Genomic DNA, 57,671 nt, shown 5'->3' with positions numbered 1-57,671 from the left:
GACGGGCGTGAGCACCTCCGCCCCGATCCGGATGAGGACGAAACTCATCCCCCAGACCAGGGCGAGCAGCACGAACTTCGCGCGCCATCCGGACAGCAGGCGACGGAGGGTGGAGGGTGCCGCGGCGGGGAGGGGCGGAGGAGTGGTCATGGGACGGTTCTATCCTCACCAAACCTCTTAGGTCCACTTCATTCTTCTTAACCCAGAAGTTAGTGTTACTTACATGCTCAGTGTCGACCGGCTCCGTGTCCTTCACGCCATCGCGGTGCACGGATCCCTCAGTGCCGCTTCCCAGGCGCTCCACGTCACCAATTCCGCCGTCTCCCAGCAGCTCACCAAACTCGAACGTGAGGTGGGCCAGCCCCTGGTCGAACGCAACGGTCGCGGCGTGCGCCTGACCGACGCGGCCGAACTCCTCGTCGACCACACCTCCCGGATCCTGTCCCTGGTCCAGCAGGCCGAGGCCGACCTGGAGGCCCACCGCGACGACGTCACCGGGCACCTGCGCCTGTCCGCCACACCCACCGCCGTCCGTGGACTGCTGCCCCAGGCCCTGCCCGCCCTCCGCGAGGCCCATCCCGGACTGCGTGTGGAGCTCTACGAGGAGGAGCCCCACGAGAGCGTGCCCCCGATGGTCCGCGGCGAGGCCGACCTCGCCATGGTCGTGGACTGGGTCGGTCGCCCCCTGCGCCTGCCCGAAGGAATGACCCGGGCGCCCCTCATGGACGACGTCGGCGACATCGCCCTGCCCGCCGACCATCCCCTCGCCCACCGCGAGCTGCTCGAACTCGACGAGATCCTCGACCTGCCGTGGATCAGCTGGGGGCGTGGGTCCATCTGCGACGACTGGCTGCACGACATCATCCGACAGCGCGGGGGCGAACCGAACGTCGTGCACAACGTCGAGGAGCACCAGACCAAGCTGGCGCTCATCGCCGCCGGCATCGGCGCCGCCGTCATGCCCCGCCTGGGGCGTGGTCCCCTGCCCGAGGGCGTCCGTGTGGTCCCGGTCCAACCCGCCCTGGTCCGCCAGGTCTACGTCTTCTGGCGCACCGACGCCTCCCGCCGGCCCGCCATCCGCGCCGTCGTCCGCGCGCTCCGCGAAGCCGCCGCCCACCCCACCGAGCCGTAGCACTCGTCGCCGGGACCGGGAACCGCCCTCGGTCCGACGGCCCGGTCCTCGGGTCTCGCGACCGGGCCGCGTCCGGACGGCGTCGTCGAGCGGAGAGTCCCGGCCGGTGGGTGCGACTCCGTGCGCCGGTCACCGGGCCTGGCCACGGCCGTTCACCCCTATCCCTCGACCCCGGGAACGCGGGGACTCCGCCGGGGGAGCGGGTGCGTCGGCAAGCGGACCCCCGGGGAGGCGGACCCACCGCGGGTCGGTCCGGACGAGGGACGGTGGACCCCAGGCCGGAGCGGAGCGTCGACGTGGGTGCGTGAACCCGGCCGGGGGCTTCGACCCCCGGCCCGGCGGGGTTCACTGGGAGCCGAGCAGGTCCGACATGGTGGCGGTCGGGCTGATCACCTCCGGGTCGGTGCGCACGTCCACGAGGGTGGGCAGGTCGGCGGTGATCGCCTCGGCCAGGACCTTCTCCAGTTCCTCGCGGGTGTGCACGGTGGCTCCGCGGGCCCCGAGGGAACGGGCGTAGCCGGCCAGGTCCAGGGGGCCGCTGATCCGCGTTCCCGCGAGGCGTCCCAGCTCGCGGGCCTGGTGCATCGCGATCGTGCCGTACAGCCCGTTCTGGAACACCACCACGGTCACCGCGGCGCGCATGCGCACCGCGGTCTCCAACTCCTGGCCGGTCATCAGGGCGCCCCCGTCGCCGGCCACCGCGACCACGGTGCGTTCCGGAGCGGCGATCTTGGCGGCCACGGCCGCCGGGACCGCGTATCCCATGGCGCCGCTGGTGGGGGCGAGCTGGGTCCGAGGGTGCCGGAACCACCAGCCCCGGTGCAGGAAGGAGGCGAAGTTGCCCGCGTCGTTGGTGATGAGGCTGTCCTCGGGCAGGGCCTGACGCATGCCGGCGATGACCGACCACGGGTGCATGCGGTCCTCCCGGTGCGACTCGACCTCCCCGGGCGGCTCGGTGCTCTCCACCCAGAGTCGGCGGGCCGCGGTCCAGTCCCGGTAGGGCGGATGCCCGGGAGCCCGGGACAGGGCGGACAGCGCCTTGCGGGCGTCGGCCACGGCGCCCAGCCACACCGGCCGGGTCGCGCCCACCTGTGCGGGATCGATGTCGATCTGCGCGACCCGGGTCCGCCCGTCGGACTCGGGCAGCCGGTACCCCTGGGTGGTGGTCTCGCTCATCCGACACCCCACCACCAGGACCGCGTCGGCGTCGGCCAACGCACCCAGGATCGCGCTGGGCGCGCCGAGCCCCAGGTGGCCCAGGTACAGGGGGTGGTCGTTGGGGAACACGTCCTGGCGTCGCCAGGCCGCGTACACCCCCGCGCTGTAGCGCTCGGCGACCCGCACCAGTTCCTCGCGCGCGTCCCGGGCCCCACCACCGGCGATGATCACCGGCCGTACCGCCCGGGTCAGCCAGGTCGCCAACCGATCCCGATCGGTCACCTCCAGGGGCGGCCGGGGAGCGGCGAGGGGCGGCGGTACCGACGGTGCGACCGCCCGCTCGCCGAACAGGTCGCCCGGCACCGCGATGGCGACCGGACCCGGCCTTCCGGTGGTGGCGATCCGGATCGCCCGCGCGGTGATCTCCGGGAGACGGTCGGCGCGGTGCACGGTCGTGGACCACTTCGTGATCGGGGCGTAGAAGGCGGTCAGGTCCACCTCCTGGAAGGCCTCGCGCCCCAGCTGGTCGGTCTCGGCCTGGCCGAGGAACACGATCATCGGGGTGGAGTCCTGCATGGCGGTGTGCACGCCCACCGCGAGGTTGGCCGCCCCCGGACCGCGCGTGGCGGCGGCGATGGCGGGTACCCCGGTCAGTTTGGCGTCGGCCTCGGCCATGAAGGCGGCGCCGCCCTCGTGCCGGGTGGACACCAGCGTCATCTCGGGATGGTGGTCGATCGCGTCGGCCAGTTCGAGGAAGCTCTCACCGGGGACGGTGTAGCAGCGTCTGATCCCGGCGGCGGCCAGGACCTCCACGGCCGCCTGCGCGGCGGTGTCGGTGGGGGGTCGGGTCCGTTGTGCGTCAGGGGCCATGGAGGCGGGTCCTTCCATCGTCGCAAGGTCCTCTCAAGGCGCACCGGGAGCAGGGTGTGTCCCGCGCGTGCATGCGGCCGACTCTCGCAGGCCGCCCAGGGTCGGTCAAGGGTGGGGATGACCGCCTGTGGACAACTCACCACAACCCGCACCGATCCCCGGTCGGATCGGTGCTCACAGTCCCAGGGCGCGCAGCGCGGCCGTGGTCGCGGCAGCGGCGACCACCACGACCAGGAAGGGTGCCCGCAGCATCAGGGCGAGCACCGCCGCGCCCACCCCCGCCATGCGGGCGGTGTCCCAGGCCAGGGCCTGACCCTCGCCGCGCAGCGCTTCCACGGTGATGAGGGCGGCGAGCAGGGCGACGGGAACGGCGACGGCGAACCGGCGCAGCCAGGGGTTGTCCAACAGGCGTCGAGGGGCGGCCATCCCCGCGTACTTCAGCAGGTAGCACCCCGCCGCCGTGGCGATCAGCGCGATCCACAGGGTCACGACCCCACCTCCTCGTTCCGCTCCTCCGCGGCGTCCGGGCGCCGCTCCGCGGGACGCGCGTGCCCCGGCTCCGGTCCGAACAGGGCGATCAGCCCGGCCGCGGCCGCCAGCAGCACCGGTACCCCGGGCGGCAGGAAGGGGGTGGTGGTCAGGGCGATGCCCGCGCCGAGAAGGGCGGTCAGTCGGGTCCGGCCGCCCTCGTCGCGGAGCCGGGGCCAGAGCAGCCCCAGGAAGATCGCCGGGCCCACCGCGTCCAGGCCGAACGCGCCCACGTCGCTCACCCGCTCGGTGGCCAGGGCGCCCACCAGGGTCGAGGCCACCCAGAACGTCCCCAGCACCACGTAGGTGGTGACGAACGCGGTGCGGGCCGACTCCCGGTCGGGCTGGACCAGGGTCACCGCGGTGGTCTCGTCGATCACCCCGTGGGCGGCCAGGGCCCGCCGGACGCCGCGCCAACCCAGGACGTCGGCCAGACGCAGGCCGTACAGGGTGTTGCGAGCGCCGAGGAGCAGGGCGCCCAGCGCCCCGGCGACGAGGTTGCCGCCGCCGGCGATCACGCCGACCAGCGCGAACTGGGAGGCGCCGGTGAACATGAACAGACTGAGGAACACGGACTGAGCGGGGGACAACCCCGCTGCCACCGCGGCCGTGCCGAACGCCAGGCCGGCGGCGCCCACGGCGACACCGATGCCCAGGCTGTCCCGGACGGCAGGGGAGCGCAGTTGCGACAGGATCTTCACGTTGGTCCATGTTAGGCGGGTTCCCGATGCCCGTCTTGAACGTTCTTGCGCCCGCGCCGACCCGGACGGCCGCGCCGCACCGCGCCCGGGCGGGCCCCGTCCTCAGGCGCCCCGCTCGCCGTGAAGGACCAGGTCGCGCTGGTAGGCGCCGGGCGGCACCCCCAGGTGGCGGCGGAAGTGTCGGGTCAGGTGGGGCTGATCGGCGAAGCCCACCTCCACGGCGACCTCACCGACCCGGCGCCCGGTCAGCAGCAGGGCGCGGGCCCGGTCCACCCGCAGCTGGTTCAGATACGCGTGGGGCGGTAACCCGTAGCGCGCGCGGAAGGCGCGGTTGAGCGCGAACGGTCCCAGCCCCACTGCGGCGGCCAGTTCCTCCAGGGTCGGTGGGGTCGCCAGATCCCGGGACAGCAGGTCCCGGGCCCGCAGTACCTCGGGGCGGGCGCTGAGCTCCATCGGCTCGGGGACCCGTTCGCGACCGTGCGCGCGCAGCAACATGGCCAGTCCCTGCCGGGCCAGGGAGGACGCGGTCAGCCTCTCTCCGCGTTCGGCCGCCATGTGCGCGGTCACCAGGACCCGGGACACCTCCGGGGAGTCGAACGCCGATCCACGGAACCCCGGGGTGCCTCGCATGCCCAGATCGCGGCCGATCTCCTCGACCACCTCGGGCGCGGGGTAGAAGACCCGGTACCCCCAGCCCTCGGGGACGCCGGCGTGACCGGTGTGCACCTCGCCGGGGGCGACCACGGCCAGACCGCCCGGTCCCACTCGGGAACGGCCGCCGGGGTGTGCGTACTCCTCGATCCCACCGGTGATCATGCCGATGGTGTAGGTGGGGTGGGTGTGCCGTGTGAAGGCCGTGGTGACGAACCGGGCGGTCAGCATCTCGGTCGCGGGCAGCCCGGAGAACCGCCAGTACCGCGCACGTTCCACGCGGGGGTCCTCGACGGTGGGATGGACCTCGCTCGGCATGCCCATAGCACCAGGTTAGGGCGTGGGCGGGGAGCCCTGACGGTGCGGGGTTCCGTTAGTCTGCGCCCATGAGCAAGCCACAGATCCGCCGTGTCCGCGACGAACGCGACCGCGCGGCCGTCTTCGTCATCCGCGGCGCGGTGTTCGTCGCCGAACAGCAGGTGCCCATCGCCGAGGAATGGGACGAGCGCGACACCACCGCCGCGTTCCTCCTGGCCGTGGACGAGGGTGTGCCGGTGGGCACGGTCCGGCTGGTGGACCAGGGGGACGGCGTGGGGCTCCTGGGCCGTATGGCCGTCCTGCCCGAGGGGCGGGGCAAGGGGACCGGCGCCGCCCTGGTGGTCGCCGCCGAGGAGCTGGCCGCGGAGCTGGGCCTGGAGAAGGTCGAGCTGCACGCCCAGACCCATGCGCTCGGCTTCTACGAGCGGCTGGGCTACTCCGCCCACGGCGAGGAGTTCCTCGACGCCGGTATCCCGCACCGGCACATGGAGCACAAGCTGAACTGACACGCCGGCGGTGTTCCCCGTCTCCGGTCCGTGTGACGGGGAGCGCACCGTATCGTCACGCTTCGCCGGATTGCGACCGAGTAGGATTCGGTTTCGACGTTGAGCCAGGCCTCGCCCCCGGGCCGACGAACACGATCTCCGACGAGGAACACATGACGGTCAATACGCAGCCGACCACCGAGACGCCCGACCCCCGCGCCTTCGGCCTTCCCCTGGTCGAGGGCGCCGACATCCCGGACGAACTCCGCTCGCTGGTCTCCCGCGTGCACGACCTCATCGACGCCGTCGCCAACACCGAGGTCGACAACGACACACTGGCCGAGACCGCGGCCACCGTCCAGGGCCTCACCGACCGGCTCAACGTCGCCCGTCGCGAGATCGGCACCATGGTCACCCGGGAGACCGGCGACGGCACCACCGAACTCGGGACCATCACCAACATCGTCTCCGGTGACACCAACCCCGCCGCCCCGCCGCTCACGCTCGTGCGCACGGACGAGGGCGTGAGCGCCGAGGTGACCCTCAACACCATCTACCAGGGCCCTCCCGGTCTGGTGCACGGCGGTTGGATCGCCGCCATGCTCGACCAGGCCGTCGGCAGCGTCTCGGCGATCGAGACCAGTCCCGGCCTGACCGCCCACCTCGAGGTCGACTACCGCAGACCGACCCCGCTCTTCACCCCCCTGGAGATCACCGCCCGGGTGGAACGCACCGAGGGTCGCAAGGTGTTCGTCGCCGGGCGGATCCGCGCCCACGGCCAGGTCACCGCCGAGGCGAGCGCGCTCATGATCCGCGTCGAGGTCCCCGAATAGACGTCCGGAGACCCCGTACCGGGCACCACCGTTCCGGAACGGGTACCATCGACGCCATGACCCACCGCTATCGCGTGTTTAGCGAGCCGACGGACCCGTCGGCCGCTTCCACGTAGGCGGAACCAGGGGAACGTCGGCAACAGAGCACTCGGGCACCGCCCGGTGCTCTTTCGCTTTTTCGGGCGGCCGACGCCCCGCACCCGAGCCTCGGGGACGTACGGCCGCTCCGCGCACCCGTACACACCGAGGAAGGGACCCCACCGTGCACGACCGCCACACCCCGCGGCAGAACGACGAACACCTCGCCCACCTGCGCGGCCGGATCGACGCGATGGACGCCGAACTCGCCGCGCTCCTGGAACGCCGCGCCCTGGTCGCCGCCGAGGTGCAGCGGATCAAACCGGTCGGCTACTTCGCCGGGCGGGACCGGGAGCGCGAGCGCCTGCTGGTGGAGCGGATGGTCGAGCACGCGCCCCGCCTGGGTCCGGACCGACTCGCCGCCATCATGGACAGCGTCATCAGCGCCGGACTCGACGTCGCCCAGCAGGAGGCGGCGCGCACACGCTGACCCCCACCGCCCGTCCACCGGCTCCCGGCCCCGAGACCCGCGCGTCAGTCCTCGGAGGTGCCGACCGGATCGGTCGCGCCCGACCCCGCCGAGACCACGTCGACCCACACCAGGCGGTGATCGGAGCTGGGGAACGGGTGGTCGCCGGTCAGGCGGAACAGCGGGTCGTCCACGGTCGGCCAGAACACGCCCGAACCGCGGGCCGGCAGGGAACGCGACGGCAGCACGTAGTCCACCCGCAGGTTCCCCGGCCCCGGCTCGTCGACGAAGTCGGCGCTGTCGAGCTCGGGGTCGCCGACATGGTGCTCGTTGGCGCCGCCCTGACGTTCGGCGGCGCCGCGCCCGCCCTGGCTGGAGGGGCGCACGTCCACGATGCTCCGGTGCTCCAACAAGCGCGCCATCGCCTCCGGGTGCCCGTCACCGTCGTTGGGGTCGGCGTTGAGGTCACCGGCGATCACGAAGCGCGCCCCCGGCGCCAGACCGCCCCGCACACCCGCGTCGTCGTGGATGTAGTCCCCGGCGCGCGGGGTCACGTAGTCGGCCCAGAAACGGATCTCGTCGTGGTTGCGGGCCACGTTGCGCTTCTCGGGACCGTCGAAGGTCGGCGGTGTCGGATGACTGGCCAGCAGGTGCACGGGCCGTCCCCGACCCGTGTCGATCGGCAGGTCCCAGTGGCTCTTGGAGGACAGCCGCAGCACCTCCAGGGCCTCCTCCGAGTAGTAGGACTCGCCCGTCTCGGGGTCGGTGGGCAGCAGCGCGTCGGGCATGTCCGCCCAACGGAAGGTCTGGAAGGTCCGCGCCTGATCGGTGAGGATCGGGTACTTGGACAGCACCGCCATCCCGTACTGGCCGGGGAAGAACCCGTACCCGAAGGCGTCCTCGGCGTAGGCGGGGCCGCCCGGCTCGGTCACCGCCTCACCGTCGCCGTTGAGGTCCACACCCGAGGCCACGCCGGTGTTGACCGGGGCCGAGTACACGTACGGGTACTCGATGGCGTCGGCGCCGTTCTGTGCCACGGACAGGTAGTTGTCCTGGAAACGCCGCAACCCGAGCCCGGCGTCGTCGTGGTCGAACTCGTTGACGAGCAGGACGTCGGGGCGCACGTGCTGAATGATCTCGGCGACGTTGCGCGCCTGCTCGCTGTCCGGCGTGGCCAGTTCCTCGGCCAGGAGCCCTTCCTCCGAGCGTTCCAGGGCCGTGTTGAACGTGGCGAAACGTACTTCGTGCGGACCGGTGGGCTCGGGGACCGACGGTGACGCGAGCGCGGAGGCGGGGACGGCCACCAGCGCGGAGGCGGCCAGGACGAGCGTGGCGGTGGACGCCACACGGCGGGTTCTGTGGGACACGGGGGAGATCCTCTCAGCGGGGGCTCGTGGCGGCGGACGCGGCGCACCGACCGGCCGGAGGCTAGCAGCCCCGGTGGACCACGAGGTGACGCGGCCGTGTCCGATCACCTCCGGATCGACGATGTGCGCGCGGCCCGCGACCACGTCCGTCGCGAGGTCGACCACCTCGGCCGCCTCATCCGGTCGGAGACCGACCCCACCACCCCACGACATCCGCCCTTCCCGAGATCAGGGCCTCGCCCGGCGGGGCCCGCCCCGTCGTCCACAGGTGGGCCCGAGAGTCGTGGGGAAGTCGTAGGCTCAGGAGTGACCACCCGTCCGTCGACCCGCCTGGGGGCACTCGCGTCATGGCCGACTCCTTCGCACATCTGCACGTCCACACCGAGTACTCGATGCTCGACGGGGCGGCGAAGTTGAAGCCCCTCTTCAAAGAGGCGGCACGGCTCGAGATGCCGGCCGTGGCCATGACCGACCACGGCAACATGTTCGGTGCCTACGAGTTCTACCAGCAGTCCAAGGGCAGCGGCGTCACCCCCATCATCGGCATCGAGGCCTACGTGGCCCCCGAGTCCCGGTTCCACAAGAAGCGGGTGTTCTGGGGCCGGTCCAACACCTCCGACGACGCCTCGGCCGAGGGCGGCAAGGACATCTCCGGTGGTGGCCGCTACCTGCACATGACCATGCTGGCGCAGAACGAACAGGGGCTGCGCAACCTGTTCCGGATGTCCTCCCTGGCCTCCTCCGAGGGCTACTACATGAAGCCCCGGATGGACCTGGAGCTGATGGCCCAGTACAACGAGGGGATCATCGTCTCCACCGGGTGTCCCTCCGGTGGTGTGCAGACCCGTCTGCGTCTGGGGCAGGAGAAGGAGGCGATCGAGTACGCCGCCGGGCTCCAGGACATCTTCGGCAGGGAGAACGTGTTCCTGGAGCTGATGGACCACGGCGTGCCCATCGAGAAGGAGGTCCGCGACGGTCTGCTCAAGGTCGGTCGTGAGCTCGACATCCCGCCGTTGGTGACCAACGACTCCCACTACGTCTACGAGTCCCAGGCCGCGGCGCACGACGCGCTCCTGGCCGTCGGTGTGGGCAAGAACCTGGACGACCCGACACGGTTCCGCTTCAACGGCTCGGGCTACTACCTCAAGACCGCCGACGAGATGCGCGGACTGCTCAACTTCGACGAGTGGGCCCAGGGCTGCAAGAACACCCTGCTCATCGCGGAACGGATCGCCCCCGACGCCTATGACTCGGTGTTCGCCCACCGCGACCTGATGCCGGTCTTCCCCGTGCCCGAGGGGGAGACCCAGGCCTCCTGGCTGGCCAAGGAGGTGGAGCGCCGTATCCCCGTGCGCTACCCGGACGGGGCCACCGACGAGGCGCGCACCCGGATCCAGTACGAGCTGGGCATCATCAACGAGATGGGTTTCCCGGCCTACTTCCTCGTGGTCGCCGACATCTGCAACTACGCCCGGGAGAACGGCATCGCGCTGGGCCCGGGTCGAGGTTCGGCCGCGGGTTCGATGATCGCCTACATGCTGGGCATCACCGACCTCGATCCCCTGGCCCACGGCCTGCTGTTCGAGCGGTTCCTCAACCCCGAACGTGTGTCCATGCCCGATGTCGACCTCGACTTCGACGAGCGTCGGCGCGGCGAGATGATCGAGTACGTCACCCGCCTGTACGGCGAGGAGCGGGTGGCCCAGATCCTCACCTTCGGCACCATCAAGGCCAAGGCCGCGATCAAGGACTCCACGCGGATCCTGGGCATGCCCTACTCCACGGGCGACCAGATCACCAAGGCCTTCCCCGCGCCGGTGGGAGGCAACGAGATCCCGCTCGACGCGGTGTACAACACCGAGCACGAGCGCTACGGCGAGACCACCGAGCTGCGCAACCTGATCGACAACGACCCGCAGGTCAACAAGGTGATGGAGACCGCGCGCGGTATCGAGGGCCTGACCCGCGGTACCGGTGTGCACGCCGCGGGCGTCATCCTGTCCAAGGAACCGTTGCTCGACGTCATCCCCCTGCACAAGCGCGACTCCGACGGCGCCATGATCACGGGCTTTCCCTACCCTCAGTGCGAGGACATGGGCCTGCTCAAGATGGACTTCCTGGGCCTGCGCAACCTGACGATCATGGACGACGCGGTCAAGAGCATCAGGGAGGCCGAGGGCGTCGACATCGACCTCGGCAAGCTGTCCCTGGACGATCCGAAGACCTACAAGCTCCTGGCCAGGGGTGACACCCTGGGTGTCTTCCAGCTGGACGGCGGCGCGATGCGCAACCTCCTCAAGCGGATGGAACCCAAGGCGTTCGGAGACATCACGGCCGTCCTCTCCCTCTACCGGCCCGGTCCGATGGCCGCCAACGCCCACAACGACTACGCGGACCGCTCGAACGGCCGCCAGGACGTCACGGCGATCCATCCCGAGCTCAAGGACGCCCTCGACCCGATCCTCGGTGAGACCTACCACCTGATCGTCTACCAAGAGCAGATCATGGCCATCGCCCAGCAGTTGGCCGGATACAGCCTGGGCGGCGCGGACCTGATGCGTCGGGCCATGGGTAAGAAGAAGAAGGAGGCGCTGGAGAAGGAGTTCGAGAAGTTCTCCGCCGGCATGATCGAGAAGGGCTTCTCCCGGGAGTCCATGCAGGCGATCTGGGACGTCATGCTCCCGTTCGCGGGGTACGCGTTCAACAAGTCGCACGCCGCCGGATACGCCCTCGTCGCGTACTGGACCGCCTACCTCAAGGCCAACTACCCGGCCGCGTACATGGCCGCGCTGCTGACCTCGGTCAGTGACGACAAGGACAAGATGGCGGTCTACCTGGCCGAGTGCCGTACCCAGGGGATCAAGGTCCTGCCGCCCGACGTCAACGAGTCGGGTCTGCGTTTCACCCCCGTCGGCAAGGACATCCGCTTCGGGATGGGCGCGGTGCGCAACGTGGGCGCCAACGTCGTCAACTCGGTGGTCAAGACCCGGACCGAGAAGAGCAAGTACACCTCCTTCACCGACTTCCTCTCCAAGATCGAACTGGCCGCCTGCAACAAGCGTGTGATCGAGTCGTTGATCAAGGCGGGCGGGTTCGACTCGCTGGGACAGCCCCGTCGTGAGCTCTACCGCCACCATGAGACCGCGGTCGAGGGCATGATCAGCTCCAAGAAGCAGGAGGCGCACGGCCAGTTCGACCTGTTCGGCGGCGGGGACGACGACGGCGACTCCACCCCCATCGGTCTCAACATCCAGTGGGGCGACGAGGAGTGGGACCGCAAGACCAAGCTGGCCTTCGAACGGGAGATGTTGGGCCTGTACGTGTCCAGTCACCCCCTGGCCGGAGCCGAGCGGGTGCTGGCCCGTTCCCGGGACACCTCGATCGCGCAGATCGTCGCCGGTGACCTCGCTCGGGAGCGTGGGGAGGTGCGGATCGCGGGGCTGATCTCCAAGGTGGACAAACGCACCAACAAGGCGGGGAACCAATGGGCCATCGCCACGGTGGAGGACCTGGACGCCAGCATGGAGGTCCTGTTCTTCCCCAAGACGTATCCGCTGTACGTGGAGGCGCTGCTGGAGGACACCGCGGTCACGGTCAAGGGGCGGCTCAACGACCGGGACGGCACCTTCTCGATGTTCGCCTCGGAGATGTCGATCCTGGACATCTCGCACATCACCGAGGGGGAGCCCCCGGTCCTGCTCACGGTGGACGAGAAGCGACTCTCCTCCGAACTCGTGGGCGACCTGCGGCAGATGCTGAGCGCGCACAAGGGCGGGACCCCGGTCCGGATCCGGGTGGACAACCCGGTGCGCTCGCGGATCTACGCGTTGGAGAACTACTCGGTGCGGATCTCGCCCGAGTTCAACGGTGAGGTGAAGAGCCTGCTGGGGGCGTACTCGGTCGACTACTGAGTCGGGTCGATCCCGCTCCTCGGAGCCCGGGCCCTCGTGTGCGGTGGCGCACACGAGGGCCTCTTTCTGTCTCGCGTCTTGCCAAGCGATAGTTAGCGATATATCTTTGAGCTATCGAGACAGTGAAGGACTGTCTTGGGATATCGCTAAGGAGAACACCATGAGCGCCATGGCACTTCCCGGCCCCTGGGCCTGGGACGAACGACGGTTCCGACACCCCTTCGCCCGTGAGGAGCGCCGGGAACGACGAGAGGAACAGCGCGCCGAACGTCGGGAACGGCGTGACCGACACGACGGCCCCGGTGGGCACCGCGGGCCCTGGGAACACCACCGGCACCACGCCGAAGGTGCCGAGCCACCCCGTCCGCCCATGCCACCCCGCCCTCCCAGGGGAGGGGGACCGGGTGGACCCGGTGGGCCGTTCGGACCCGGCGGCCCCATGGGCCCGGGAGGCCCCTTCGGGCCCGGTGGACCCTTCGGCGGGTTCTTCGGTCACGAGGGTGGACACGGTGGTGGGCACCACGGCCGCCGGCGCGGCGGCCCCCGGGCCAAGCGCGGCGACGTGCGCACCGGCATCCTCCTGCTCCTCGCCGAGGAACAGCGCAGCGGCTACGAGATCATCCGCGAGGGCCGCGAGCGCAGCGGCGGCGGCTGGCGACCCAGTTCGGGTTCGGTCTACCCGATGCTCCAGCAGCTGGAGGACGAGGGCCTGATCGAGCAGGTCGAGGGGGAGGGGCGTCGCCGCCCCTACAAACTCACCGACGACGGTGTGGCCTACCTCGACGAACACGGTGCCGACCTCACCCCGCCGTGGGAGGCGGGCGCGGACGCCTACGCGGACGCCCGTTCGCACTACGACGAGATCGGTACGTTGGCCTACCAGCTCGCCGCGGCCGCGGCCCAGGTCGCCCAGGCCGGCGGTCCCGCACAGGTGGAGCGGGCCAAGCGCCTCCTGTCCGAGACCCGGCGCAACCTCTACCTCGTCCTGGCCGAGGAGGACGTCCCGACCCGGGACGACGAGGACGACGCTGACGGCGACTCGGAGACGCGGGACTGACCCTGTTCCGACGCCAGGGCCCGGGACGGTGACACATCACCGTCCCGGGCCCTCGTGTCGTCGGGCCGGAGCCGCCGAGCACCGTGGCGCGGCCCGCGCGCGGTCGGACCGCTCACGCGCCGACGGTGCCGTCGGCCGACTCCCTCAGCAGGTCCAGGTGGCCGTTGTGGCGGGCCGTCTCCTCGATCATGTGGGTGAGCACCCAACGCAGCGTGGTCCGCCCCCGGCCGTCCCGCAGGACCCGGCGGGAGAAGTTGCCCAGGTCCAGGTGGGAGGTGATCTCCCGGGAACGCTCGCACTGGCGCTCGTACTCGATGAGCAGTTCCCCCAGGGGCCGCTCGGCACCCACCCGGAACTCACCGTCGGGATCCTGGGCCGAGTACGGTGCGACGTCCGGCTGGTTGAGCAGGACCACCTCGAACCAGAACGCCTCCACCCAGCGCAGATGCGACACGATCCCCCCGATCGTGGTCATCGGTGAGGACACGAAGGGCGCGGCCGAGGACAGGGCGGGGTCCAGGCCGGCGCACTTGTCGTGGACGGTGGCGCGGTGCCACTCCAACCAGGACGACAGCATGGTCCGCTCGTCCGCTGCCATGGGAGGATCGACACGCTTGGGCGGGGTCACCGAACCGCTCTTGTCGTACATGCGGGTATTGTCCTTCGGGCCGTGAACGGTAGCCACCGGTTTTCGGTGGGAGCGGGAAGTGAAGGGGACAGGGTGAACACAGCGGGGGGCCGTACGGGCGCGTCGGGAGTGTGGCGCGGTCTGGCCGTGGCGGCGGCCGTGTTCGGGGCGCCGGCGCTGCTCGGAGCCGCCCTGGGCCCGTTGTGGTGGTGGCTGGCTCCGCGGCCCGAGTTGACCGCGTTGGGGCAGGGCGAGGTCTTCGCCGGCGCCTCGGAGGACGTCTTCGCGGGTGAGGGCTACTTCGTGCTCATCACCGCCGTCGCCGGCCTGGTCACCGGGTACGCCTGCTACATGATCCAGTTCGCTCTGGCGTCGCGACGAGAGCAGGATCTGCGCCTGCCGCTCCTGCTGGCGGGCTTCCTCGGCGCGGTCACGGCCGCCACGCTGGTCTGGCGGGTCGGGCTCGCGCTGGACGGGCCGGCGCGCGACGCGATCCTGGCTGCCGAGCCCGGCGACACCGTCACCGGCGCGCTCCAGCTCCAGGCCCTCGCCTTCCTCATCGTGTGGCCCTTCGTCCACGTCCTGCAGTACGGGCTTCTGGACGGCATCAGCCTGCTGCGCGCCGACCAGCCCGGGGTCCCCGAACCGGAACCACGGCCCGACCTCACGTCCGCCGACGCCCCGGAGGACCCGACCCCCGGCGCGGGGACGGCGGAGCGGGGGCTCCCCGAAGCCCCGGAGACGGAGAACCCGGAGCGCCCCACCTCCGGGCCGGACCGGGGGGCACCCGTGGCGTCGCCCGAGGGGGAGCGTGACGACGCCGAGAGACGTCGTCCCTGACGGTCACAGTCGCTGGACCGACCGGTCGTACATGGCGTCGAGCAGTTCGGCGTACTTCTCCTCCACCGCCCTGCGGCGCATCTTCAGACTCGGGGTGATCTCTCCGGTCTCCACGGTCAGTGGACTCGGCAGGATCGCGAACCTCTTGACGGTCTCGTGCCGGGGCAGATCCCGGTTGAGTTCGTCGACGGCGTCCTGGACCATCGCACGGACCTTCGGCGCCCTGGTCAGGGCGGCGTAGCCGAGCGCTCCCAGTCCGTGGGCCCGGGCCCACTCACCGATGGACTCCGGATCCAGGGCCACCAACCCCACGCAGTAGGGCCGTCGGTCGCCGTGCACGATCAGGTTGCTCGCGTACGGGCACAGGGACTTGAAACGGCTCTCGATGCCCTGCGGCGCGACGAACTTGCCACTGGAGGTCTTGATGATCTCCCTCTTGCGGTCGGTGATCCGCAGCCGGCCGTTCTCCAACGCGCCGATGTCACCGGTGGCGAACCACCCCTCCTCGTCGAGCACGGCCTCGGTGGCACCGGTCAGGTTGTGGTAGCCGCGCATGACGGCCTGACCCCGCAGCAGCACCTCGCCGTCCTCGGCGATCCTGACCTCGGTGCCGGGCAGCGGCAGCCCCACCGTCCCGAAGCGCACGTCACCGGGGCGGTTGAGGAAGGCCCCCGCGGAGGTCTCCGTCAGGCCGTAGCCCTCAAGGATGGTGATCCCGGCGCCGTGGAAGAACCGGCCGATCTCCGGGGCCAGCGGCGCGCTGCCGGAGACGAAGAACCGCAGACGGCCGCCGAAGCGCGCACGCAGGTCGGCGAACACCAGGCCGTCGGCGAGACGGTGCTGGGCGGCCAGTACGCCCGTCGGCTCCCGACCCTGCTCACGGAGCAGCGACACCCGTTCGGCCACACCCGCGGCCCACGTGAAGAGGCGGTGCTGTGCCGCGCCGCCCTCCTCGGCCCGCAGGGCGATCGCGCTGTACAGCTTCTCGAAGACGCGGGGCGCCGCCGCCATGAACGTCGGCCGTACCTCCGCGAGGTTGTCCAGGATCCTGTCCGCACGCCCGTCCACCACGGTCCGGAACCCCAGTCGCAACTGGGTGACCTGCATGACCTTGCCGTAGGAGTGGGCCAGGGGCAGCCACAGGTACTGGACGTCGTCGATGGTGAGCATCTCCCGGCCCCGGGAGCGCATCTCCTCACCCATCATCTCGAGCGCCTGCGCCTCGTACAGCCAGTTGGCGTGGTCCAGGCGCACGCCCTTGGGCCGTCCGGTGGTCCCCGAGGTGTAGACCAGGGTGGCCAGGTGATCGGGTCGGACGGCGGCGACAAGTGTGTCGAACAGGTCCGGATTCTCGGCGTGCAACGCGGCGCCCCGCGCCTCCAGTTCGGCCAGGCTCATCACCCAGTCGTCATCCCCGGCGGCCTCGCCCTCGAAGGTGATGACCTTGGACAGGCCCGGCATGGACGCGCGCTGCCCGAGCAGCTTGGCGACCTGCTCGTCGTTCTCGGCGAAGGCGACCATGCTGCCGGAGTCCGACACGATGAAGGCGTGGTCGGGCGGGGTGGAACCGGGATAGATCGTGGTGGAGGCGCCGCCGGCGCACAGGATGGCCAGGTCGGCCAGGATCCACTCGATGCGGGTACTGGAGGCGATCGCGCAGCGGGCCTGGGGGGTCAGTCCCAGGGTGTGCAGGCCCAGGGCCAGGTCGCGCACGCGGTCACGGGTCTGGTTCCAGGTGAGGCCCTTCCAGATGTCGGGTCCACCGTCGAGGGAGGGGACCGGATAACTGAACGCCTCCCGCTCACCGGATGCGGCGACGCGGGAGGCGAACATGTCGGGAACGGACCTATAGGGGGATGAGATGTTGCCCATGTCACAAAGCTACCTTTGGGTAATAGGGCGGGCAACAGCGCGTAGGCGTAGGCGCCGGGGTCCATCGTTCCCCACGGCGCGCGGGACGCGAGCGCGAGTCCCCTCCCACCGTGCCACGGAGATCCCTCAGCCGGCCGCGATCGGGGCGGTGGTCGCCTCGGTCAGGCGGATCAGGTCGGCGGGCATCAGCTCCATCTGCAACCCGCGCCGGCCCGCCGACACGTACACCGACCCCAACGACGTCACCGAGGAGTCGATCACCGTGCGCAGGCGCTTGCGCTGACCCAGCGGGCTGATCCCTCCACGAACGTAGCCGGTGATCTTCTCGGCCCGGGCCGGGTCGGCCATGGTCGCCTTCTTGCCGCCGACCGCCGCGGCCAACGCCTTGAGGTCCAACGCACCGCTCACCGGCACCACCCCCACGGTGAACACACCGTCCACCTCGGCCACCAGTGTCTTGAACACCTGGTGATGGGGCACCCCGATCGCGTCCGCGGCGTCGGTGCCGTAGGAGTGCCCGTCGCCGTCCTCCCCGACCTCGTAGGGATGCAGGGTGTAGGTGGTCTTCGTCCGTCCGGCCGCCACGGTCGCCGGCGTGGCTCTTCCACTCATGGGTTACCTGGGCTTTCCACTGGTCGATGGCTTCCGGGAAGGCTAGTGCACCTCTTCACCGGGTCCTACTGGGACGCTAGTTGAACGAGACTCCGTTGTTGAGGAAGGGACCCGCGGGAAGGTTGGGCAGGGTCGGTGTGGCCACGATGCGGTTCTCCCTGCGTAGGAAGCGCGCGGCCACGGCCAGCCGGGTCGCGGCGTCCTCCGCCTCCAACAGTCGCTGTTTCTCCGCGGGGTCCAGTACCACCGAGGCGGCCACCGCGTGGGACAGGGCGATCGGGTCCCGGGGCAGATCGCGAGAGGTCTCCGGCGCCATGCCGATCTGGGACAGACGTCCCCGGTAGACCTCGTACAGGTCGTGCACCCGTTCGGCGTGCTCCTCGGCGTCCGGTCCCAGGGCCTCGGGGAGCAACGACACCGAGGCGCTGGAGTAGTCGTCGGGCGAGGACGCGTCGACCTCGGACAGGTCGACGATCCGGAACCGGGTGCCGCCCTCCACCACGAGGTCGTAGCGACCGTCCTCGTAGGTGCGTACGTCGCGCACCACGGCGGTGCAGCCGACGGGGCTCACCAGGGGGAGTGAGGGGTGGCGACCGTGGTCGTCGGTGTGCGGCACCCCGGTGTCGGCTCCACCGGCGCCCTGGCCGGACTCGCTCGCCACCTCGTGTCCCAGTTCGATCCACACGACACCGAAACGGGCCGGCCCGCGTTCGCGTCCACCGACCTCGCCCCCGGCCATGGTCGGTCCGAGCAACTCCGAGACCAATCTCCGGTACCGCTGTTCGAAGACGTGCAGGGGGATCGTCATCCCGGGGAACAACACCGTGTTCAGCGGGAAGATCGGCAGGGCCTCAGGCATACTCCCAGTATGCCTCCGTGAGCGCACGCGACGGCGCCCCGCCCGGACTCCGGGCGGGGCGCAGGGCCGGCGAGGCTCCGATGGTCAGGAGACCGCGGGGCCGGCGGTGCCGGGCGCTGCCTGCCCGCCGTCGTCCTCGCTGGGCATGTCGCGGGCCACGAAGGTCTCCACGTCGAACAGGTTGCCGTTGGCGCGGTCGACGACGTTGAGGAGGGTGGACATCTTGGCGACCTCCTCGACCTGCTCCTGGATGAACCACTGCAGGAACTGCTCGCCCGTGTAGTCCTCCTCGTCGCGGGCCACCTTGGCCAGACGCTGGAACTGGGCGCTCACCTCACGCTCCTGGCGCAGGGCCAGAGCGACCAGGTCACGGGTGACGGCGAAATCGTTCTCGATCTCGTCGATCCCGGGGATGGCGAACGTCACGTCGTTGTCGAGCAGGTAGCGCACGAGCATCATCGCGTGGTCGCGCTCTTCGAGCGACTGCTCGTAGAAGACCCTGGCCAGCTGCGGCAGGTCCTGGTCGTCGAACCAGGCGGCGATCGCCACGTACTGATGCGAGGCGGTGAACTCGTGCCGCACCTGGTCGACCAGGAGTCGGTGGAACTTGGAAAGGCCGCTATCGCCGGTCTTGTTGGAAGTCATGAGCCTACGATAACGCATGTAAAAGGCATTTGGGAAACACCTGAAAGGGGCGCCGAATTTGTTAGGCAAGCCTTTCGCAAGGTTGATTAGGTAAGGTGTGCCAAAGTTAGGGGACACTTATTCGAGGGTGGTTCGGCGTTTTTATCCGAACTTGACCCTCGACGTCCTCGCCTGCGGGGTCGGTGCCGGTCGGGCGGGTGTGGTGTCCATCATTCGGACGCGACCGCCCATCGGTCGGGCCACGCCCCCTAGACTGGAGCCGTGATCAGTCGAATCGACCTCCGAGGCTCCCAGGACGACCCGCGCGACGCCCTTCCGCGCGCCGAAATCGACGTGGCCGACGCCACTGAACGCGTCCGCCCCATCGTCGAGGACGTACGTCATCGCGGAACCGAGGCACTGATCGAACTCGCCGCACGCTTCGACGGTGTACGGATCACCGACATCCGCGTCCCCAAGGACGCCATCGAGACCGCACTGACCGACCTCGACCCCGCCGTGCGCGCCGCCCTGGAGGAGTCGATCCGACGCGCCCGCAAGGTGCACAGCGCCCAGCGTCGTACCGACCACACCACCCAGGTGGTCCCCGGCGGCACCGTCACCGAGAAGTGGATCCCGGTCGAACGGGTCGGTCTCTACGTGCCGGGCGGTCGGGCCGTCTACCCCTCCAGCGTCATCATGAACGTCGTCCCCGCCCAGGAGGCGGGTGTGTCCTCGCTGGCGGTCACCTCACCGCCGCAGAAGGACTTCGGCGGTCTGCCGCACCCGACCATCCTCGCCGCGTGCGCCCTGCTGGGCGTCGACGAGGTGTACGCGGTCGGCGGCGCCCAGGCCGTGGCGATGTTCGCCCACGGCACCGAGGACTGCCGCCGCGTCGACATGGTCACCGGCCCCGGCAACATCTGGGTCGCCGCCGCCAAGCGCCTGCTCAAGGGGGTCATCGGCATCGACGCCGAGGCCGGCCCCACCGAGATCGCGATCCTGGCCGACCACACCGCGGACCCCGACTACGTCGCCGCCGACCTCATCAGCCAGGCCGAGCACGACGTCGTCGCGGCCTCCGTCCTGGTGACCCCGGACGAGGCCCTGGCCGACGCGGTCACCGAACGCCTGGCCGAGCGCGTGGCCGCCACCCGGCACAGCGAACGCGTCCGCGAGGCCCTCTCCGGTCCGCAGTCCGGCATCGTCCTGGTCGAGGACCTCGAACAGGGGCTGGCCGTGGTCGACGCCTACGCCGCCGAGCACCTGGAGATCATGACCGTCGACGCCGCGGCCTGGGCCGACCGGGTGCGCAACGCCGGCGCGATCTTCGTGGGCGACCACTCCCCGGTCTCCCTCGGTGACTACGCCGCCGGGTCCAACCACGTGCTGCCCACGGGCGGGTGCGCCTGCCACACCGGTGGCCTGAGCGTGCAGACCTTCCTGCGCGGGGTGCACGTCGTCGCCTACGACCGTGACGCGCTGGCCGACGTCGCCCACCACGTCATCACCCTGTCCGAGGCCGAGGACCTGCCCGCGCACGGCGAGGCCGTCGCCGCCCGCGTGGGCCGGGGCACCGGCCGGAACTGAACGCCGACACACCCGACGGAGACGGGCGGTTCCGGCCGCGGCGCGACCGACAGCGGTCCCACCGGCCGAACCGCCCCTCCCACGACCGACGACGAGTGTGACACCAGTGAGCTTCACCCTGAACGACCTGCCGCTCCGCGACGACCTGCGCGGGCGCTCACCCTACGGCGCACCCCAGATGGACGTGCCGGTGGTCCTCAACACCAACGAGAACCCCCACGCGCCCTCGCCCGCCCTGGCCGCGGCGTTGGCCGCCGCGGTCGCCGACACCGCGCTGGGGCTCAACCGCTACCCCGACCGTGACGCGGTCCGCCTGCGCGAGGACCTGGCGGCCTACCTGGAGCACGGACTGACCGCCGCCAACGTCTGGGCGGCCAACGGCTCCAACGAGATCCTCCAGCAGCTGCTCCAGGCCTTCGGCGGGCCGGGCCGCACCGCCATGGGCTTCGAGCCGTCCTACTCGATGCACCCGATCATCTCCCGGGGCACGGGGACCGCGTGGGTGTCGGTGCCGCGCGACGCCGACTTCCGTATCGACGTCGACGCCGCCCTGACCGCCGTCGCCGAGCACGAGCCCAGCGTCATCTTCCTCACCTCGCCCAACAACCCGACCGGCACCGCGCTCGAACTCGACGCCATCCAACGCATCGTGCGGGCCGCCCCCGGTGTGGTCGTCGTGGACGAGGCCTACGCCGAGTTCCGTCGCGAGGGCAGCCCCAGCGCCCTGACCCTGCTGGCGGAGCACCCCCGGGTCATCGTCTCGCGCACCATGTCCAAGGCCTTCGCCCTGGCCGGCGCCCGGGTGGGGTACCTCGCCGCGCACACCGCGGTGGTCGACGCGCTGCAACTGGTCCGCCTGCCCTACCACCTGTCCGCCGTCACCCAGGCGGTGGCCGTCACCGCCCTGGCCCACGCCGACGAACTCCTCGGCGCCGTCGACGACCTGCGCGCCGAACGCGACGCCCTCGTCGACTGGCTGCGCGCGCACGGCTTCGCGGTCGCCGACTCCGACGCCAACTTCGTCCTGTTCGGAGAGTTCGAGGACCGCACCCGCGTATGGCGGGACATGCTCGACCACCAGGTCCTCATCCGGGAGGTCGGCCCACCCGGATGGCTGCGCGTCACCGTCGGCACCCCCGAGGAGATGGCGGTCTTCCGGGACACCCTCCTTCGGGTCACCGGCGGCTGAACGCCCCGGCCCCTCCCACAGCACCACCGACACAGCACCATCGAGGATGGACGACCATGAGCCGTATCGGGCGCATCGAACGCGCAACCAAGGAAACCAAGGTCCTGGTCGAGGTCGACCTGGACGGCACCGGCATCGCCGACGTCTCCACGGGTGTGGGCTTCTACGACCACATGCTGGACCAGCTCGCCAAGCACGGCCTGTTCGACCTGACCGTGCGCACCGAGGGCGACCTGCACATCGACTCGCACCACACCATGGAGGACACCGCCCTGGCGTTGGGCGCCGCCTTCCGTGAGGCCCTCGGCGACCGGGCCGGCATCCGCCGCTTCGCCGACGCCAAGGTGCCCCTCGACGAGGCCCTGGCCGAGGTGACCGTCGACGTGTCCGGGCGTCCGTACCTGGTGCACAGTGAGCCCGAGGGCATGGCCCCGGTCATCGGGCGCGACTACGACACCACGATGACCCGGCACATCTTCGAGTCCTTCGTCGCCCAGGCCAGGGTCGCCCTGCACATCCACGTGCCCTACGGCCGCAACGCGCACCACATCGTCGAGGCCCAGTTCAAGGCGTTCGCCCGGGCGCTGCGCTTCGCCACGGAGCAGGACCCGCGCGTCAGCGGGGTGCCCTCCACCAAGGGCGTCCTGTAGATGGACACCGATCTGTGGGGTCTGTCCCTCATCGTCCTGGGCGGTTTCCTCGCGGGCGGCGTCTACGCGTTCTGGGGGAAGAGCCGCCCGATCGCCCTCGCCCTGGCCGGCTGCGTCGTGCTCGCCCTCGCCTCCGGCGCGCTGCGGCTCGGTTACTTCTAAGAAAGGCACACACCCGATGTCCTCACGTGTGGTCGTCTTCGACTACGGGTCGGGCAACCTGCGTTCGGCCCAGCGCGCCATGGAGCGCACCGGCGCCGACGTCACCGTCACCTCCGACCCCCGAGTCGCACTGGAGGCCGACGGCCTGGTCGTCCCCGGGGTCGGCGCCTTCAGCACCTGCATGGCCAGCCTCAAAGCCGCCGGCGGGGACCGCGTCATCGGTCGCCGTGTCGCCGGTGGGCGTCCCGTCCTGGGGATCTGCGTGGGCATGCAGGTCCTCTTCGAGCGGGGCGTCGAACAGGCCGACGTCCATGCTCGGGACAGTGCCACCGAGGGCTGCGGTGAATGGCCCGGCAGCGTCGAACGCCTCCGGGCGTCCGTCGTCCCGCACATGGGCTGGAACACCGTGACCCCGCCCGAGGACACGCGTCTGTTCGCGGGTGTGGGAGCCGAGGAGCGCTTCTACTTCGTCCACTCCTACGCGGTGCGCCACTGGGAGTTCGTCGCCTCCAGCGACCGCATCCGGGCGCCCAGGGTCACCTGGTCCGAGCACGGCGAACCCTTCGTGGCCGCCGTCGAGAACGGCCCACTGAGCGCCACCCAGTTCCACCCGGAGAAGTCCGGTGACGCCGGGGCGCGCGTCCTGGCCAACTGGGTCGCCACGCTGTAGCGACCCCGCCCCCCGCGAGTCCGCGCCTTCGGCGCACCCCACATCCACCCCAGAACCGAACCGAGCACGAGAAGGCGATATGACCGGCGAGCACACCACGTCGACCCCCGCACTCGAACTGCTGCCCGCCGTGGACGTCGCGGGCGGCCAGGCCGTCCAACTGGTCCAGGGCAAGGCGGGCTCCGGCGGCCAGTACGGCGACCCCTTCGAGGCCGCCACCGCATGGCAGAACGCCGGCGCCGAGTGGATCCACCTGGTGGACCTGGACGCCGCCTTCGGGCGCGGCCACAACCGCGAACTGCTGGGCGACATCGTCGGCCGGCTCGACATCAAGGTCGAGATGTCCGGCGGGATCCGTGACGACGCGTCGCTGGCCGCCGCGCTCTCCACCGGTTGCACCCGGGTGAACATCGGCACCGCAGCGCTGGAGAACCCCGAGTGGTGCGCCAAGATCATCGCCGAGCACGGCGACCGGATCGCCATCGGGCTGGACGTGCGCGGCACCACCCTGGCCGCCCGGGGCTGGACCCGAGACGGTGGTGACCTCCTCGCGACCCTGGAGCGCCTGGAGTCGGAGGGCTGCGCCCGCTACGTCGTCACCGACGTCAACAAGGACGGCACCCTCAAGGGCCCCAACCTGGACCTGCTCCGCACCGTGTGCGAACGCACCGACAAGCCCGTGGTGGCCAGCGGCGGGGTGTCGAGCCTGGCCGACCTGGAGGCCATCGCCACCCTGGTCCCCGAGGGTGTCGAGGGCGCCATCATGGGCACCGCCCTGTACGAGGGCGCCTTCACCCTGGAGGACGCCCTGGCCCTGGTCAAGGGTGAGCGCCGGTGAGCCTGGCCGTGCGTGTCATCCCCTGCCTGGACGTGGACGCCGGTCGGGTGGTCAAGGGCGTCAACTTCGAGAACCTGCGGGACGCCGGTGACCCCGTGGAGTTGGCGGGCACCTACGACGGCGGTGGCGCCGACGAGCTCACCTTCCTGGACGTGACCGCCTCCAGCGGTGACCGCGAGACCACCTATGACGTGGTGCGACGCACCGCCGACCAGGTGTTCATCCCGCTGACGGTCGGGGGTGGGGTCCGCACCACCGAGGACGTGGACCGCCTGCTGCGCGCCGGTGCCGACAAGGTCGGCGTCAACACCGCGGCGATCGCCCGGCCCGCGCTCATCGAGGAGATCGCCGAACGGTTCGGCCGTCAGGTGTTGGTGCTCTCCGCCGACGTTCGCCGGGTCCGCGACGGTGACGCGCCCACCCCCAGCGGGTTCGAGGTCACCACCCACGGTGGGCGCAAGGGCACCGGGATCGACGCCCTGGAGTGGTGCGAGCGCGCCGCCGACCTGGGAGCGGGGGAGATCCTGCTCAACTCCATGGACGCCGACGGCACCAAGGCCGGCTTCGACCTGGAGCTGATCCGGGCGGTACGCGCTCGCGTGGACGTGCCGTTGGTCGCCTCGGGCGGCGCGGGCGCGGTGGAGCACTTCGCCCCGGCCGTCGCGGCGGGCGCCGACGCGGTGCTGGCCGCGACCGTGTTCCACTTCGGGGAGTTCACCATCGCCGACGTGAAGCGGAGCCTGCGCGAGGCGGGCCACGCGGTGCGTTAGCGCCGAGGACCTCGACGTGCCCCGGGCCGGGAGCGGCCCGGGGCACGTGATCAACACCGATCGTGATCATGGTGTGGCGTTGAGTTAACAGTCCTGTGATCCGTGTGAGCATGTTGCCGTCTCAGCCACACGACACGGGGAGTGTCCACCCATCATGTCCGAGTACCTCACCAGCGGAGTCGCCCGTCGGATCGCGGCCCTGGCCACGGCCGGGATCGTCTCCCTCGGCGGTGCCGTCCTTCTCGCTCCGAGCGCTTCCGCGGACGACCTCGAACGCACCCCGGCGGAGGTCGTGGAGCAGATCGAGGCCCGGTCCTGGCCGGTCTACTCGGTCGACCGTCCCGGACCGAGCGTCGACGTCGAGGCCGCCCAGCACCTCCTCAACGCCCTCGGCTACGTCACGCCGAACCCGGGCCCCGAGTTCACCCCCGATGTGGAGGCGACCGTCCGCGCCTTCGAGGAGAGCGAGGGCATCGACGTCGACGGCGTCCTGGACTCGCAGACCTGGATCAAGGTCCGCAACCTGCACTTCCCGTCCGAGGCGGACTCCTACCGGCGCGGCGACCGGGGCTACGCCGTCATCGCCGTGCAGCTCCTGGTCAACGCCAAGTACGACGCCGGGGTCGACGTCTCCGGCGTCTACGACGAGGCGACCGAGGAGGCGGTGCGCGACGCCCAGGACGCCCTCGGCATCGGGGCCGACGGCGCGTTCGGCCGCCTGACCTACAAGGGCGTCATCACCCACCAGGAGCACGAGGGTGCCGCCCGGGACACCGAGGACGTCGACGCCTCCGAGACGGCGGACGGTACCCAGGGGGTCCGCGGCCGCTACTAGGCCCTGCTCCACGGGGGTCTCCGCCGCGCTTCGGCCCGTGTTCGGGCGCCCGGAGGCAAGGCGGGTTCGATGTCCGAGCCGGGAGGCACCGTTCCTCGCGATCACACCGGCGGCACCTTCCCGGGTTTCGGGGAGCGCGGCCCGCCGTCGACCGAACCGACACCCCAACGGTGCGGGGAGCCGCGTGTCCGCTGAACCCCTGTGGTTCCGCACACAGGTTCCAGGTGCCGTCGCCGTGCCCTGACCCGCACGCGCGACCAGGGCCCGGGCATCCCCGACAGGGGCTCCCGGGCCCTCCTCGCGTCACCGCCCGAACCCCGGACCACGCCGCGTCGGGACCGTCCCGGGTCGGCGTGGGCCGGCCCCGCGGGCGGTGTCCACAACCGGCCCCGAGGTCCGTGGACCACGGTGGTCCGCCTCACCGATCTTCGCCCGTTCACCGGTGTCCTCGATCATCCCGCTCGCCCTGCACATCCCGCACACGAACGGAAGTTCGTTCTGTACGGAATAGCTCGAATGCGACCCGCGCTGAAACAATCCGGTGGAAGCTGTCGGTGTCGCTGGATAAGTTGGCCCGGCACACCCCACGACCTCCCCGGCGACGCCCGGGCCGGTCGGGGTGCCAAGACACCGGTCCATCGGTCGCGGAGCAGAAAGTGGGGGCGCATGGCGCAGGGCACGACGACGTCGAGACCGGAGGAACGGGAGGACGCGCCGGAACCGGAGAGGACGTCCGACCCCGACCCCAGTACACGGGCCGGTTACAAGCGGGTCTTCACCCGCGGACTCCGGGTCCTGTGGGTCGCCGCCCGCACCGAACCCTGGATCTTCCTCACCGCCGTCGGCGGCGCCATGCTGCACGCCGCCGTCACCGTCGCCTCGGCCTCCGTGCTCGGCCACATCACCGACCACACCATCCTTCCGGCCTTCGCTTCCGGTGAGACCACCACGGCTGTGCTCATCGCCGCCGCGGGCCTGCTCCTGGCGGTCGGCCTCGGCAAGGCGATCGGTCTGGCCGTGCGTCGTCTGCTGGCCGGACTCATGCAGTTCCGCATGCAGGCCCGCTACCGACGTTCCGTCGCCCGCAAGTACCTCGAACTGCCCCTGTCGTGGCACCACCGCCACCCCACCGGACAGTTGCTCTCCAACGCCAACGCCGACGTCGAGGCCGCCTGGCAGCCCCTGGCGCCCCTTCCCATGGTCGTCGGCAGCGTGTTCATGCTGCTCATCGCCGCCGGAGCCATGGTCGCCACCGACCCCGTGCTGGCCATGGTCGCGTTCGTCGTCTTCCCCGTGCTGGCGGCGGCCAACGTCGCCTTCCAGCGACGCGTCTCGCCGATGGCCTCCCGTGCCCAGGCGCTGCGCGCCGAGGTCAGCGGGGTCGCCCACGAGTCCTTCGACGGCGCCCTGGTCGTCAAGACCCTCGGGCGGGAGGACACCGAGACCGAACGCTTCACCGACGCCGCGCACCGTCTGCGCGACGCCCTCATCCAGGTCGGTCGGCTGCGCTCCATGTTCGACCCCTTCATGGAGGCCCTGCCCAACTTCGGCGTCCTGGCCGTCCTGCTCCTGGGCATGTGGCGACTGTCCACCGGCGCCATCGAGCCCGGCGACCTCGTCCAGATCGCCTTCCTCTTCACCCTGCTGGCACTGCCCATCCGTTCCTTCGGCTGGCTCCTGGGCGACCTGCCGCGCAGCGTCGTCGGCTGGGACCGGGTCCAGTCCGTCCTACGCTCCGACGGCGCCATGGTCTACGGCGACCGTGTTCTGGACCCCTCACCCCGGGGCCTGGCCCTCCGCGCCCACGACGTCACCTTCTCCTACGCCGACGCCTACGACACCGACGGCCGTGACCTCATGGACGGCGGTGACGCCCACGAACGCCGCACCACCGTGCTCAACGGCGTCGACCTCGACATCGCCCCCGGCCGCACCGTCGCCGTCGTCGGCCCCACCGGGTCGGGCAAGTCCACCCTCACCACCGTCCTCATGCGCCTGGTCGACCCCGACGGCGGAACCGTCACCTACGACGGCGTGGACCTGCGCGACCTCGCCCGCGACCAGGTGCCCCGCACCGCCGCGCTCGTCCCCCAGGGGACCTTCGTGTTCGAGGACACCGTCCGCGACAACATCACCCTGGGCGCCGACATCGACGACGACCAGGTCTGGGCCGCGCTGCGTCTGGCCCGCGCCGACGGATTCATTCGAGAACTCCACGGCGGCATCGACGCCCGCCTCGGTGAGAAGGGCACCACGCTCTCCGGCGGCCAGCGCCAACGTCTGGCCCTGGCCCGCGCGGTGGTCCGCCGTCCGCGCCTGCTCATCATGGACGACGCCACCTCGGCGGTCGACCCGCAGATCGAGGCGCAGATCCTCGCCGGGCTGCGCGAACGCGACGACGCCGCCACCGTGCTCGTGGTCGCCTACCGCCGAGCCACCATCGAACTCGCCGACGAGGTCCTGTACATGGAGGGCGGACGCATCCTGGCCCGCGGCACCCACGACGCGCTGCTCACCACCTCGCCGGGGTACAACCGGCTCGTCACCGCCTACGAGCGCGCCTCCGCGGAGAACGAGGCCGAGCGCACACCGGTGCCCGAGGAGCCGGGGCCCGCCGAACCCCACCGCCGTGCACAGGACACCGACTCCAGTGAGGAGACCACCCGATGAGCGCACCCACCCGGACCCGCGCCGACGACAGGTCGGACCGGGGTACCGACGGGCCGCGCCCCTCGGGCCAGGGGTCCCCGTCCCTGCACCGCAGTGAGGACGGCGCGCTCGGCACCATCAAGCGCGGCCTCCGTCTGTCCCCGGAGTTCGCCAAGGGCCTGTGGATCACCCTGATCTTCGCCATGGTGGCCACCGCCGGCAAGGTCGTCGTGCCCATCGCCGTCCAGCAGATCATCGACAACGGCTTCAGCGGTGACGGCGGGCCCGATCTGGGCTTCGTCACCCGTATGGTCACCGGCTGCGCCGCGCTGCTGGTCGTCACCATGTTCTGCTCGTACCTGATGAACCTGCGCCTGTACCGGGCGACCGAGTCCGGGCTGGCCACCCTGCGTCGCAAGGCCTTCCGGCACGTGCACGACCTGTCCGTGCTCACCCAGAACAGCGAACGCAAGGGCGCCCTGGTCTCCCGGGTCACCGGCGACGTCGACCAGATCAGCCACTTCATGCAGTGGGGCGGCCTGCTGCTGTTGGTCAGCACCGGCCAACTGCTGGTCGCCACCACCCTCATGGCGTTCTACTCCTGGCAGCTCACCCTCGTGGTGTGGATCTGCTTCCTGCCGTTGCTGTTCGGTGTGCGCTGGTTGCAGAGACTCCTGTCCAAGGCGTACCTGAAGGTCCGTGAGCGCACCGGCGACATGCTCGGCGCCATCGGCGAGACCGTCATGGGCGCGGCCGTCATCCGCGCCCACGGCACCGAGGAGCGCACCGCCGGTCGCATCGACACCACCGTCCTGGCCACGCGCAGGGCGCAGGTCAAGGCCCAGCGCCTGTCCATGGCCGTGTCGCCCTTCGCCGAGATCGTCGCGGCCGTCGCCAACGCCGCGGTCGTCCTGGTCGGTGTCTGGCTGGGTGTGGGCGGCGGCCTCACCGCAGGGCAGCTCATCGCCTTCCTGTTCCTCATGACGCTGTTCGTCCAGCCCATGATGATGGCCACCGAGATCTTCAACGAGGCCCAGAACGCCATCGCCGGTTGGCGCCGGGTCCTGGGCGTCCTGGACACCGTCCCCGACATCTCCGACCCCGGAGAGGCCGGCAGCGTCCTGCCGCGCGGTCCCGTCCGCGTCGACTTCGACCACGTCACCTACTCCTACCCGGACGGCCCCGTGGTCCTGGACGACGTCGGCGTGCGGATCACCCCCGGCACCCGGATCGCCGTCGTCGGCGAGACCGGTTCGGGCAAGACCACGTTCGTCAAGCTGTTGACCCGGCTGATGGACCCCGACACCGGGACGGTGCGCCTGGACGGCGTCGACCTGCGCGAGGTCGCCTTCTCCTCGCTGCGCAGCCGCGTCGTGATGGTGCCGCAGGAGGGTTTCCTGTTCGACAGCTCCCTGGGCGACAACATCCGTTTCGCCCGCCCCGAGAGCACCGACGCCGAACTGGAGGCCGCGGTCACCGAACTGGGTCTGGCCGACTGGCTGGGCAGTCTCGCCCATGGTCTGGACACACCGGTCGGTCAGCGAGGGGAGTCCCTGTCCGCGGGGGAGCGCCAGCTCGTCGCCCTGGTGCGCGCCTACGTCGCCGACCCGGACCTGCTCGTGCTCGACGAGGCCACCTCGGCCGTGGACCCGCACACCGAGACGCGCATCCAGCGCGCCCTGGACCGGCTCACCCGCGGCCGTACCTCCGTGGCCATCGCCCACCGGCTGTCCACGGCCGAGGCGGCCGACCGGGTCCTGGTCTTCGACGACGGCCGCATCGTCCAGAGCGGTTCCCACGACGAGCTGGTCGACCGGCCGGGTGTGTACGCCGACCTCTACGCCTCCTGGGTCCGTTCCTCCGCCTGAAGGCCCACCGGTCCCGGTACCGGGACGCCACGGTGCGGACCGTCGCCGCTCCTCCCCACGTGGGGAGGAGCGGCGCCCCGGTTCAGTCGCCGGCGTGCGCCCACCAGTGGGCGGCCAGCAGTTCCGCCACCACCGGTTCGGTCAGCAGACTCACGTCCGGGTCGGTGTCACCCGGATAACGCAGGGTCGCCGCCGCCCCGGGCACCCGCTCACGGTCGGGGGTGGACCCCACCGCCACGAACGTGCCCCGCAGTTGCCCCAGGTGCTCGGCGAACCGTTGGTCGTAGGAGGATCCGGCGAACAGCAGCGCCTTGTAGTCCGTCACCGCCGCCAGGTGCCGGTCGGTGTGCGACCACTCGCCGGTCTCCGCCTCGTAGGCCGGCCGGACCGGCCCGCGACGCAGGACCTGGACACCCTGGGCGGCGGACGCCGTGCGCTCGGCCGGGGCCACCAGGTGCACGCCGGTGGGGGAGTCCAGCACCCGCGCGGTCTCGGGCACCCACTGGGGAGCCCGTTCCAGCAACGACCCGACCGCGTGGGCGACCCGCAACAGCAGCCCCGGGAAGTTGCCGCTACCGCCCACCGGCGCGCCCAGACGATGCCCCAGCAGCAACAGCAGGGCCAGAGCGTGCTGATAGGCGCGGCACCCGGTCCCCGTCCGCACCTCACCCGTGTGCAACGGCACCAGCAGATCGGCGTAGCGCGCCACGACCGCGTCGGCGTCCGGGGCCAGCACCACCACCGGGGACCGCCCCACGTACCTGTCCAGGACCGTGCACAGCTCCCGCTGGCCGTCGCCCAGGGTCACCGCCACCACGAGCGTCTCGGCGCCGGCCGGTGGCGCCTCCGCGGAGGTGGACGGGTCCGCGCTCGCCCCGATCCCCGCGCGACGCAGCCGTGTCGCGGCCACCTCGCACGCCCGTCGCGCCGGACCCAGCGCCAGGAACCGCACCGCCGCGGGCTCCTCGTCCAGGAGGGCCGGCAGCGCCGCGTAGGGATCCCAGCGGGGGAACCTGCGCGCGAGCGCGGACAGGGCGTCGGGCTTGCCCGCCAGATCGGCGGCCAGGGAGTCGGCGGTCACGGTGGGAACTCTCCAGGTCGTCGGTGGCACGCGACGGCGTCGTGCACGCTCGCACTCTAGAACCTGTCACCGTCACTCCGTTGCCCGGTACCCGGTGAACACCGCTCACCGAGCGGTCATAACCTGGGTGCATGAGCGTCACCAACCTCGACCCGGACATCGCCGCACGCCTGAAGCGGACCCCGGACGGACTCGTCCCGGCGGTCGTGCAGCAGCACGACACCGGCGACGTCCTCATGCTCGCCTGGATGGACGACGAGGCCCTGCACCGCACCCTCACCACCCGTGAGGCCACCTACTGGTCCCGCAGTAGAGGCGAGTACTGGGTCAAGGGCGCCACCTCGGGCCACACCCAGCATGTGGTGTCCGTCGCACTGGACTGCGACGGCGACACCCTCCTGCTGCGGGTCGACCAGACCGGGGCGGCCTGCCACACCGGTGACCACACCTGCTTCGACGCCGGACGGCTGCTGTGACCTCCGCCTCATCCCGATCCCCCCGTGTGCGCCGTGAGTACGGGATCGCGATGCTGGCCATGGCCGCTGGCGCGGCCCTCATGCTGGCCGCGTCCGGTCGTGTGTGGGTGACCGGCCTGTTGGGCGCGCCCGGGCCCACGGCGCCCGTTCCCGTCGAGATCACCGGCGGCGACCTCACCGGGGCCCTCAGCGGACTGGGCTGGGCCGGGCTCGCCGGTATCGCCGGACTGTACGCCGCGCGCTCCTGGCCGCGCCGTGTCGTGGGCGGTCTCGTCGCGGCCTGTGGCGTCTTCGCGCTCTCCGCCCTGTGGTCGGCCACCCGGCCGGACACGCTCACCGGGGCCGTCGCCGGTCTGACGGGCGAGACCGCCGGCACCGGTGAGGTCGTGGGCACCCCCGACATCCACGTGCTGGGCCCCCTGATGGGAGCCGCCGGGGCGGTCCTGCTCGTTCTCAGCGGTGTCGCCGCCGTTGTGCGCGCCCCCGCCTGGCCCGGTATGGGCAACCGGTACGATCGGGACGCCGCACCGCGTCCGCACCAGGCGGAGACACCCGCCGACCTGTGGAAATCGCTGGACGCCGGTGACGACCCCACACTCGACGTCCCGGGCGACGGCACGCCCGCCCCTGTCGCACGGGCGGACCGAGCCGAACCCGGTGACGGCAGCGAACCCGCACCGCCGGCCGACCGGCCGGCCGAACCGAAGGAGAACCACTGATGGCCGACGCGCACCACGAAGAACACGACGACCACGGCAACACCGTCTCGGCCTGGTTCCTCACCGTCTCCTGGATCGTGGCCTGGACCGTGGCCGCCGTCGCCATCATCGCCGGTGGCGACCTGGTGACGTGGACCATCGTCAGCCTGGTCGCCAGCGTCGTGCTCGCCGTCGTCGCCGGTGTGATGAAGAAGGCCGGCCTGGGTCGCAAGGAGCCCCGCCCGGTGCCGCCCTCGCGTGAAGAGTGGGAAGCGGAACGTAAGACCGCGACCACGGCCGGCAACTAGTCCCGACCAGGGCCGGGGTCGGAGAAACCGCAGCTCACAACGGATGAGTAACGGAAAATAGACGCAGGTCCCACGGGGCGGGTACATTCTCAGCACCGGCCCCGACCGCCGCGTTCGAAACCGTTCGGCGCTGTCTCGCCGATCTGGCATGATGCGAATCCGGCGGCCCGTGTTGCGCGGTCGGCCCCGACCCTGTCCCCCGTTGGGAGCGGCGTGCGCCCAGGCGACGCCGCGCGAAACCCCTTGTCCTCTTCCGGAAAGACACTCCACTCATGAGCTATGGTCCTCCGCCCCCCGGCAACCCCGGCCCGCCTTCCGGTGGTTACGGCACCGGCGGCTACGGTCCGCCCCCCGGCGGCTACGGGCCTCCCAGTGGCGGCCAGCCCGGTTTCGGCGGCCAGCCCCCGGCCGGCGCCGAGCCGCCCAAGACGTACCTGTGGATGAACATCGTCGGTATCTTCACCTGCACCGTCGCGGGCATCATCGGCCTCATCTTCGCCCTTCAGGTGAACAGCAAGTGGCAGATGGGCGACTACGCGGGCGCCGAGTCCTCGTCCAACACCGCCAAGATCACCGGCATCATCAGCCTGGTGGGTCTGGGTCTGTGGGTCGCCTACTTCGCGTTCATCATCATCATGATGGTCGTCGCCATGAACAGCCCGACGGCCTACCCCTAAGGTCGAGCGCCACGGGTTCGTGGCACAGGGCCGGTGCGGCGGTCGCCACAGTGAGGGCGGCCGCCGCACCGGCCCTCGTCCGTTTCCGGGGTGAGGACACCCCTCGATAGGCTCGACACCGTGCAGCACGACGACCTCCCCGCCCCGACACCCGTCCGCCCCACCCTGGCCGACCGGGTCGGTGCCCTCGGCGCGCGCGTCCATCCCGGCACCTGGCCGATCGCCCTCGGCGTCCTGGGGCTGGTCGGCGCCGCCATCCTCCACACCGCCGACCCCAACGATCCCGGCAGCCCGTATCCCACCTGCCCCTGGCTGGCGCTCACCGGAACGTTCTGCCCCGGGTGCGGCACCACCCGTGCCCTGGCCGCGCTCACCCACCTGGACGTGGTCGGCGCGGCGAGCATGAACCTCCTGCTGGTTCTGTGCCTGCCCTTCCTCGTGCACGCCTACGCGTCCTGGCTGACCCGCTCCTTCCGCACCACGCCCGTGCGAAGAACGGGCTACGTGGTCCGGCCCTGGCTCGCCTGGTCCATCCTCGGCGTCTTCGCCTCCTTCTGGGTCCTGCGCAACCTGCCCTGGTTCTCCTTCCTGGCCCCGGGCACCCCGCTCCTGCCCACCTGGTGACCAGCGAACCGCCGACGTGTCGGGGGCGACGACCCCCGCACCGTCGAGGGTGGATACGATGACCACCACACGGTGTGACGGCGTGGCGTCCGAGCCCGCCGAGCCGATCCGCGCCCCAGGAGCCGGAACCGGTCACCGTGCGACGACTTTCACGAGGGAGCGAGAACTGGTGAGCGTGCTCGACGAGATCCTCGACGGAGTACGCGCCGACCTGGCGCAGCGGCAGGAGGAGCTCCCGCTGGACCGCCTCAAGGCCAAGGCCGAGTCGGTGCCCGTTCCCGCGGACGCCGAAGCCGCGCTGCGCCGCCCGGGTGTCCACGTGATCGCCGAGGTCAAGCGCGCCAGCCCCTCCAAGGGGCCGCTCGCGACCATCGACGACCCGGCCGACCTGGCCCGTGACTACGAGGCCGGCGGCGCCACCTGGATCAGCGTCCTCACCGAGAAGCGCCGGTTCAACGGCAGCCTCCAGGACCTCCAGGCCGTCCACGCCGCGGTGGACACCCCCCTGCTGCGCAAGGACTTCGTCGTCAGCTCCTACCAGCTGTGGGAGGCCCGTGTCTTCGGAGCCTCCGCGATCCTGCTCATCGTCGCGGCCCTGCCCCAGGAGGCCCTGGTCTCCCTGGTCGAGCGCGCCCGCTCCCTGGGACTGACCCCCCTCGTCGAGGTCCACGACGAGGAGGAGGTCGCCCGTGCGCTCGACGCCGGCGCCACCGTGATCGGCGTCAACGCGCGCAACCTCAAGACCCTCGAGGTCGACCGGGACACCTTCGCCCGGCTCGCCCCGCTCATCCCCGCCGACCGCGTCAGGATCGCCGAGTCCGGAGTCCGAGGCCCGCACGACCTGCTGGCCTACGCCGGAGCCGGAGCCGGGGCGGTCCTGGTCGGCGAGAGCCTGGTACGCGGACGCAACCCGCGTGAGGCCGTCGCCGACCTGGTCACCGCCGGGGCGCACCCCGCCCTGCGCGACCGGAACTGAGCGGGGAACCACCGACGATGGCGACGACCAGGCGCACGGAGCGGTCCGCGCACACGCTCCACCGCAGATGGCGATGGCTCTAGGGAGCCCACGGACGCACCCGTCCGCGGGTTCCCGCCGCCGCGTTGACCTCTGACCACCCCGCCGCCCGGGCCGGGCGGCGCACACCGGTCGACGCGCGGCCCCTCCGCGGCGCAGACGTCGGCGGAGGTGGGCCGCGGTCGGCCCGCTTCCAGGAGAACTTCCCATGAGCCACGCTCAACCGGTGCCCGACGACCGCGGGCACTACGGCCGTTTCGGTGGCCGTTTCGCGCCCGAGGCGCTCATCGCCGCCCTCGACGAGGTCGAGGCCGAATGGGCCAAGGCCAAGGACGACCCGGAGTTCCAGGCCGAACTGGACCGCCTGCTCACGGGCTACGCCGGACGCCCCAGCCTGCTCACCGAGGCCCGCAACTTCGCCGAGCACGCCGGTGGCGCCCGGATCCTGCTCAAGCGCGAGGACCTCAACCACACCGGCTCGCACAAGATCAACAACGTGCTCGGCCAGGCCCTGCTCACCAAGCGCATGGGCAAGACCCGCGTCATCGCCGAGACCGGCGCCGGCCAGCACGGCGTGGCCACCGCCACCGCCTGCGCCCTGCTCGGTCTGGACTGCCGCATCTACATGGGTGAGGCCGACACCGAACGCCAGGCGCTCAACGTCGCCCGCATGCGCATGTTGGGCGCCGAGGTGGTCCCGGTGACCATCGGCAGCCGCACCCTCAAGGACGCCATCAACGAGACGTTCCGCGACTGGGTCGCCAACGTCGACCACACCCACTACCTGTTCGGGACGGCCGCCGGCCCGCACCCCTTCCCCAAGCTGGTCCGGGACCTGCACTTCACCGTCGGGGCCGAGGCGCGACGCCAGGTCCGCGAACTCACCGGACGGCTTCCGGACGCCGTCGCCGCGTGTGTGGGCGGCGGATCCAACGCCATCGCGATCTTCGCCGCGTTCATCCCCGACGAGGACGTCGCCCTCTACGGTTTCGAGGCCGGGGGAGCGGGCGCCGACACCGACCGGACCGCCGCCTCCATCACCGCGGGCAGCCCCGGTGTCTTCCACGGTGCGCGCACCTACGTGCTCCAGGACGAGTACGGTCAGACGCTGCCCAGCCACTCCATCTCGGCCGGGCTCGACTACCCCGCCGTGGGCCCCGAACACGCCCACCTGGCCGCCACCGGCCGCGCCACCTACGAACCGGTCACCGACGCCGAGGCCATGGAGGCCTTCCGTCTCCTGTGCCGGACCGAGGGCATCATCCCGGCCATCGAGAGCGCCCACGCGCTCGCCGGGGCCCGGCGCCTGGGCGAGCGGTTGGGTCCGGACGCCGTCATCCTGGTGAACCTCTCCGGACGCGGGGACAAGGACGTCAACACCGCCGCCGACTACTTCGGCCTCGTCGACTCGGAGGGACAGGCGTGATGCCGACCACCACACTGCAGAGCAAGCTGGCCCAGGCCCGTGAGGCCGGTCGCGCCGCGCTCATCGGCTACCTCCCGGCCGGGTTCCCCGACGTGGACTCCTCCATCAGGGTCGTCCAGGCCATGGTGGAGGGCGGCTGCGACGTCATCGAGGTCGGTCTGCCCTACTCCGACCCCATGATGGACGGACCCACCATCCAGCGCGCCGCCGACCGTGCGCTGGCCGCGGGCACCACCACCGATGACGTGTTCCGGGTCGTGGAGGCCACCGCCGCCACCGGTGCCGCGGCGTTGGTCATGTCCTACTGGAACCCGATCGAGCGCTACGGGGTGGAGCGCTTCGCCACCGAACTGGCCAAGGCGGGCGGGGCCGGGGTCATCACGCCCGACCTCATCCCCGAGGAGGCCGACGAGTGGTACGCCGCCTCCGAGCAGGCCGGACTCGACCGGATCTTCCTGGTCGCGCCGTCCTCCTCCGACCGGCGTCTGGCCCTGACCACCGAGGCCTCCAGCGGTTTCGTCTACGCCGCCTCGCTCATGGGCGTCACCGGCACCCGCACCCAGGTCGCCGACACCGCCGAGACCCTGGTCCGTCGGACCCGCGAGGTCACCCGGGACTCCGGGCTGCCGATCTGTGTGGGCCTGGGCATCTCCACCGCGGCCCAGGCCGCCGAGGTCGCCGCCTACGTCGACGGGGTGATCGTGGGCGCCGGTTTCTGCCAGCGGATCCTGGACGCACCCGACCTGGAGACCGGCCTCATCGCCGTCCGCTCCTTCGCCGAGGAACTCTCCGGGGGCGTCCGCTCCCGGTAGTGGGCCGCGTCGGGCCGGTGCCTTCGCCGGTGCCCGCACGGTTCCTTCGGCCCTGGTCCGGGGACACCCGACCCTTGCGGTGGGCCGCACCCTCACGGTGCGGCCCACCGTTCGTACGTGCCCGGTCAAAGGCGGGGTAAAGAGGGTGAGAATCGGGTGAGAAGGGGGTGGGAGAACGTCCGAATCCGCCCCGGCCGGACGTTTCGATGGTGTGATGGCAGTGTCCCGGTCGGTCCGGTCGCCCTCCTCGGTCCACCGGATTCCGCGGCCCTGTGTCGGGCGGTGACTACACACAGTAGGATCTCATGCGACACGAAGAGCGACGGAGCGCGTACCCCGCGCCATGGTCGCGGCCGACCGAACCGCACTCCCGAAGGCCCCAGATGACGGACACACCCGACGCGACCCGGCAGACCACCACCCGCTGGGAGACCGTCCAACCCTGGATCAGTCTCGCCTGCCGTCTGGGCCTGGCCGCGGTCCTCATCACCGCCGCCGTCACCAAGTTCCCACCGGCCCTGTCGGTCCAGGCGGTGGAGGCCTACGACCTCTTCCCGACCGACATCGCCCGGCTCATCGGCTACACGCTTCCCCTCTTCGAGATCGCCCTGGCCCTCCTGCTCCTCCTCGGCTTGGCCACCCGCTACTCCGGGGCCGTCGGCGCGATCCTCATGGTCGTCTTCATCGCCGGGATCATCTCCGCGATGGCCCGGGGCCTGTCCATCGACTGCGGCTGTTTCGGCGGCGGCGGCCAGGTCGACCCGGAGGAGACCAAGTACGGGGTCTCCATCGCCCGCGACATCGCCTTCGGTGCGATGGGCGCGTTCCTCGCGATCTGGCCCCGTTCACCCTTCGCCCTCGATCGTGTCCTCGGGCTCTACCGGTGAACCCGGAGCACACCGCGACCACGATCGACCACCCAAAAGTCAGAAACAGGGGAAAGCATGGGGAGTGAAGCGCGCAAGCGCTCCCGTGAGAAGCTCAGGGAACAGCGGGAGAAGGAGAAGCGGGCCGCCCAGCGGAAGAAGACCCTCCTCGTCGTCGGCATCGCCGCCGCCGTGGTCCTACTGGTCGTCGGGATCGGCTACGCCGTCCTCACCTCCGGCCAGGGCGACGGCTACGAGGGGCCCCTCGCCACGCAGACCCTCCAGGAGGGCGGCAGCGTGGTCATGGCCGACGAGGGCGTGAACGCCCCCGTCGTCGAGGTCTACGCCGACTACCAGTGCCCCGCCTGCCGCCAGTTCGAACTCCTCAACGGCGACCTCCTCAAGGAACGCGCCGCCTCCGGTGAGGCCATCGTCCACTACCGGCCGGTGAGCATCTTCGCCCAGCAGGAGGTGCCCATCAGCAGCAACTCGTTGCGCGCCGGCGCCGCCGCCCGGGCCGCCGCCGACCACGACGTCTTCGTCGAGTACAACGACCTGCTCTTCGAGAACCAGCCCACCGAGGGCCGTGAGGGCTTCAGCGTCGAGGAACTCAAGGAGTGGTTCCGCCAGACCGACGCCGACGGCACCGCCGCCGACGAGTTCGACGAACGGCTCGACGCCGAGGCCGAGGTCGTCACCCGGTTCACCGAGGAGTTCCTGCCCGCGCTGACCGCCGACGCCACCGAGGAGATCGGCGAGGAGACGCTCGGGACCATGGTCCTGACCGATCTGCTCAGCTGGGGGGCGGCCAACGGACACGACCCCGCGTTCCTCGACGGGACCTACACCGGCGAGATCATCGACGCCACGGGAACGGCTTACACTCGCTACAGCGGAGACAACATGTTCCGCGGAACACCCGCCGTCTACATCAATGGCGAGTTGCTCGACAACAACGCGGCCATGACCACACGCGGACTCTCGGAGGCCATCGCCTCCGCCGGCGAGGGCGATGTCGACACCGAGCCGATGGGCGACGGGGGTGAAGCGGAGTAGAACCCCTGAAGAGACTCCCCGCACGCGGGGCGGACCCGAGAGCAGAGAAGTGACATTGTCGTCGACAGCTTCCGAGGGCGCGGCCGAGTACGGCCGCGCCCTCGCGGCCATTCCCAGCCCCCAGGTCAACTCGATCCCGATCGGGCCCCTGGAGATCCACTTCTACGCGCTGTGCATTCTCGCCGGTGTCATCGCCGCCGTGTACTGGAGCGAGCGCCGGTGGAAGGCCATGGGCGGTGAGCCGGGCACCATCATGGACATGGCCGTCTGGGCCGTCATCCTCGGTCTCGTCGGCGGGCGTCTCTACCACGTCATCAGCGACGCGCAGCTGTACTTCGGCCCCGGCAAGGAACCCATCCGGGCCCTGTTCATCTGGGAGGGCGGTCTCGGGATCTGGGGCGCCATCCCGCTCGGCGCCGTCGGTGTGTGGCTGGTCGCCCGCAAGCGCGGGCTCTCGATGTCCAAGCTCGCCTTCGCCATCGCCCCCACCATCCCCCTCGCCCAGGCCATCGGCCGCTGGGGCAACTACTTCAACCAGGAGCTCTTCGGTCGCCCCACCGACCTGCCCTGGGCCGTGGAGATCAACCTCACCCCCGAGGGGTACCTGCGCGCCGGCATGGAGCCCGGCGTGACCACCTACCACCCCACCTTCCTCTACGAATCCCTGTGGTGCCTGGGCCTGGCCATCCTGCTGGCCTACCTGGGCCGTCGCTTCGAGGGCTCGCTCCAGGGCGGTCGTCTCTTCGCCCTGTACGTCATGGGTTACTGCGTGGGCCGTTTCTGGATCGAGTACCTGCGCGTGGACCCCGCCAACGACTTCTTCGGCCTGCGCCTGAACAACTGGACCTCCATCGCCGTGTTCGCCGGTGCCCTGGCCTACTTCGTGTGGGCCGGACGCCGTCTCGACCGCTTCTCCACCGCCGTCCTGCCGCACGGCCACGACGCCGGAACCCAGGTCTTCGGGCCCACCGGGGCCAAGACCGAGGAGGAGGGCACCGTCTACAGCGCCGTCGACACCGACGACTCGGTGTTCGACCAGGGCAGTGACGTGAGCGACGAAGCCGGAACGGAATACCACCCGAGCCCTGAGCGATCTAGTAGCGAGGGCCCGACGGAGGACGACGCCAAAGGCGCGGGAGACGACTCCGGGTCGAGGCCCGAGTAGCGCGGGGAAGCCGAGTTCCGGCGCGTCGGCCCGTGGCCGACGGCGCCGCGGGCCTATCCCGCACCAGTCGAGCAGACCACGGGTTGACGATTGAGAAAGACCGTGAGCAGAGCCGAGTCCGGTTTCGGACGCAAGAAGCGGCGCGGCGGCTCCCGCCGCGCCGGCGGCACCCAGACCGGGGACCACGTCGACGACTACGGTCGTGAGGACGAGGAGTTCGAGCAGGGTTACGACCCGGAGGAGGATTTCTCCGACGAGTACGGACACCACCACACCCGGTCCGGCGCCGACCAGTACGACGACCACGACTCCTACGACGAGTACGGGTACGACGGCGACGACCACGACGACCGGGACGACGACGCCCCGAACGCCGAGTCCACGGGCGCACGCAGGGGCGGGCGACGCAAGGGCAAGGACAAGCGCGGTGTAGGCCGTGTCTCCGCGTTCTCCGCGTCCGCGATCAAGAAGGTGTCCGTCCTGGGGGACCGGCCCAACCAGATCGTGTACACCCTCGCCGAACAGAGCAAACGCAAGCGCGGCACCGCCGTTCTGGGCGTGCTCCTGGGCGCCTTCAGTATCGCCCTCGTGGCACTCCTGGGAATGCTGTCCTTCCAGCTCCTCTCCGGGGGAGGCGGTTCCGGCGGTGGTGAGGACTCCATCGTGGCGCCGCCCGACGGCCACAGCACGCTCACACCCGAGCAGTACCGTTTCCAGGCGAACGATCCCGAGGTGTTCGGGCCCATCGACGCTCGACCCGCCGATGCCGAACCCATGACGGAGGAGGCCGTCTTCGGGTCGGTCGAGGAGCTCGAACTGGGCGACATGCAGTTGGAGCTGCGCGACTCCGAGATCACCGACTCCTGCACCTCGCTGGTGTGGGGCGACGGACTCGGACAGAGCCTGATCGACGCCGACTGCACCGGAGCTGCCTCCGGTGTGTACACCGACGGCGGTGGGGACCACGTCGCGCAGGTCACCCTGTTCGACCTGTCCGACAGCGACGCCGCCACCGACGTGGCCGGAGCCCTGGACCCGACCAACGCCGAGACCGACCTCGGCTTCCTGCTGAGCCGGACCGGTGGCGACGTCGAGGGACTGCAGGACGGGTACAGCCAGGCCAGTACCCAGGTCATGGGTCACTACCTGGCCGTGTTCTGGTCGGCCGCGGCCGACGGCTCCTCGCCCGGTGAGGACTCGGACCTGGCCACCCTGGACGTGGCCTCCATGAGCGCCTTCGGCTTCGTCTACGACGAGGTCGTCGCCCACCGGGGCGACGAGGGGGAGTGAGGCGCACCGCCCCGTAGGGCACGCCCGGCGGAAGGATCCGCTGGTCTGTCCGGCCCCTGTCGGACCTCCCGATAGGATCTCGGACAGATCGACCCGTCCGCCGAGGCCGTGCCCGAGGCGGATGATCCCTCCCCTCGAATCCCGAGCGCAAGCGGGCCGGTCACCTCGTGTGACCGGCCCGCACCCACGGAAAGGTCCTTTGGGTGTCCCCTTCTGAACCCTCGACGCCCGGCAGGCCGGGCCGCCGAAGGAAAAACAGCGAGCCCGACGAACAGCAGACACAGACCCCCTCCAGGGCGAGCACACGCCGACGCGGTGGCGGTGGCGGTGGCGGCCGACGCAAGAAGGAGCCCCGGCGCTCCGGTCGGATGCTGACCATCCTCGTGGGGACTCTGGTGGTGGCGCTGATCGCGCTGGGCGTGGTCCTGTTCGTGCAGCTCACGGGGGACGAGGGGGGCGACGCGGACGCGCAGGAGAGCCGACCGGTCGTCTACAAGGTCCGCGACGCCGGCAACATGAACGAGGTCCTGGCCTCCCGCGAGGTCGACGACCGCCCCCTCAACGAGGGTGAGCTGTTCGAGCGCCGCAACGCCGAGATCTCCAGCCAGAGCATCGACTTCACCCTGGAGGAGTCGGACCTGACCGAGGACTGCTCCACCGCGGTGTGGGGCGAGGAGGTCACCGCGGCCCTGGCCGACGCCGAGTGCACCCAGGCCGGCCGCGCCACCTACGTCGCCGACGACTACTTCGGTGTGGCCGCCGTGTTCAACCTGGCCGACATCGAGGGCAGCCGCGCGGTCGCCCAGGCCATGGAACTCCCCGCCCCCGAGGAGGGCCAGGAGGCCGAGGAGGTCGTCGACCCGGGCTTCCTCCTACCGCCTTCGGGCACCGAGCCCTTCGACCGACTCGGCTCCGGCTACAGCGCCGCCGACGCCGTCGTCAGCGGCCACTACCTCGTCGTGCTCTGGGTACAGCCCACCGACTCCGACTCGGTCGAGGAACGCGTGACCCTCTCCACCCCGCTCGTGGCCCTGGCCAACTTCCGCGACCCCCTCTTCCGCCGCATGCTCGAGTACGCGGACGACTCCGAGGACACCGGCTCCGAGGGCACGGAGGGCACCGAGGAACTCGGCGGCGAACCGGGCGCCGACCCCGGAACCGAACCCGGCACGGAGCCGGGCACCGAGGAACTCCCCGGTGCCGGTCTGCCCGGTGAGGCGGAGGTCCCGGTGGCGCCCACGGAGAGCGTCTCTCCGTGGGGCCCGCCGTGTCGTGTCCCGGGGCCGTCCTCAGCCGGACCGCAGTTCCTCCGCGCGCGCCAGCAGTTCCGAGGTCAGCGCACGCAGCGCCGAGAACCGATGTTCGGGCAGGTCCAACAGGCTGTGCCCGGGCAGCCACGCCGGCGCCGACGCCACCGCGTGCCGGGCCGTGCGTTTGTTGATCGCCTGCTCACGCCAGGCCGCCACCTCGACGAGCCCGGTCCGCAGCGTGGTGGTGAGCGTCCCGTGCGCCCGGCCCTGTACGTGGGCGAGCAGGCGGCCGCTGCTCCCACCGGGTTCGGCGTTGCGCTCCAACCGGATCGCCGTCAGGTCCGAGGCACCGAACCCGCGCAGGAAACGCACCCGCATCCCCGGTTCCACCATCGACCGGAACGCCTTCTGGCCCACCTCGTCACGCACCCACGACGAGGCCGACGGCACGAGCATGTACGCGCTGTCGGCGGTCGTGGCCAACGCCACCCGCGGAGCGATCCGGTCCCACCCGCCGGTGAGGTCGATCGCGGCGCACGTGCCCACGGCGGTGGGGGAGGACATCCAGGTGGACAGTCGCACCCGGACCTCCCTGCACACCTCGCGCGGCCAGTCGCCCACCAACGCAGGGGAGCCCTCCGCCTCCGCACCGCGGTCCTCCGCCACGCGCTCCAACACCGCCAAGGCCCGCGCGGCGTCCGACCGCCCGCGCGCCTCCTTGGCGTTGACCCCCTGGCTGTACACCCGGGCGCTCTCACCGTCGGGGAAGGGGAGCGTCTTCGACAGCGGTCGGAGCACGTACAGGTCACTGGCGGCGCCGATCGACTCCGCACCCAGGTAACGGTTGAAGTCCGGCCACACCGCCTCCATGAGCAGCCCCAGGCGCACCAGGCGGGTCTGGACGGCGGCGGCCAGCTTCGGCGTCGTCTCGCTCGCACCGTAGGCGACCAGCACGCGGCCCTTGCGGGGGTCGACCAGGGCCTCCACCCCACGCCGGACGAACAGCTCCACGCCGTCCGGGGTGTAGGGAGGGTCGGTGAACACCACGTCCGCGCGCTCGCGCAACGCCTGCGGCAGACCCAACCGCAGGTCGGCGCTGTGCGTGCCGATCGTGAGGCCCAGACGTTCGGCCACCGCGTCGATGTGCTCCAGGACCCGTTCGTCCAGGTCCACGACCTCGACCCTGGCCCCCGGCAGGACCAGGGACAGCGCCACCGACGTCAGGTCGTGGTCGCCCACGCACACCAGGGTGCGTCCGGTCAGTTCGAACCGCGTGGCCAGGAACAGGGCGCGACGCAGAGCCGTCTCGGCGCTCGCGGCCACGTGGTCCAGGTCCAGGTCGGAGGCCGGGCCCTCGGCGACGGCCCGCACCAGCTCCGCCGCGGCCCGTGGGTGGTCGTTGAGCAGATGGGCCACGGGGTCGGCGAGCATCGCCGTCGTCGCTCCCCGGTAGTGGCCCGGACGCAGCAACCGGTACCGGTCACCGTCCCGGTCCGTCTCCCCGGACTCGTCCAGCGCCCCCAGCAGGGAGCGCACCACACTGTGGGCCACACCGCCGGCGCGGACCAGGTCGTTGGCGCTCCACCACCGTCCGTCGGAGAGCAACGACAGGATGAGGCGGGGGCGGGGCGCGTCCACTCCGTACTCGTGCAGGAACGTCTCCGCGCTCTCGGGCAGGGGAGGGCCCGAACCGGAGGGGAGCGTGGCCGAGGTGTCCAGAACCGGGACACCCGGTACACGTGCGGGGTCGCTTGGGGCGCCGGGGTCCGGGCCGGGGGAAGTCGGGTCTCCTGCCATCCGACGATCTTCCCATGGCGTGCGCACCACAACGGTGACGCAGGTCAGGGTGGTTCGTCACCGATGAGGGAGATATCACTCCCCGGGGGTGTTCCTCCCCCCTTGGGTGTGGCGTTAACCCCGGGGTAATCTGAGGTCACGCCCCCGCGCGCTTCGAGAAGCCGGGTGAACGTCCGGCCATGGGTCGGTGTTCGATCTCCCGGGTGAGGTTTAGCGGGGGTCCCGTGTGGAACAACGGGCTAGGCCGGCTCTCATCGGACGACGACGCGCATCCGAGAGGGACAGGCGTCACCTTCCACCCACCGGGCGCGCAGGAGACCGAGGGCGCACCGCGGCGTCCTCTGGTCTAGACCTACGATTCGCATCGTGGCAGGACCTGCGTGTATAAGAGAACCTGCCCATGGCGGGCGACCCGATCACCACCGGCGACACGAGGACGTGGACGCGACACGGTAGGTGGCCCAGGGCGCCCGACCGACGGGACCCGCCCCCGGGCGGACACAACAGCATCACGTACGCAGCAGGGCCAATGTCGTCCCGAATGCGCTTTTCACGAAGCCGACTGAAGACGACAGGAGGGCAGATGCCTGCTGGACACGTGCGGCGTTCGTCCGTCCGAGCGAACGCGGAATCCACTTCCCAGGGCCTGTACGACCCCGCCCACGAACACGACGCCTGCGGTGTCGGCTTCGTGGCCGACCTCACCGGTCGTCGTAGTCACGACATCGTGCAGAAGGCGCTCACGGTCCTGCGCAACCTCGATCACCGAGGCGCCTCCGGGGCCGACCCCGACGACGGCGACGGCGCGGGCATCCTGACCCAGGTCCCCCACGAGCTCTACACCGAGGTCTGCGACTTCGACCTCCCCGAGGCCGGCACCTACGCCACCGGTATCGGCTTCCTGCCCTCGGACGCCGCCGAACGCGCCGTCGCGGTCGAGAAGATCAACGCCATCGTCGCCGACGAGGGCCTGACGGTCCTGGGCTGGCGCGAGGTCCCCTTCGAGCCGCAGTACAGCGGCCCCGCGGCCCGCGAGGTCATGCCCTACTTCGGGCAGCTGTTCATCACCGGCGCCGAGGGCACCCCCGCGGAGGGGCTCACCGGCATCGCGCTCGAACGCTTCGCCTACTGCGTCCGCAAGCGCGCCGAGCACGAGACCGACGTCTACTTCCCGAGCCTGTCCCCGCGCACCATCGCCTACAAGGGCATGCTCACCACGCCCCAGCTGGAGCCGTTCTTCCCGGACCTGTCCGACCGCCGCTACGCGTCCGGTCTGGCCCTGGTCCACTCGCGGTTCTCCACCAACACCTTCCCGTCCTGGCCGCTGGCCCACCCGTTCCGCTACGTCGCGCACAACGGTGAGATCAACACCGTCAAGGGCAACCGGAACATGATGCGCTCGCGCGAGGCCAAGCTCGCCAGCGAACTCATCCCCGGCGACCTGGACCGCATCTTCCCGATCGTCGACCCGGACGACTCCGACACCGCCTCCTTCGACGACGCCCTGGAGCTGCTCCACCTCGGCGGCCGTTCCCTGCCGCACGCGGTCCTCATGATGATCCCGGAGCCCTGGGAGAACCACACCGAGATGGACCCGGCCGTCCGGGCCTTCTACGAGTACCACTCCACCCTGATGGAGCCCTGGGACGGTCCCGCCTCGGTGTCCTTCACCGACGGCACCCTCGTCGGCTCCGTCCTGGACCGCAACGGTCTGCGCCCCGGCCGCTACTGGGTGACCGAGGACGGTCTCGTCGTCCTGGCCTCCGAGGCCGGCGTCCTCGACATCGACCCGGCCACGGTCGTCCGCAAGGGACGCCTGCAGCCCGGCCGCATCTTCGTCGTCGACACCGCCCAGGGGCGGATCATCGAGGACGAGGAGATCAAGGCCGACCTCGCCGCCGAGCAGCCGTACCAGGAGTGGATCGACTCCGGCGTCCTGCGCCTGGCCGACCTCGCCGAGGCCGAGCCCACCCCGGTCACCGAACTCAAGCTCGCCCAGCAGGTGTTCGGCTACACCGAGGAAGAGCTCCGCATCATCCTCACCCCGATGGCCCGCACCGGCGCCGAGCCCATCGGTTCCATGGGCACCGACACCCCGGTCGCGGCGCTGTCCGCCCGCTCGCGTCAGCTCTTCGACTACTTCTCGCAGAACTTCGCGCAGGTCACCAACCCGCCGCTGGACGCCATCCGGGAGGAGATGGTCACCAGCCTGGCCACCCTCCTCGGCGCCGAGCACAACATCCTCGACGCGGCCCCCGGGGACACGCAGCGCCTCGTGCTGCCCACCCCGGTCGTCGACGAGGCCGGTCTCGCCGCCATCGTCGCCGCGGGCGGGACCAACCCGGCCCTGCGGACCTTCACCGTCGACGGGACCTACCCCGTCGAGGGCGGTGGGGACACCCTGTCCGCCCGCCTGGACGAGATCAACGCCGAGGTGTCCGCCGCCATCGCCGACGGCGCCCACATCCTCGTGCTCAGTGACCGCGGCGCCGACGCGGAACGGGCGCCCATCCCGTCGCTGCTGCTCACCGGGTCCATCCACCACCACCTCGTCCGCGAGAAGACCCGCACCGAGGTGGGCCTGCTCATCGAGGCCGGCGACGTCCGCGAGTGCCACCACGTGGCCCTGCTCCTCGGCTACGGCGCCTCCGCGGTCAACCCGTACCTGGCCCTGGAGACCGTCCGCGACATGGTCCAGCGCGGCACCCTCGGCGGCGTCGACGCCGACACCGCCGTGCGCAACACCCTCAAGGCCTACGCCAAGGGTGTCCTCAAGGTCATGTCCAAGATCGGTGTCTCCACCGTCAGCTCCTACACCGGTGCCCAGATCTTCGAGGCCCTGGGCCTGGGCCAGGACGTCATCGACCGCTGCTTCACCGGCACCACCTCCCGCCTGGGCGGCGTGGGCTTCGACGTCCTCGCCGAAGAGGTCGCCATCCGTCACCGCCACGCCCACACCACCAACCCCAACGCGCACCGGCGCCTGGAGGTCGGCGGCGAGTACCAGTGGCGTCGCGAGGGCGAGCCCCACCTGTTCAACCCCGAGACGGTCTTCAAGCTCCAGCACTCCACCCGGAGCCGCAAGTACGAGATCTTCAAGGAGTACACGAGCAAGGTCGACGACCAGGCCGAGAAGCTCATGACCCTGCGCGGGCTCTTCCGCCTCAAGGAGGGCGTGCGCGAGCCGATCTCCATCGACGAGGTCGAGCCCGTCTCGGAGATCGTCCGGCGCTTCTCCACCGGCGCCATGTCCTACGGCTCCATCTCCGCCGAGGCGCACGAGACCCTCGCCATCGCGATGAACCGCCTCGGCGGCAAGTCCAACACCGGCGAGGGCGGCGAGGACCCGGCCCGCTTCACCCCGGACGCCAACGGGGACCTGCGTCGCAGCGCCATCAAGCAGGTGGCCTCCGGCCGCTTCGGCGTCACCTCGCACTACCTCAGCAACGCCGACGACATCCAGATCAAGATGGCCCAGGGCGCCAAGCCCGGTGAGGGCGGTCAGCTGCCCGGCCACAAGGTCTACCCGTGGGTCGCCGACACCCGGCACTCCACCCCCGGCGTCGGCCTCATCTCGCCGCCGCCCCACCACGACATCTACTCCATCGAGGACCTCGCCCAGCTCATCCACGACCTCAAGAACGCGAACCCGTCCGCGCGGGTCCACGTCAAGCTGGTCTCCGAAGCGGGTGTGGGCACCGTCGCCACGGGCGTCTCCAAGGCCCACGCCGACGTCGTCCTCATCTCCGGCCACGACGGAGGCACCGGCGCCTCGCCGCTGACCTCCCTCAAGCACGCGGGCACCCCCTGGGAGCTCGGCCTCGCCGAGACCCAGCAGACCCTGCTGCTCAACGGCCTGCGCGACCGCATCGTCGTCCAGGCCGACGGCCAGATGAAGACCGGTCGCGACGTCGTCATCGCCGCCCTGCTCGGCGCCGAGGAGTACGGTTTCGCCACCGCGCCCCTCGTCGTCTCCGGCTGCGTCATGATGCGCGTCTGCCACCTCGACACCTGTCCCGTGGGCGTGGCCACCCAGAACCCCGCCCTGCGCGAGCGGTTCTCGGGCAAGGCCGAGTACGTGGTGAACTTCTTCGAGTTCATCGCCCAGGAGGTACGCGAGTACCTCGCCCTGCTCGGCTTCCGCAGCCTCGACGAGGCCATCGGCGCCGTCGACCTGCTCGACACCGCCGACGCCGTCGACCACTGGAAGGCGCAGGGCCTGGACCTGTCGCCGATCCTGCACGAGGTCGAGCCCATCGCCGGCGACCACCGTTCGCAGCGCCGTGGCCAGGACCACGGTCTGGAGAAGGCCCTGGACAACACCCTCATCCAGCTCAGCGAGGGTGCCCTGGACTTCGGTCGGCCGGTCGGTCTCGAACTCCCGGTCCGCAACGTCAACCGGACCGTCGGCACCATGCTCGGCCACGAGGTCACCAAGCGCTACGGCGCCGACGGTCTGCCCACCGACACCATCGACGTCACCTTCACCGGCTCCGCGGGACAGTCCTTCGGCGCCTTCGTACCCAAGGGCGTCACTCTGCGCCTGCACGGTGACGCCAACGACTACGTCGGCAAGGGCCTCTCGGGCGGCCGCGTCATCGTCCGCCCCGACGAGGCCTCCACCCTCGTCGCCGAGGAGCACATCATCGCCGGCAACGTCATCGGTTACGGTGCCACCTCCGGTGAGATCCTCCTCCGCGGTGTCGTCGGCGAACGCTTCTGCGTCCGCAACTCCGGCGCCACCGCCGTCGTCGAGGGCATCGGCGACCACGGTTGCGAGTACATGACCGGCGGCCGCGCCGTCGTCCTGGGCCGCACCGGCCGCAACTTCGCCGCGGGGATGTCCGGAGGCATCGCCTACGTCCTCGATCTGGACGCCGAGCGTGTCAACGGCGAGATGGTCGAGATCGAGGAGCTCACCGACGACGACCGTGACTTCCTCACCGGGATCCTGACCCGCCACCACGCCGAGACGGGTTCCGCCGTCGCCGAACGCCTCCTGGCCGACGGCCACCTCGGACTGGCCCGCATCGCCAAGGTCATGCCGCGCGACTTCAAGCGCGTCCTGCTCGCCCAGGCCGAGGCCGAACGCGATGGTCGCGACGTCGACGAGGCCGTCATGGCCTCCGCGCAGTCCTGAAGCCGTTCCACGAAAGGAGGAAGAACCATGGCAGACCCCAAGGGTTTCCTGAAGATCACCGAGCGCGAGCTCCCCACCCACCGTCCGGTCGACGTGCGTATCCAGGACTGGCGCGAGGTCCACGAGGACTTCGACCGGGGGGCCGTCACCAAGCAGGCCTCACGCTGCATGGACTGCGGCATCCCCTTCTGCCACAACGGCTGCCCTCTCGGCAACCTCATTCCGGAGTGGAACAACCTCGTCTACACCCACGACTGGGCCGAGGCGATCGAGCGACTCCACGCCACCAACAACTTCCCCGAGTTCACCGGACGCCTCTGCCCGGCGCCCTGTGAATCGGCCTGCGTGCTCGGCATCAACCAGCCCGCCGTCACCATCAAGAACGTCGAGGTCTCCATCATCGACCGCGCGTGGGAGGAAGGCTGGGTCAAGCCCCTGCCCCCCACCCACCGCACCGGCAAGAAGGTCGCCGTCGTCGGCTCCGGCCCCGCCGGTCTGGCCGCCGCGCAGCAGCTCACCCGCGCCGGACACGACGTCACCGTCTACGAGCGCGCCGACCGCGTCGGCGGGCTGCTCCGCTACGGCATCCCCGAGTTCAAGATGGAGAAGCGGCACATCGACCGCCGCCTCGCCCAGATGAGCGCCGAGGGCACCGCCTTCCGCACCGGTGTCGAGGTCGGCGTCGACATCACCGTCGACCGACTCAAGGCCGACCACGACGCCGTGGTCCTCACCGGTGGCGCCACCCAGTGGCGCGACCTGCCCGCCACCGGGCGCGAGCTCAAGGGCATCTACCAGGCCATGGAGTACCTGCCCCTGGCCAACCGGGTGCAGGAGGGCGACCTCGAACGCGCCCCCATCCACGCCGAGGGCAAGCACGTCGTCGTCATCGGCGGCGGCGACACCGGCGCCGACTGCGTCGGCACCGCCCACCGGCAGGGCGCCGCCTCGGTGACCCAGCTGGAGATCATGCCCAAGCCTCCGGTGAACCGGCCCGACCACCAGCCCTGGCCCACCATGCCGATGCTGTACAAGGTCACCAGCGCCCACGAGGAGGGCGGCAAGCGGATCTACTCCGTGAACACCGTCGAGTTCGTCGGGGACGAGGACGGCAACGTCCGCGCCCTCCGACTCGTCGAGGTCAAGCGCGGAGCCAACGGTTTCGAGCCCGTCGAGGGCACCGAACGCGAGATCCCCGCCGACCTCGTCACCCTCGCGATGGGCTTCGTCGGCCCGGAGAAGAAGGGCATGATCGAGGAGCTCGGCGTCGAGCTCGACGGTCGCGGCAACGTCGTCCGCGACAGCGACTACCGCACCACCGTCGACGGCGTCTTCTGCGCGGGCGACATGGGTCGTGGCCAGTCCCTCATCGTGTGGGCCATCGCCGAGGGGCGCTCCGCCGCCGCCGGCGTGGACCGCTACCTCACCGAGGACACCACCCTCCCGGTCGCCATCCCGCCCACCGAGCGCCCGCTCGTGTAGGTCGAGCATCCGTCCGGACACGGACCGCAGCGCGTCGGGCGCGGGGATCCTCCCCGCGCCCGACGCGTGTCCGGGAGGTGTGCCCGCGAGGTCTCCGTCGTGCCAGGCCCGGTGTGCGCACACCCGCACGGCGGGGCGGCGACCTGCGGGACCCGCGGTGCGCCGTCCCGTTCCCGGCGATCCCAGCCACGAGCCCTCCGTCGGTTCCGGCGGGCACGGTCCGTCGGAACCGCCCCGAAGAACACCCTGGGTGGTGCGACGCACAGGCCCTAGGCTCGACCCATGATCTTCCGGCTGATCGGCGAGGGCGCCATGGTCCTGCACATGGCCTTCCTCGTCTACGTCGCCCTCGGCGGCTACCTCGCCTGGAAGTGGCCCCGCGCCTTCTGGCCGCACCTCGCCTGCGCCCTCTACGGCCTCGGCATCACCGTCATCGGTTGGGACTGCCCCCTCACCCACGTCGAGAACTGGGGACGCGAACGCGCCGGCCAGGCCGGACTCCCGCCAGGAGGGTTCATCGAGCACTACCTCACCGGGGTCGTCTACCCCACCGAACACCTCCTCGGCGCCCAACTCCTCGTCGCCCTCAGCGTCGCCGTCTCCTGGGCCGGAGCCGCGTTCCTCCTCGCACGTCGACGGCGTCGTCCCCCGGAGAACCCGGCGTAAAGATCGCGAATGGATCGCGCACCCGCCCTTCACCCCCGGGCCGGGCGCGCTTACCGTCGAAGCATGACCGTTGTGACCTGGGATTCGTACCGCGCAGCCGACCACTTCATCATGCGCAGCGCCCGGCTCATCGACCGGCACCGCTTCGCCTTCCACTTCCAGTCCGGATCGCCCGAGCCCGTCCGCGCAGCACTCGCCGCCCACCGCAACCTCGACGGCGGCTACGGCAACAGCCTCGACCCCGACCTCCGGGGCCACGGCAGCCAACCCGTCGCCACCGAGATCGCCCTGCGTCACCTCGACGAGCTCGGCACCATCCCCGAGGACCTCGGACAGGGCATCTGCCGCTTCCTGTCCCGGTCCGCCAACGACGACGGCGGAGTCCCCGCCGTCCTGCCGAGCGTCCGGTACACCGAAGCCGCACCCTGGTACCTCAAGACGACGGACTTCTCCAGCCGACTCGACGTCACCGCCATGATCGCCGGGCTGCTGCACAAGAACCACATCACGCACCCCTGGCGCGACCAGGCCACCGCCTACTGCTGGACCCGCATCAACGCACTGCACTGGACCGACCCGCACGAGGCCATCGGTATCTGCACGTTCCTGCGCCACGTGCCCGACCGGCCTCGCGCCATGGCCGCGATGAGCCGGCTCTCCACCATGATGCGCGCCGTCATCGACGTCCACCCGCGGGCCACCGGCCACGTCCACACACCACTCGACCTGGCCTGCCACCCGCACCACATCGCCCGGCCGCTCTTCACCGAGGACGAGATCGCCCGCAATCTCGACGCCTTCGAGGAGCAGCAGCGCCCCGACGGTGGCTGGGACGCCTGCTGGGACCACTGGGACACCGCCGCCACCCTCGAACGCGAAGGCATGCGCACCATCCAGCGTCTGCGGGTCCTGCGCGCCTACGGCCGTCTGGTGCCCGACCTGCCGCGGCCACCCCGTTTCCGCTGATCCGACCGTACCCACCGCGCCCCGCACACCCAAGGGGCGCGGTGGATACGGTCGGGCCGCACTCCCGAGGTGATCTCACCCACGCCGGCCGCGGGCACCCGCCGTACGCACGGCGCTCACCCCAGCGTCAGGACCCGGACCCCCGCGGCCTCCAGCGCCTCACGCTCCACACGGCGCGACGCACGACCCGTCACCACGCGCACCGCCTCCAGCGCGCCCGCGCCCTCCACGTCCGGCAGTACCGCGCGCACCGCCGCCCGGTCGGCCGCACCGAACAGCAGTTCCCGCACCAGGTCCAGGCCGCGGTCGGACACCCACGGCCTCCGCTCCAGGGCGTCCGCCAGATCCAGTCCGTGCAGGACCAGTTCGGTCACCCGCGTCGTCAGGAAGTCCGTCAGCAGCATCGGATCACCATGCCGGGTCACCAGCGTGCGATCCTCCGGCTCGCGCGCCACGCGCTCTCTCAGAGCCGACCAGAGCACTCCCAGTACCCGACCCGGCTCGGCCGCGTCCGGTCGTCGCGCCGCCCGCTCCGCGGCGTCACGGACACGCGCACCGTTCACCTCGGGGGAGAAACGCACCCGCGGCGAGTAGTACCCGGGTGCCGACACCGGTCGGGCGGCGGCGTCCGCCGCCCCCGTGTCCAGTGTCACGCTCACCTGGTGGAGCGCCCCCACCGTGTGCACCGAGAGCGCCGCCACATCCCACGGCGCGCACCGCGTCGGCCGCACCACCTCGTCCTCGGACAGCCCGAGCAGGACCTCCTCCAACGCCGTCACCTCGTCCGCCAGAGCGGCCATCACCACGCCACGCTCCACCACCGCACACCCTTCACCCGTCCACGAAACGCCCACGGACCGGACCATGACACACCCCTCCCCGGCACCGGTCCACCCCCTCCCGGCCGTCCCCACAACGCCCGAGAACCGTCACTCAGGGTGATCGGGTTCGCTCCCGCTCCACCTCGCATACGTCCATTCGCAACCTGGTTTAGACCACTCCATCCCTCGGACGCTCTAAAGTGATAGGCGTGACACGTCGAGCAAAGATCGTTGCGACCCTCGGACCCGCCACCTCGAGCCCGGAGACCCTCCGGCGCCTCGTGGACGCCGGACTGGACGTCGCTCGCCTCAACCTCAGCCACGGAACCCACGACGACCACCACGCGAGCCTGGCCAATCTCCGGCAGGCCGCGCAGGAGGCCAACCGAGCCGTCGGCGTCCTCGCCGACCTCCAGGGCCCCAAGATCCGTGTGGGCACCTTCCCCGACGGACCCATCGAACTCGCCGCCGGAGACGAGTTCACCATCACCATCGAGGACGTCCCCGGAGACCAGAACAGGGTCTCCACGACCTACAAGGGACTCCCCGGAGACGTACGCCCCGGTGACCGCGTCCTCATCGACGACGGCCGCGTCGTGCTGGAGTGCACCAAGACCACCAGCACCGACGTCCTCACCCGCGCCATCTTCGGCGGCACCGTCTCCAACCACAAGGGACTCAACCTCCCCGGCGTCGCCGTGAGCGTTCCGGCGCTCACCGACAAGGACGAGAAGGACCTGCGCTGGGCCCTGCACCAGGGCGTCGACATGGTCGCCCTCTCCTTCGTGCGCAGCCCCGCCGACGCCGAGGAGTGCCACCGCATCATGGACGAGGAGGGCATCACCGTCCCCCTCATCGCCAAGATCGAGAAGCCCCAGGCCGTCGAACGTCTCCAGGACATCATCGAGGTCTTCGACGGTGTCATGGTCGCCCGCGGCGACCTGGGCGTCGAGCTGCCCCTGGAGAACGTCCCGATGGTGCAGAAGCGCGCCATCGAGCGCTGCCGCGACAAGGCCAAGCCGGTCATCGTCGCCACCCAGATGCTGGAGTCGATGATCGGGGCGCCCCGGCCGACCCGCGCCGAGACCTCCGACGTCGCCAACGCCGTCCTCGACGGTGCCGACGCCGTCATGCTCTCCGGTGAGACCAGCGTCGGTCAGTACCCCATCGAGACCGTCGAGACCATGGCGCGCATCGTCGGTGCCGCCGAGCAGGAGTCCCTGCGCGCCTCGCACATCCTCAACCGGGTGCCCGAGACCACGGGCGGCGCCATCGCCCGTGCCGCGGCCGAGATCGGCGCGACCGTCGGAGCCAAGGCCCTCGTCGCCTTCACCATGTCCGGTGAGACCGCCCGGCGTCTGGCCCGCTACCGCTCGCCCATCCCGCTGCTGGCCTTCACCACCGAGGGCAGCACGCGTGGCCTGCTCTCCCTCACCTGGGGTGTGGAGAGCAACCTGGTGCCCTGGGTCGACAACACCGACGACATGGTCCGCCAGGTGGAGAGCGAGCTCCTGCGGCTCGGCGACCACCACAAGGGCGACAAGGTCGTCATCGTCGCCGGCAGCCCGCCCGGAACCACCGGTTCCACCAACTCCCTGCGGGTGCACCGCCTCGGCGACGCCGTCGCCCTGAACAACTGACACGCGGCGCCCACGGCGCCGCGACCACGGGCCGCATCAGGTCCGGCCCGGAGCCCGGCGATCACGCCGGAGCGTTCCGGGCCGACCGGTGCGGCCGGAGCCGTTCGCGGCGATCAACGCATCGAACGGACGACGACCTCCACCAGGGGAGGCCGGTGTGTCCACGGTCCCCGGTTCCGGCGCTCAGTCCTGGTTCGAGGACACGCCCTCGAACGGGACCCGCTCCAACGGCATGTCCCACGGCAGAAGGTTCCAGGGGCTGCGGGGATCCTCGTCCAACAGACCCAGCGCCGTCCACACGCGGTCCGCGTCCCCGTGGTCGCCCTCCACGCCCTTGTCGGGCCACAGGAGATAGCCGGCGTGGAAGGCCGACGACAGCTGTCCCCACGACGCGTACCGTCGCTGCAGATCCGACGCGACCCGGCGCAACGACGTCTGCGTCTCCACCGGGCTCAACCAGTCGAGCGTCGCCCCGCCGCACACCAGGCGGATGGCGTGCACCGACTTCCACCACTGGTAGGCGCCGATCATCACGGTCTCGTCGCCCTCGGCCACACCCGTGACCGACCGCAGGCGCGCCACCTGTTCCTCGGACAGCCGCACCATCGCACCGGTGTCCTCACCGCCGTCGGGCAGGCGCGACCGCGCCGTCCCCGAACGCAGGTCCACGACCAGGTCCAGACTCGGGCCGTTGTGCAGCTCCTCCAGGAGTCCCTCGATCGCGGCCAGCAGCGATTCGCGGTCGACGACCGACCACTGGCGTTCCAGCATGCGTCGGTACCGGCGACGGAGGTTGGGGCGGGCCACCACGTCCCATGGTTCGGCCAGTGCCACCCGGAACGGGGCGGCGGCCGCGGCCGCCCACCGCTCGGTGCTCAACGGGGCGTCCGGCGACTTGGTACGGATGGTCGGATGCTCCCGTGACCCCACCACCAGTTCCGCGAACGAGCCCGCCACCAACGCGAGCAGGGGTAGGAACGACCAGCCCGGAAGATCCAGGGCCACCAGCACGACGGCGAGCAGCGCGACCGGAGTCCACAACCACGGCTGGCGCCGCCGGGACCCCCAGGCCACCACGACCCAGGCGCCGATCACCAGCGCACCGATCACCCCGGCCACCGCGGTCAACACCCGACGCCCCTCTCCTCGCAGCCGGCCCCTTCCCCAGGACCGCACGCCATCAAGGATCAGGGACGGCGGGCCTCCACAGCGACCGAACCCACGGGTTGTACTCAGGTTGTGGCCGTGATGTGACCGGTTCAGCCTGCTTTTACCGCCATAAAGTGACAAAAGGCCTCTTTGGGCTGGAAGGAGCCGGGTAAAAGAGGGGGTTCCGGTCGATCTGTCCCACAGTGACCAGAACCCCCGCACGCTCCACCGGCCGCACTCAGCCCAGGGCCTCCACCACGATCTCCGTGGCCTCCGCGATCAACGCGTCGTCGTACTCCGCGTCCTCCACATCCCGACTCGACAGCACCGCCAGCACGATCGGATCACCCTCCTCCGGCCAGAGCACCCCGATGTCGTTACGCGTCCCGTGGCCCCCGGCACCGGTCTTGTCGCCCACGGTCCACCCCTCCGGAACCCCCGCCCGGATCAGGTCGTCCCCCGTGGTGTTGCGCACCAACAGATCCACCAGCACCTCACGACGCTCCTCCGGCAGCACGTCCCCCAACGTGAACGCCTCCAGGCTCCCCGTGAGCGCCTCCGCCGTACTGGTGTCCCGCTCGTCCCCGGGCGCGGCCTCGTTCAGATCCGTCTCCCACCGCACCGGCCGGGTCACCTCGTCCCCGGTCGCCTCCGCCAGCGCCTCCCCGAACCCCTCGGGGCCGCCGATCTCCTCCAACAGCAGGTTCGCCGCCGCGTTGTCACTGAACCGCACCGTCGCGTCGCACAGCTCCAACAAGGACATCCCCGAGTCCAGGTGCTCCTCCACGATGGGGGAGTGCGGCACCAGCACGTCCTCGTCGAACGTGATCACCCGCTCCATCTCCGACAACGAGTGCTCCGCCAGCACCACACCCGCCAACAACGCCTTGAACGTGGACGCGTAGGCGAACCGTTCGCCCTCCTGGAACGCCACCTCCTCCCCGGACCCGGTGTCCACCGCGTACACACCGAGCCGCGCGTCGTACTCCGCCTCCAACGCCTCGAACTCCGCGGACGGATCCACCACCGTCGCCCCCGACGCGGGCGAGGCG

The 57,671-nt window shown here is 70.9% G+C and carries 50 protein-coding genes and 1 pseudogene (1 of these 51 running past the window's edge); 35 read left to right on the top strand and 16 right to left on the bottom strand.

Going from position 1 to position 57,671, the window contains the following annotated elements; all coding sequences use genetic code 11:
- Positions 1–150: the start of a DMT family transporter gene (locus DSY14_RS07440; protein WP_211715723.1), read on the bottom strand. Its footprint begins 963 nt before the window's first position; only the first 150 of its 1,113 coding nucleotides appear in the window; its start codon is at positions 148–150; its stop codon lies off the left edge, out of view.
- 73 nt (positions 151–223) lie between these two features.
- Here DSY14_RS07440 and DSY14_RS07435 point away from each other — a divergent pair, with 73 nt between their 5' ends.
- Positions 224–1,132 carry a LysR family transcriptional regulator gene (locus tag DSY14_RS07435; protein ID WP_211715722.1) on the top strand — a complete coding sequence of 303 codons (909 nt, stop codon included), beginning with the start codon at positions 224–226 and terminating at the stop codon, positions 1,130–1,132.
- Between the two features lie 345 nt (positions 1,133–1,477).
- Here DSY14_RS07435 and DSY14_RS07430 read toward each other — a convergent pair whose 3' ends face one another.
- The 4 genes from DSY14_RS07430 to DSY14_RS07415 form a co-directional block, all read right to left on the bottom strand.
- The gene (locus tag DSY14_RS07430; RefSeq protein ID WP_211715721.1) at positions 1,478–3,160 is read right to left on the bottom strand and encodes a thiamine pyrophosphate-dependent enzyme; all 1,683 of its coding nucleotides are present in this window, start codon (positions 3,158–3,160) and stop codon (positions 1,478–1,480) included.
- A 174-nt stretch (positions 3,161–3,334) separates the two neighbouring features.
- Positions 3,335–3,649 (bottom strand): AzlD domain-containing protein, encoded by a 315-nt coding sequence (locus DSY14_RS07425; RefSeq protein ID WP_211715720.1) that lies wholly within the window; start codon positions 3,647–3,649, stop codon positions 3,335–3,337.
- A complete protein-coding gene (locus tag DSY14_RS07420) occupies positions 3,646–4,389 on the bottom strand; it encodes an AzlC family ABC transporter permease (protein WP_211715719.1) in 744 nt (247 codons plus the stop codon). The genes DSY14_RS07425 and DSY14_RS07420 overlap by 4 nt, the downstream gene beginning before the upstream one ends.
- A gap of 102 nt (positions 4,390–4,491) precedes the next feature.
- Entirely contained in the window at positions 4,492–5,364 is an 873-nt protein-coding gene (locus DSY14_RS07415; RefSeq protein ID WP_374223990.1) for a helix-turn-helix domain-containing protein, read from the bottom strand.
- Positions 5,365–5,426: 62 nt separating this feature from the next.
- Here DSY14_RS07415 and DSY14_RS07410 point away from each other — a divergent pair, with 62 nt between their 5' ends.
- The 3 genes from DSY14_RS07410 (at position 5,427) to DSY14_RS07400 (ending at position 7,244) form a co-directional block, all read left to right on the top strand.
- Complete coding sequence (locus DSY14_RS07410) at positions 5,427–5,864, top strand: GNAT family N-acetyltransferase (protein WP_211715718.1); 438 nt, start codon at positions 5,427–5,429, stop codon at positions 5,862–5,864.
- Positions 5,865–6,016: 152 nt separating this feature from the next.
- Positions 6,017–6,676, top strand: a complete 660-nt coding sequence (locus DSY14_RS07405) for a PaaI family thioesterase (RefSeq protein WP_211715717.1) — start codon at positions 6,017–6,019, stop codon at positions 6,674–6,676.
- Between the two features lie 262 nt (positions 6,677–6,938).
- Complete coding sequence (locus tag DSY14_RS07400; RefSeq protein WP_211715716.1) at positions 6,939–7,244, top strand: chorismate mutase; 306 nt, start codon at positions 6,939–6,941, stop codon at positions 7,242–7,244.
- Between the two features lie 44 nt (positions 7,245–7,288).
- Here DSY14_RS07400 and DSY14_RS07395 read toward each other — a convergent pair whose 3' ends face one another.
- The gene (locus DSY14_RS07395) at positions 7,289–8,569 is read right to left on the bottom strand and encodes an endonuclease/exonuclease/phosphatase family protein (protein WP_211715731.1); all 1,281 of its coding nucleotides are present in this window, start codon (positions 8,567–8,569) and stop codon (positions 7,289–7,291) included.
- Positions 8,570–8,937: 368 nt separating this feature from the next.
- Here DSY14_RS07395 and dnaE point away from each other — a divergent pair, with 368 nt between their 5' ends.
- The gene (gene dnaE / locus DSY14_RS07390) at positions 8,938–12,501 is read left to right on the top strand and encodes a DNA polymerase III subunit alpha (RefSeq protein WP_211715715.1); all 3,564 of its coding nucleotides are present in this window, start codon (positions 8,938–8,940) and stop codon (positions 12,499–12,501) included.
- Between the two features lie 160 nt (positions 12,502–12,661).
- The gene (locus tag DSY14_RS07385) at positions 12,662–13,558 is read left to right on the top strand and encodes a PadR family transcriptional regulator (RefSeq protein ID WP_211715714.1); all 897 of its coding nucleotides are present in this window, start codon (positions 12,662–12,664) and stop codon (positions 13,556–13,558) included.
- A 112-nt stretch (positions 13,559–13,670) separates the two neighbouring features.
- Here DSY14_RS07385 and DSY14_RS07380 read toward each other — a convergent pair whose 3' ends face one another.
- Positions 13,671–14,207, bottom strand: coding sequence for a DinB family protein (locus tag DSY14_RS07380; protein WP_211715713.1), 537 nt, complete (start codon positions 14,205–14,207; stop codon positions 13,671–13,673).
- Positions 14,208–14,279: 72 nt separating this feature from the next.
- On the opposite strand from DSY14_RS07380, the gene DSY14_RS07375 reads away from it, so the two are divergent.
- The gene (locus DSY14_RS07375; RefSeq protein WP_374223989.1) at positions 14,280–15,026 is read left to right on the top strand and encodes a hypothetical protein; all 747 of its coding nucleotides are present in this window, start codon (positions 14,280–14,282) and stop codon (positions 15,024–15,026) included.
- A gap of 3 nt (positions 15,027–15,029) precedes the next feature.
- Here DSY14_RS07375 and DSY14_RS07370 read toward each other — a convergent pair whose 3' ends face one another.
- From DSY14_RS07370 to DSY14_RS07355, 4 genes are all read right to left on the bottom strand, one after another.
- On the bottom strand, positions 15,030–16,898 hold the full coding sequence (locus DSY14_RS07370) for a long-chain fatty acid--CoA ligase (RefSeq protein WP_211715712.1): 1,869 nt from the start codon (positions 16,896–16,898) through the stop codon (positions 15,030–15,032).
- A gap of 126 nt (positions 16,899–17,024) precedes the next feature.
- Entirely contained in the window at positions 17,025–17,510 is a 486-nt protein-coding gene (gene ybaK / locus DSY14_RS07365) for a Cys-tRNA(Pro) deacylase (protein WP_249187463.1), read from the bottom strand.
- Positions 17,511–17,586: 76 nt separating this feature from the next.
- Complete coding sequence (locus tag DSY14_RS07360; RefSeq protein WP_211715711.1) at positions 17,587–18,369, bottom strand: LON peptidase substrate-binding domain-containing protein; 783 nt, start codon at positions 18,367–18,369, stop codon at positions 17,587–17,589.
- Between the two features lie 84 nt (positions 18,370–18,453).
- The gene (locus DSY14_RS07355) at positions 18,454–19,014 is read right to left on the bottom strand and encodes a ferritin (RefSeq protein ID WP_211715710.1); all 561 of its coding nucleotides are present in this window, start codon (positions 19,012–19,014) and stop codon (positions 18,454–18,456) included.
- A 261-nt stretch (positions 19,015–19,275) separates the two neighbouring features.
- Between DSY14_RS07355 and hisD the strand changes: the two genes are divergently transcribed.
- The 10 genes from hisD (at position 19,276) to DSY14_RS07305 (ending at position 30,214) form a co-directional block, all read left to right on the top strand.
- A complete protein-coding gene (gene hisD, locus DSY14_RS07350; protein WP_211715709.1) occupies positions 19,276–20,583 on the top strand; it encodes a histidinol dehydrogenase in 1,308 nt (435 codons plus the stop codon).
- A gap of 106 nt (positions 20,584–20,689) precedes the next feature.
- Positions 20,690–21,772: a histidinol-phosphate transaminase gene (locus tag DSY14_RS07345; protein WP_211715708.1), complete on the top strand. Its 1,083-nt coding sequence runs from the start codon at positions 20,690–20,692 to the stop codon at positions 21,770–21,772.
- Between the two features lie 56 nt (positions 21,773–21,828).
- Positions 21,829–22,422 (top strand): imidazoleglycerol-phosphate dehydratase HisB, encoded by a 594-nt coding sequence (gene hisB / locus DSY14_RS07340; RefSeq protein WP_211715707.1) that lies wholly within the window; start codon positions 21,829–21,831, stop codon positions 22,420–22,422.
- Positions 22,423–22,584 (top strand): hypothetical protein, encoded by a 162-nt coding sequence (locus DSY14_RS07335; RefSeq protein ID WP_211715706.1) that lies wholly within the window; start codon positions 22,423–22,425, stop codon positions 22,582–22,584.
- A gap of 16 nt (positions 22,585–22,600) precedes the next feature.
- Complete coding sequence (hisH, locus tag DSY14_RS07330; protein ID WP_211715705.1) at positions 22,601–23,254, top strand: imidazole glycerol phosphate synthase subunit HisH; 654 nt, start codon at positions 22,601–22,603, stop codon at positions 23,252–23,254.
- A 79-nt stretch (positions 23,255–23,333) separates the two neighbouring features.
- A complete protein-coding gene (priA, locus tag DSY14_RS07325) occupies positions 23,334–24,092 on the top strand; it encodes a bifunctional 1-(5-phosphoribosyl)-5-((5-phosphoribosylamino)methylideneamino)imidazole-4-carboxamide isomerase/phosphoribosylanthranilate isomerase PriA (RefSeq protein ID WP_211715704.1) in 759 nt (252 codons plus the stop codon).
- On the top strand, positions 24,089–24,862 hold the full coding sequence (gene hisF / locus DSY14_RS07320; protein ID WP_211715703.1) for an imidazole glycerol phosphate synthase subunit HisF: 774 nt from the start codon (positions 24,089–24,091) through the stop codon (positions 24,860–24,862). Before priA ends, hisF begins: the two co-directional genes overlap by 4 nt.
- Positions 24,863–25,016: 154 nt before the next feature.
- Positions 25,017–25,697 carry a peptidoglycan-binding protein gene (locus tag DSY14_RS07315; RefSeq protein ID WP_211715702.1) on the top strand — a complete coding sequence of 227 codons (681 nt, stop codon included), beginning with the start codon at positions 25,017–25,019 and terminating at the stop codon, positions 25,695–25,697.
- Between the two features lie 666 nt (positions 25,698–26,363).
- On the top strand, positions 26,364–28,367 hold the full coding sequence (locus DSY14_RS07310) for an ABC transporter ATP-binding protein (RefSeq protein WP_211715701.1): 2,004 nt from the start codon (positions 26,364–26,366) through the stop codon (positions 28,365–28,367).
- The gene (locus tag DSY14_RS07305; RefSeq protein WP_211715700.1) at positions 28,364–30,214 is read left to right on the top strand and encodes an ABC transporter ATP-binding protein; all 1,851 of its coding nucleotides are present in this window, start codon (positions 28,364–28,366) and stop codon (positions 30,212–30,214) included. Before DSY14_RS07310 ends, DSY14_RS07305 begins: the two co-directional genes overlap by 4 nt.
- A gap of 82 nt (positions 30,215–30,296) precedes the next feature.
- Here DSY14_RS07305 and DSY14_RS07300 read toward each other — a convergent pair whose 3' ends face one another.
- Complete coding sequence (locus DSY14_RS07300; protein ID WP_211715699.1) at positions 30,297–31,295, bottom strand: sugar isomerase; 999 nt, start codon at positions 31,293–31,295, stop codon at positions 30,297–30,299.
- Positions 31,296–31,426: 131 nt separating this feature from the next.
- Here DSY14_RS07300 and hisI point away from each other — a divergent pair, with 131 nt between their 5' ends.
- The 13 genes and pseudogenes from hisI to DSY14_RS28645 form a co-directional block, all read left to right on the top strand.
- Positions 31,427–31,771 (top strand): phosphoribosyl-AMP cyclohydrolase, encoded by a 345-nt coding sequence (gene hisI / locus DSY14_RS07295; RefSeq protein WP_211715698.1) that lies wholly within the window; start codon positions 31,427–31,429, stop codon positions 31,769–31,771.
- A gap of 50 nt (positions 31,772–31,821) precedes the next feature.
- Positions 31,822–32,490: a Trp biosynthesis-associated membrane protein gene (locus DSY14_RS07290; protein ID WP_211715729.1), complete on the top strand. Its 669-nt coding sequence runs from the start codon at positions 31,822–31,824 to the stop codon at positions 32,488–32,490.
- Entirely contained in the window at positions 32,490–32,777 is a 288-nt protein-coding gene (locus DSY14_RS07285) for an HGxxPAAW family protein (protein ID WP_211715697.1), read from the top strand. Before DSY14_RS07290 ends, DSY14_RS07285 begins: the two co-directional genes overlap by 1 nt.
- A gap of 272 nt (positions 32,778–33,049) precedes the next feature.
- On the top strand, positions 33,050–33,454 hold the full coding sequence (locus DSY14_RS07280; RefSeq protein ID WP_211715696.1) for a CD225/dispanin family protein: 405 nt from the start codon (positions 33,050–33,052) through the stop codon (positions 33,452–33,454).
- 120 nt (positions 33,455–33,574) lie between these two features.
- The gene (locus tag DSY14_RS07275) at positions 33,575–34,078 is read left to right on the top strand and encodes a DUF2752 domain-containing protein (RefSeq protein ID WP_211715695.1); all 504 of its coding nucleotides are present in this window, start codon (positions 33,575–33,577) and stop codon (positions 34,076–34,078) included.
- 169 nt (positions 34,079–34,247) lie between these two features.
- Positions 34,248–35,054 carry an indole-3-glycerol phosphate synthase TrpC gene (trpC, locus tag DSY14_RS07270; protein WP_211715694.1) on the top strand — a complete coding sequence of 269 codons (807 nt, stop codon included), beginning with the start codon at positions 34,248–34,250 and terminating at the stop codon, positions 35,052–35,054.
- A 247-nt stretch (positions 35,055–35,301) separates the two neighbouring features.
- Positions 35,302–36,519, top strand: coding sequence for a tryptophan synthase subunit beta (trpB, locus tag DSY14_RS07265; protein ID WP_211715693.1), 1,218 nt, complete (start codon positions 35,302–35,304; stop codon positions 36,517–36,519).
- Positions 36,519–37,331 (top strand): tryptophan synthase subunit alpha, encoded by an 813-nt coding sequence (gene trpA, locus DSY14_RS07260; RefSeq protein ID WP_211715692.1) that lies wholly within the window; start codon positions 36,519–36,521, stop codon positions 37,329–37,331. The genes trpB and trpA overlap by 1 nt, the downstream gene beginning before the upstream one ends.
- A 383-nt stretch (positions 37,332–37,714) precedes the next feature.
- The gene (locus DSY14_RS07255; protein WP_211715691.1) at positions 37,715–38,218 is read left to right on the top strand and encodes a MauE/DoxX family redox-associated membrane protein; all 504 of its coding nucleotides are present in this window, start codon (positions 37,715–37,717) and stop codon (positions 38,216–38,218) included.
- 57 nt (positions 38,219–38,275) lie between these two features.
- Positions 38,276–39,253 (top strand): thioredoxin domain-containing protein, encoded by a 978-nt coding sequence (locus DSY14_RS07250; RefSeq protein WP_211715690.1) that lies wholly within the window; start codon positions 38,276–38,278, stop codon positions 39,251–39,253.
- A 55-nt stretch (positions 39,254–39,308) separates the two neighbouring features.
- Positions 39,309–40,418, top strand: coding sequence for a prolipoprotein diacylglyceryl transferase (gene lgt / locus DSY14_RS07245; RefSeq protein WP_211715689.1), 1,110 nt, complete (start codon positions 39,309–39,311; stop codon positions 40,416–40,418).
- Positions 40,419–40,520: 102 nt separating this feature from the next.
- Complete coding sequence (locus DSY14_RS07240) at positions 40,521–41,708, top strand: hypothetical protein (protein ID WP_211715688.1); 1,188 nt, start codon at positions 40,521–40,523, stop codon at positions 41,706–41,708.
- Positions 41,709–41,911: 203 nt separating this feature from the next.
- Positions 41,912–42,946 (top strand): annotated as a pseudogene (locus DSY14_RS28645) (hypothetical protein); the annotation flags it as partial.
- Positions 42,947–42,997: 51 nt separating this feature from the next.
- On the opposite strand, the gene DSY14_RS07235 reads toward DSY14_RS28645, so the two are convergent.
- Positions 42,998–44,755, bottom strand: coding sequence for a bis-aminopropyl spermidine synthase family protein (locus DSY14_RS07235; protein ID WP_211715687.1), 1,758 nt, complete (start codon positions 44,753–44,755; stop codon positions 42,998–43,000).
- A 583-nt stretch (positions 44,756–45,338) separates the two neighbouring features.
- Here DSY14_RS07235 and gltB point away from each other — a divergent pair.
- The 4 genes from gltB (at position 45,339) to DSY14_RS07215 (ending at position 53,009) form a co-directional block, all read left to right on the top strand.
- Positions 45,339–49,895, top strand: coding sequence for a glutamate synthase large subunit (gene gltB / locus DSY14_RS07230; RefSeq protein WP_211715686.1), 4,557 nt, complete (start codon positions 45,339–45,341; stop codon positions 49,893–49,895).
- Between the two features lie 27 nt (positions 49,896–49,922).
- Positions 49,923–51,377 carry a glutamate synthase subunit beta gene (locus tag DSY14_RS07225; RefSeq protein WP_211715685.1) on the top strand — a complete coding sequence of 485 codons (1,455 nt, stop codon included), beginning with the start codon at positions 49,923–49,925 and terminating at the stop codon, positions 51,375–51,377.
- 282 nt (positions 51,378–51,659) lie between these two features.
- Positions 51,660–52,043, top strand: coding sequence for a DUF2784 domain-containing protein (locus tag DSY14_RS07220; RefSeq protein ID WP_211715684.1), 384 nt, complete (start codon positions 51,660–51,662; stop codon positions 52,041–52,043).
- 72 nt (positions 52,044–52,115) lie between these two features.
- Positions 52,116–53,009 (top strand): prenyltransferase, encoded by an 894-nt coding sequence (locus DSY14_RS07215; RefSeq protein WP_211715728.1) that lies wholly within the window; start codon positions 52,116–52,118, stop codon positions 53,007–53,009.
- Positions 53,010–53,125: 116 nt separating this feature from the next.
- On the opposite strand, the gene DSY14_RS07210 is transcribed toward DSY14_RS07215, so the two are convergent.
- Positions 53,126–53,830 carry a maleylpyruvate isomerase N-terminal domain-containing protein gene (locus DSY14_RS07210; RefSeq protein WP_307851154.1) on the bottom strand — a complete coding sequence of 235 codons (705 nt, stop codon included), beginning with the start codon at positions 53,828–53,830 and terminating at the stop codon, positions 53,126–53,128.
- 209 nt (positions 53,831–54,039) lie between these two features.
- Between DSY14_RS07210 and pyk the strand changes: the two genes are divergently transcribed.
- On the top strand, positions 54,040–55,470 hold the full coding sequence (gene pyk / locus DSY14_RS07205) for a pyruvate kinase (protein WP_211715682.1): 1,431 nt from the start codon (positions 54,040–54,042) through the stop codon (positions 55,468–55,470).
- Between the two features lie 183 nt (positions 55,471–55,653).
- Here pyk and DSY14_RS07200 read toward each other — a convergent pair whose 3' ends face one another.
- Positions 55,654–56,601, bottom strand: coding sequence for a DUF1266 domain-containing protein (locus DSY14_RS07200; protein ID WP_211715681.1), 948 nt, complete (start codon positions 56,599–56,601; stop codon positions 55,654–55,656).
- A 256-nt stretch (positions 56,602–56,857) separates the two neighbouring features.
- A partial coding sequence (gene bla / locus DSY14_RS07195; RefSeq protein WP_211715680.1) for a class A beta-lactamase occupies positions 56,858–57,671 on the bottom strand: 814 nt, incomplete at its 5' end.

Origin of the sequence: Nocardiopsis sp. MG754419 (assembly GCF_018207095.1) — a bacterium.
In the GTDB taxonomy this organism is placed as follows: Bacteria; Actinomycetota; Actinomycetes; order Streptosporangiales; family Streptosporangiaceae; genus Nocardiopsis.
Note: the sequence above shows the minus strand (reverse complement) of the source record. Positions and strands in the feature narration are given on the sequence as shown.

Coding starts and splice junctions, on each gene's coding strand:
- DSY14_RS07255 (WP_211715691.1), top strand. CDS start 37,715: ATGACGGACACACCCGACGCGACCCGGCAGACCACCACCCGCTGGGAG.
- DSY14_RS07360 (WP_211715711.1), bottom strand. CDS start 18,369: ATGCCTGAGGCCCTGCCGATCTTCCCGCTGAACACGGTGTTGTTCCCC.
- DSY14_RS07225 (WP_211715685.1), top strand. CDS start 49,923: ATGGCAGACCCCAAGGGTTTCCTGAAGATCACCGAGCGCGAGCTCCCC.
- hisH (WP_211715705.1), top strand. CDS start 22,601: ATGTCCTCACGTGTGGTCGTCTTCGACTACGGGTCGGGCAACCTGCGT.
- DSY14_RS07250 (WP_211715690.1), top strand. CDS start 38,276: ATGGGGAGTGAAGCGCGCAAGCGCTCCCGTGAGAAGCTCAGGGAACAG.
- DSY14_RS07315 (WP_211715702.1), top strand. CDS start 25,017: ATGTCCGAGTACCTCACCAGCGGAGTCGCCCGTCGGATCGCGGCCCTG.
- DSY14_RS07290 (WP_211715729.1), top strand. CDS start 31,822: ATGCTGGCCATGGCCGCTGGCGCGGCCCTCATGCTGGCCGCGTCCGGT.
- hisI (WP_211715698.1), top strand. CDS start 31,427: ATGAGCGTCACCAACCTCGACCCGGACATCGCCGCACGCCTGAAGCGG.
- priA (WP_211715704.1), top strand. CDS start 23,334: ATGACCGGCGAGCACACCACGTCGACCCCCGCACTCGAACTGCTGCCC.
- DSY14_RS07430 (WP_211715721.1), bottom strand. CDS start 3,160: ATGGCCCCTGACGCACAACGGACCCGACCCCCCACCGACACCGCCGCG.
- DSY14_RS07370 (WP_211715712.1), bottom strand. CDS start 16,898: ATGGGCAACATCTCATCCCCCTATAGGTCCGTTCCCGACATGTTCGCC.
- DSY14_RS07410 (WP_211715718.1), top strand. CDS start 5,427: ATGAGCAAGCCACAGATCCGCCGTGTCCGCGACGAACGCGACCGCGCG.
- DSY14_RS07355 (WP_211715710.1), bottom strand. CDS start 19,014: ATGACTTCCAACAAGACCGGCGATAGCGGCCTTTCCAAGTTCCACCGA.
- DSY14_RS07310 (WP_211715701.1), top strand. CDS start 26,364: ATGGCGCAGGGCACGACGACGTCGAGACCGGAGGAACGGGAGGACGCG.
- DSY14_RS07305 (WP_211715700.1), top strand. CDS start 28,364: ATGAGCGCACCCACCCGGACCCGCGCCGACGACAGGTCGGACCGGGGT.
- DSY14_RS07280 (WP_211715696.1), top strand. CDS start 33,050: ATGAGCTATGGTCCTCCGCCCCCCGGCAACCCCGGCCCGCCTTCCGGT.
- DSY14_RS07415 (WP_374223990.1), bottom strand. CDS start 5,364: ATGGGCATGCCGAGCGAGGTCCATCCCACCGTCGAGGACCCCCGCGTG.
- DSY14_RS07405 (WP_211715717.1), top strand. CDS start 6,017: ATGACGGTCAATACGCAGCCGACCACCGAGACGCCCGACCCCCGCGCC.
- ybaK (WP_249187463.1), bottom strand. CDS start 17,510: ATGAGTGGAAGAGCCACGCCGGCGACCGTGGCGGCCGGACGGACGAAG.
- trpA (WP_211715692.1), top strand. CDS start 36,519: ATGCCGACCACCACACTGCAGAGCAAGCTGGCCCAGGCCCGTGAGGCC.
- dnaE (WP_211715715.1), top strand. CDS start 8,938: ATGGCCGACTCCTTCGCACATCTGCACGTCCACACCGAGTACTCGATG.
- trpB (WP_211715693.1), top strand. CDS start 35,302: ATGAGCCACGCTCAACCGGTGCCCGACGACCGCGGGCACTACGGCCGT.
- gltB (WP_211715686.1), top strand. CDS start 45,339: ATGCCTGCTGGACACGTGCGGCGTTCGTCCGTCCGAGCGAACGCGGAA.
- hisB (WP_211715707.1), top strand. CDS start 21,829: ATGAGCCGTATCGGGCGCATCGAACGCGCAACCAAGGAAACCAAGGTC.
- DSY14_RS07435 (WP_211715722.1), top strand. CDS start 224: ATGCTCAGTGTCGACCGGCTCCGTGTCCTTCACGCCATCGCGGTGCAC.
- DSY14_RS07335 (WP_211715706.1), top strand. CDS start 22,423: ATGGACACCGATCTGTGGGGTCTGTCCCTCATCGTCCTGGGCGGTTTC.
- DSY14_RS07235 (WP_211715687.1), bottom strand. CDS start 44,755: ATGGCAGGAGACCCGACTTCCCCCGGCCCGGACCCCGGCGCCCCAAGC.
- DSY14_RS07220 (WP_211715684.1), top strand. CDS start 51,660: ATGATCTTCCGGCTGATCGGCGAGGGCGCCATGGTCCTGCACATGGCC.
- DSY14_RS07385 (WP_211715714.1), top strand. CDS start 12,662: ATGAGCGCCATGGCACTTCCCGGCCCCTGGGCCTGGGACGAACGACGG.
- DSY14_RS07380 (WP_211715713.1), bottom strand. CDS start 14,207: ATGTACGACAAGAGCGGTTCGGTGACCCCGCCCAAGCGTGTCGATCCT.
- DSY14_RS07285 (WP_211715697.1), top strand. CDS start 32,490: ATGGCCGACGCGCACCACGAAGAACACGACGACCACGGCAACACCGTC.